Source organism: Persicimonas caeni, from assembly GCF_006517175.1.
In the GTDB taxonomy this organism is placed as follows: Bacteria; Myxococcota_A; Bradymonadia; order Bradymonadales; family Bradymonadaceae; genus Persicimonas; species Persicimonas caeni.
On sequence record NZ_CP041186.1, the window covers coordinates 4434330 to 4492000 of the forward strand.

46 protein-coding genes (1 of these 46 only partly in view) are annotated in these 57671 nt (G+C 66.0%); 33 read left to right on the forward strand and 13 right to left on the reverse strand.

Translation table 11 applies throughout. From position 1 onward, the window contains the following. A protein-coding gene (locus FIV42_RS16325; RefSeq protein WP_141198719.1) for a hypothetical protein crosses the window boundary here: on the forward strand, positions 1 to 1151 show its 3' portion. It extends 85 nt beyond the left edge of the window; only the last 1151 of its 1236 coding nucleotides appear in the window; the start codon falls outside the window, past its left edge; it ends in the stop codon at positions 1149 to 1151. Between the two features lie 72 nt (positions 1152 to 1223). On the opposite strand, the gene FIV42_RS16330 is transcribed toward FIV42_RS16325, so the two are convergent. The 4 genes from FIV42_RS16330 to FIV42_RS16345 all read right to left on the reverse strand — a co-directional run bounded on the left by FIV42_RS16330 (position 1224) and on the right by FIV42_RS16345 (position 4851). Next, on the reverse strand, positions 1224 to 1964 hold the full coding sequence (locus FIV42_RS16330) for a hypothetical protein (protein ID WP_141198720.1): 741 nt from the start codon (positions 1962 to 1964) through the stop codon (positions 1224 to 1226). Between the two features lie 210 nt (positions 1965 to 2174). Next, positions 2175 to 3314, reverse strand: a complete 1140-nt coding sequence (locus FIV42_RS16335) for a nucleoside deaminase (RefSeq protein WP_141198721.1) — start codon at positions 3312 to 3314, stop codon at positions 2175 to 2177. Further along, positions 3311 to 4021, reverse strand: coding sequence for a DsbA family oxidoreductase (locus FIV42_RS16340; RefSeq protein WP_141198722.1), 711 nt, complete (start codon positions 4019 to 4021; stop codon positions 3311 to 3313). The genes FIV42_RS16335 and FIV42_RS16340 overlap by 4 nt, the downstream gene beginning before the upstream one ends. A gap of 95 nt (positions 4022 to 4116) precedes the next feature. Then, positions 4117 to 4851: a ZIP family transporter gene (locus FIV42_RS16345; RefSeq protein WP_141198723.1), complete on the reverse strand. Its 735-nt coding sequence runs from the start codon at positions 4849 to 4851 to the stop codon at positions 4117 to 4119. A 267-nt stretch (positions 4852 to 5118) separates the two neighbouring features. Between FIV42_RS16345 and FIV42_RS16350 the strand changes: the two genes are divergently transcribed. The 28 genes from FIV42_RS16350 to FIV42_RS16485 all read left to right on the forward strand — a co-directional run bounded on the left by FIV42_RS16350 (position 5119) and on the right by FIV42_RS16485 (position 40082). Next, complete coding sequence (locus FIV42_RS16350; protein ID WP_141198724.1) at positions 5119 to 5727, forward strand: Pvc16 family protein; 609 nt, start codon at positions 5119 to 5121, stop codon at positions 5725 to 5727. After that, positions 5724 to 6398 (forward strand): carboxypeptidase regulatory-like domain-containing protein, encoded by a 675-nt coding sequence (locus FIV42_RS16355; RefSeq protein WP_141198725.1) that lies wholly within the window; start codon positions 5724 to 5726, stop codon positions 6396 to 6398. The genes FIV42_RS16350 and FIV42_RS16355 overlap by 4 nt, the downstream gene beginning before the upstream one ends. A 39-nt stretch (positions 6399 to 6437) precedes the next feature. Further along, entirely contained in the window at positions 6438 to 8855 is a 2418-nt protein-coding gene (locus FIV42_RS16360; RefSeq protein WP_141198726.1) for a phage tail sheath family protein, read from the forward strand. Positions 8856 to 8884: 29 nt separating this feature from the next. After that, positions 8885 to 9325, forward strand: coding sequence for a phage tail protein (locus FIV42_RS16365; RefSeq protein ID WP_141198727.1), 441 nt, complete (start codon positions 8885 to 8887; stop codon positions 9323 to 9325). 8 nt (positions 9326 to 9333) lie between these two features. After that, entirely contained in the window at positions 9334 to 11370 is a 2037-nt protein-coding gene (locus tag FIV42_RS16370) for a phage tail sheath subtilisin-like domain-containing protein (protein WP_141198728.1), read from the forward strand. A gap of 2 nt (positions 11371 to 11372) precedes the next feature. Beyond that, positions 11373 to 11870 (forward strand): phage tail protein, encoded by a 498-nt coding sequence (locus FIV42_RS16375; protein ID WP_141198729.1) that lies wholly within the window; start codon positions 11373 to 11375, stop codon positions 11868 to 11870. Further along, positions 11867 to 12067 (forward strand): hypothetical protein, encoded by a 201-nt coding sequence (locus FIV42_RS16380; RefSeq protein ID WP_141198730.1) that lies wholly within the window; start codon positions 11867 to 11869, stop codon positions 12065 to 12067. Before FIV42_RS16375 ends, FIV42_RS16380 begins: the two co-directional genes overlap by 4 nt. 3 nt (positions 12068 to 12070) lie before the next feature. Beyond that, positions 12071 to 12841 (forward strand): CIS tube protein, encoded by a 771-nt coding sequence (locus FIV42_RS16385; RefSeq protein ID WP_141198731.1) that lies wholly within the window; start codon positions 12071 to 12073, stop codon positions 12839 to 12841. Positions 12842 to 12845: 4 nt separating this feature from the next. After that, positions 12846 to 14075, forward strand: a complete 1230-nt coding sequence (locus tag FIV42_RS16390) for a phage late control D family protein (protein ID WP_141198732.1) — start codon at positions 12846 to 12848, stop codon at positions 14073 to 14075. Beyond that, positions 14072 to 14572, forward strand: a complete 501-nt coding sequence (locus FIV42_RS16395; protein ID WP_141198733.1) for a phage baseplate assembly protein V — start codon at positions 14072 to 14074, stop codon at positions 14570 to 14572. The genes FIV42_RS16390 and FIV42_RS16395 overlap by 4 nt, the downstream gene beginning before the upstream one ends. A 31-nt stretch (positions 14573 to 14603) precedes the next feature. Beyond that, the gene (locus FIV42_RS16400) at positions 14604 to 15446 is read left to right on the forward strand and encodes a DUF2169 domain-containing protein (protein WP_141198734.1); all 843 of its coding nucleotides are present in this window, start codon (positions 14604 to 14606) and stop codon (positions 15444 to 15446) included. Next, positions 15446 to 15856 (forward strand): DUF4150 domain-containing protein, encoded by a 411-nt coding sequence (locus tag FIV42_RS16405; protein WP_141198735.1) that lies wholly within the window; start codon positions 15446 to 15448, stop codon positions 15854 to 15856. Before FIV42_RS16400 ends, FIV42_RS16405 begins: the two co-directional genes overlap by 1 nt. Continuing rightward, the gene (locus tag FIV42_RS16410; RefSeq protein ID WP_174769511.1) at positions 15853 to 16254 is read left to right on the forward strand and encodes a GPW/gp25 family protein; all 402 of its coding nucleotides are present in this window, start codon (positions 15853 to 15855) and stop codon (positions 16252 to 16254) included. Before FIV42_RS16405 ends, FIV42_RS16410 begins: the two co-directional genes overlap by 4 nt. A 6-nt stretch (positions 16255 to 16260) precedes the next feature. Beyond that, positions 16261 to 18426: a putative baseplate assembly protein gene (locus FIV42_RS16415; protein WP_141198736.1), complete on the forward strand. Its 2166-nt coding sequence runs from the start codon at positions 16261 to 16263 to the stop codon at positions 18424 to 18426. After that, positions 18423 to 20435 carry a phage tail protein I gene (locus FIV42_RS16420; protein ID WP_141198737.1) on the forward strand — a complete coding sequence of 671 codons (2013 nt, stop codon included), beginning with the start codon at positions 18423 to 18425 and terminating at the stop codon, positions 20433 to 20435. Before FIV42_RS16415 ends, FIV42_RS16420 begins: the two co-directional genes overlap by 4 nt. After that, positions 20432 to 23263, forward strand: a complete 2832-nt coding sequence (locus FIV42_RS30745) for a collagen-like protein (RefSeq protein WP_222615483.1) — start codon at positions 20432 to 20434, stop codon at positions 23261 to 23263. Before FIV42_RS16420 ends, FIV42_RS30745 begins: the two co-directional genes overlap by 4 nt. Before the next feature lie 30 nt (positions 23264 to 23293). Further along, positions 23294 to 25018 (forward strand): hypothetical protein, encoded by a 1725-nt coding sequence (locus FIV42_RS16430; protein ID WP_141198738.1) that lies wholly within the window; start codon positions 23294 to 23296, stop codon positions 25016 to 25018. A 370-nt stretch (positions 25019 to 25388) separates the two neighbouring features. Then, positions 25389 to 26660, forward strand: a complete 1272-nt coding sequence (locus FIV42_RS16435; RefSeq protein ID WP_141198739.1) for a hypothetical protein — start codon at positions 25389 to 25391, stop codon at positions 26658 to 26660. Between the two features lie 125 nt (positions 26661 to 26785). Then, complete coding sequence (locus FIV42_RS16440) at positions 26786 to 27280, forward strand: HEAT repeat domain-containing protein (protein ID WP_141198740.1); 495 nt, start codon at positions 26786 to 26788, stop codon at positions 27278 to 27280. Between the two features lie 107 nt (positions 27281 to 27387). Next, positions 27388 to 28533, forward strand: coding sequence for a hypothetical protein (locus FIV42_RS16445; protein ID WP_141198741.1), 1146 nt, complete (start codon positions 27388 to 27390; stop codon positions 28531 to 28533). A gap of 172 nt (positions 28534 to 28705) precedes the next feature. Then, positions 28706 to 32872, forward strand: a complete 4167-nt coding sequence (locus tag FIV42_RS16450; RefSeq protein WP_141198742.1) for a hypothetical protein — start codon at positions 28706 to 28708, stop codon at positions 32870 to 32872. Between the two features lie 6 nt (positions 32873 to 32878). Then, a complete protein-coding gene (locus FIV42_RS16455; protein ID WP_141198743.1) occupies positions 32879 to 33742 on the forward strand; it encodes an immunity 49 family protein in 864 nt (287 codons plus the stop codon). 63 nt (positions 33743 to 33805) lie between these two features. Beyond that, the gene (locus FIV42_RS16460) at positions 33806 to 34543 is read left to right on the forward strand and encodes a hypothetical protein (protein ID WP_141198744.1); all 738 of its coding nucleotides are present in this window, start codon (positions 33806 to 33808) and stop codon (positions 34541 to 34543) included. Between the two features lie 39 nt (positions 34544 to 34582). Next, complete coding sequence (locus FIV42_RS16465) at positions 34583 to 35164, forward strand: HEAT repeat domain-containing protein (protein WP_141198745.1); 582 nt, start codon at positions 34583 to 34585, stop codon at positions 35162 to 35164. A 142-nt stretch (positions 35165 to 35306) separates the two neighbouring features. Further along, positions 35307 to 36944 carry a contractile injection system tape measure protein gene (locus tag FIV42_RS16470; protein ID WP_141198746.1) on the forward strand — a complete coding sequence of 546 codons (1638 nt, stop codon included), beginning with the start codon at positions 35307 to 35309 and terminating at the stop codon, positions 36942 to 36944. Positions 36945 to 36962: 18 nt separating this feature from the next. Further along, positions 36963 to 39065 (forward strand): ATP-binding protein, encoded by a 2103-nt coding sequence (locus FIV42_RS16475; protein ID WP_168210704.1) that lies wholly within the window; start codon positions 36963 to 36965, stop codon positions 39063 to 39065. A 37-nt stretch (positions 39066 to 39102) separates the two neighbouring features. Then, positions 39103 to 39288, forward strand: a complete 186-nt coding sequence (locus tag FIV42_RS16480; RefSeq protein ID WP_141198748.1) for a hypothetical protein — start codon at positions 39103 to 39105, stop codon at positions 39286 to 39288. 128 nt (positions 39289 to 39416) lie between these two features. Further along, on the forward strand, positions 39417 to 40082 hold the full coding sequence (locus FIV42_RS16485) for a hypothetical protein (protein ID WP_141198749.1): 666 nt from the start codon (positions 39417 to 39419) through the stop codon (positions 40080 to 40082). Between the two features lie 39 nt (positions 40083 to 40121). Here FIV42_RS16485 and FIV42_RS16490 read toward each other — a convergent pair whose 3' ends face one another. Beyond that, entirely contained in the window at positions 40122 to 40445 is a 324-nt protein-coding gene (locus tag FIV42_RS16490; protein WP_141198750.1) for a hypothetical protein, read from the reverse strand. A 336-nt stretch (positions 40446 to 40781) separates the two neighbouring features. Here FIV42_RS16490 and FIV42_RS16495 point away from each other — a divergent pair, with 336 nt between their 5' ends. Continuing rightward, a complete protein-coding gene (locus FIV42_RS16495) occupies positions 40782 to 42605 on the forward strand; it encodes an ABC transporter ATP-binding protein (protein ID WP_141198751.1) in 1824 nt (607 codons plus the stop codon). Here the strand turns inward: FIV42_RS16495 and FIV42_RS16500 are convergent. Genes FIV42_RS16500 through FIV42_RS16530 form a run of 7 tightly spaced genes read right to left on the reverse strand, consistent with a single transcriptional unit; the run spans position 42596 to position 49985 of the window. After that, entirely contained in the window at positions 42596 to 43516 is a 921-nt protein-coding gene (locus FIV42_RS16500; protein WP_141198752.1) for a PLP-dependent aminotransferase family protein, read from the reverse strand. The genes FIV42_RS16495 and FIV42_RS16500 overlap by 10 nt on opposite strands. Before the next feature lie 5 nt (positions 43517 to 43521). Continuing rightward, positions 43522 to 44451 (reverse strand): radical SAM protein, encoded by a 930-nt coding sequence (locus tag FIV42_RS16505; protein WP_141198753.1) that lies wholly within the window; start codon positions 44449 to 44451, stop codon positions 43522 to 43524. Next, a complete protein-coding gene (locus FIV42_RS16510; RefSeq protein WP_141198754.1) occupies positions 44448 to 45194 on the reverse strand; it encodes a hypothetical protein in 747 nt (248 codons plus the stop codon). The genes FIV42_RS16505 and FIV42_RS16510 overlap by 4 nt, the downstream gene beginning before the upstream one ends. A gap of 19 nt (positions 45195 to 45213) precedes the next feature. Continuing rightward, positions 45214 to 45858 (reverse strand): hypothetical protein, encoded by a 645-nt coding sequence (locus tag FIV42_RS16515; protein ID WP_141198755.1) that lies wholly within the window; start codon positions 45856 to 45858, stop codon positions 45214 to 45216. 47 nt (positions 45859 to 45905) lie between these two features. Beyond that, positions 45906 to 47582, reverse strand: coding sequence for a hypothetical protein (locus tag FIV42_RS16520; RefSeq protein ID WP_141198756.1), 1677 nt, complete (start codon positions 47580 to 47582; stop codon positions 45906 to 45908). After that, the gene (locus FIV42_RS16525) at positions 47579 to 48469 is read right to left on the reverse strand and encodes a hypothetical protein (protein ID WP_141198757.1); all 891 of its coding nucleotides are present in this window, start codon (positions 48467 to 48469) and stop codon (positions 47579 to 47581) included. Before FIV42_RS16525 ends, FIV42_RS16520 begins: the two co-directional genes overlap by 4 nt. Positions 48470 to 48479: 10 nt before the next feature. Then, on the reverse strand, positions 48480 to 49985 hold the full coding sequence (locus FIV42_RS16530; protein ID WP_141198758.1) for an AAA family ATPase: 1506 nt from the start codon (positions 49983 to 49985) through the stop codon (positions 48480 to 48482). A gap of 128 nt (positions 49986 to 50113) precedes the next feature. On the opposite strand from FIV42_RS16530, the gene FIV42_RS16535 reads away from it, so the two are divergent. The 3 genes from FIV42_RS16535 (at position 50114) to FIV42_RS16545 (ending at position 52389) form a co-directional block, all read left to right on the forward strand. Next, on the forward strand, positions 50114 to 50434 hold the full coding sequence (locus FIV42_RS16535; RefSeq protein WP_141198759.1) for a DUF6122 family protein: 321 nt from the start codon (positions 50114 to 50116) through the stop codon (positions 50432 to 50434). Positions 50435 to 50711: 277 nt separating this feature from the next. Then, complete coding sequence (locus FIV42_RS16540) at positions 50712 to 51383, forward strand: hypothetical protein (RefSeq protein WP_141198760.1); 672 nt, start codon at positions 50712 to 50714, stop codon at positions 51381 to 51383. Positions 51384 to 51399: 16 nt separating this feature from the next. Then, on the forward strand, positions 51400 to 52389 hold the full coding sequence (locus FIV42_RS16545; protein WP_141198761.1) for a hypothetical protein: 990 nt from the start codon (positions 51400 to 51402) through the stop codon (positions 52387 to 52389). A 6-nt stretch (positions 52390 to 52395) separates the two neighbouring features. Here the strand turns inward: FIV42_RS16545 and FIV42_RS16550 are convergent, their stop codons facing one another. After that, complete coding sequence (locus FIV42_RS16550) at positions 52396 to 56691, reverse strand: hypothetical protein (protein WP_141198762.1); 4296 nt, start codon at positions 56689 to 56691, stop codon at positions 52396 to 52398. Between the last annotated feature and the right edge of the window lie 980 nt (positions 56692 to 57671).

A 57671-nucleotide genomic window follows, 5' to 3' on the forward strand; every position in this document is an offset into this window, starting at 1 on the left:
CAGACACGGGGGTAACCGACACCGGGGCCACCGACGCCACCGACGCCGAGGAGGATGTCGCCGACGCCCCGGGGCGCGACGTCGAGGAGGACGTCGACGAGGCGGACGCGGCTGGCGAGGATGTCGAGGAGGATACGACCGACGCGGCCGATACGAGCGACACGACCGACGCCTACACCGACTGCATGCAGGTCCAGGTGCCGGCGACCGTCGACGATGTCCTCCAGGACAGCGCTTCGATCAAGTACTCGACGGTGGTGTCGCCTCGGGTCGAGGGCGACCTGCGCCCACTCGAAATTCTCTTCGAGAAGTACAACAACGCGCGCTTCTTGGGCACCTACGAGCTGGGGCCGGGGACGGTCGACGAGAACTTCGGCAACTGCCACCACTGCTTGTCGATTCCGGGCGGGTCGGCCTCGCGCGCCTTCTTCGCCGACCGCGGCACGCTGGTGCTCAACTCCGACCCGTTCACGCGCAAATGGAACGTCGAGGTGACCAACCTTCGCCTGATCGAGGTGGAGGTGTCGTCGACCCGCGAGTCGACGCCGGTCCCGGATGGGGCGTGCATCGAAGTGGCCGACTTCACTCAGCAAGGGACCTACCCGCCCCAAGACTGGACCTGCCCGCCCACGGCGTGGTTCGACGGCAACGCCTGTAACTGTGGCTGCGGCGCTTGGGACCCCGACTGCAACACCGGCACCTGCCTGCCTGGCGACCCCCACTGTCAGCCGCAGGCCGACGGGCCGCTGCCCATCGTCGGGTGCAGCGCCACCGAAGAGTGTGTGACCGATCCGGTCGCGCGCACCACCGAGTGTGCGACGATCTGCGATTGGAGCGACCAGAGTCAGACCGATTGCACCACCGGCACCTGCGTGTACGACTTCGGCCCCAGCGACAACGACCTGTGCATCAAAGAGCCGCTGCGCATCGCGCCGGCGGTCCAGATCGGCGAGTCGTGCCCGCAGACCGGCTACCAGGTGGTGTGCAACGAGCAGAACGGCTACGCCAACGGCTACTGCGACCCCAACAACGTGTGCCGAAAGCTGTGCACCTCGGACACCGAGTGCACCGCGCCCGACCACACCTGCCGAATCTTCGAGCCGCCCACGGGTACTCTCGGCTACTGCGGTCCGACGCCCACCGATAACTAACCGGCCTAACGACTATTTTCATACAGGCATCAAGACGGCACGCACATCGAGTCGACAGCGGCGGGTCGGCGCTCAGAACTGAGCGACCAGCCCGCCGCTCATCGCCGCGCCAAACTCGGCAGGACGCGCCTCTTCTTCAAACGGTGCTCCGGCAAACGACAGGTGCATCTCGACCACATAGCGGAAGTGGTCGCCCAGATTGAGCGCGGCCCCGCCGTTCAGCCCCACGTAGCCGGTCGTCGGATACAGGTAGTGCTCGTCTTCGCTGAGCTGCAGCCCTTGCTGCTCGATGGGCACGGAGAGGGCGGCGGCGGGGCCGAAGTACAGCGCGCCGACATCCGAAAACGTGCTCACCGGCAGGCTGACGTCGCCGGTTGCATAGTAGATGTCGCCCACGCCGTAGTGACCTCCTCCGAGGCCGAACATCAGCCCGACCATCGAATTGCGGTCACGCATCAGAGCGCGCTGGAATGTCAGACGGCCGGCGCTCAAGACTCCCCCTTCACCCACATGGGGACCGTCGAGGTCGAGCCAGGTATCGTCGTCCTCCTCGTCGTCCTCGTCGCTGATGGCGACGCGGCCGCCGATGACGTCGGCAGCCAGCCTCCAGTCTTCGTTGAGCTGGTGCGCAGCCCTGAACTGGCCCACGACCGCGCTGCCTCCCAAGAAGAAGCCGCCGAAAGCCGCGCCTGCAGACAATTGAGTCTCCCCGGGCTCGGCGGGCAGGGCGAGGCTGCCGAAATTGCCCGACGGCGGGGGGGACAGGCGTGCGCAGCCGGTCGATAGAAGGAGCGAGGCGAGAAGTGCTGTCAAAACCGTGCGTGCCGACATAGGAACATTCACCCAGATGCAGTGGACCGTAAGTAAGACCGCCAGTAACAAGAGCGACCGGTAACAAGAGCGACCGGTAACAAGAGAGACTGGTCCCATGCTTCTGCAATGCGCGTGCCTGCCCTCGAAAACGCGTGAACAAGCTTGTGTGCCCCTGGATGTCGGACGTTGGCGTCTGTAGCGGAGTACGGCTTATCCGCCCATGAACCCGGCCTTGTCCAGCTCGTCGATGAGCGCTGGAAGGCCGTCGTGTTGGGCGCGGATATCCTCGATCACGTACTGCCAGTATTCGGCGTGGCCGGCGCGCTCGAGCTCATCTTTGAGCCGGCGCAGAGTGTTGCAGGCTCGTCGGTAGTGGCTGCGCTTTCGGCGCCCGATGCGGTAGTTGACCTGGCTCATCCGACACGAGATGAGCAGCTCGACCTGCGCGTCGTCGACCGCGCGCACGAGCGGGTCGGCGCAGAGCCGGGCGCGGGAATGCTCTTCGTGCTCGAACCAGCATTCGATGGCGCCGTCGAGGTCGCCCTGCCGGAGCGCGCGTTTGATCCACACGTCGGGAAGCTCGGCGCGAAGTGTCTCGTCGACCTCATCGAGGACGTCGAGCTCGCCGGCCTTCTTGGCGTAGCGCTCCAGCGCGCGGAAGTCCTTGAGGTAGCCGGTCTCTTCGAAAATCGCGCGGGCATAAGGCAACACCGCGGCGAGCACCGACTCGTCGGCCCTGTCGACGAACGCGCGCGCGGCCTTGCGCGCTCGGCTCAGCGCCTTTCTGGACCCCCGACCCTTCGACTCTCGCCACGCGTGCAGCTCGTCGAGCAGGCTCTCGGGCGTGTCGGCCGGCTCGTCGGGCTCGGCCCACTGCTTTCGACCCACGGGCAGCTCGGCAAACGCCTCGTCGGCGCGCTCGTAGAGCGGGTCACACTCACGCGGCATCAGCGGGCCCTCCCAGGCGTACACGCCGCCCTCGTCGTAGTACGGAGGCAGGTGCTCGAGGGTGCAGCCGGCGCCGCCGAGCTTGTCGTAGGCCCCGAAGACCACGCGGCCCACGCCGTGCAGCAGCAGGGTGCCCGCGCACATCACGCACGGCTCGAGGGTCGTGTAACAGGTCATCTCGGCGGCGCGCGGCCACAGGCGATCGTCGACCCGGCGAATCGCCTCCACTTCGGCGTGGCGCCCGGGGTTGTATTGCGGAGAGAGCACCGAGCTTTTGCCCTCGGCGATCACCTCGCCGTCGAGCACGATGACGCAGCCGATGGGCAGGTTGCCCTCCGACTCCGAGGCGAGCGCCAGGTCGACGGCGCGGCGCATGAACTTTTTGTCGGCTCGTTTGCTCATGACTGGCCGGGAAGGTCGCACCCTTCGTCGTCGCAGGCGTCGCCCTGCGGCGCGTCGATGGCTCGTTCCTTCTCGCGCACGGTCTCCAACGCCGAGAGCAAGGTCTCGGAGGCCTGGGCGCCGGGGATGCCGTATTTGCCCTCGATGAGGAAGAACGGCACGCCGGTCACGCCGATCTGGCGGGCTTCGGCGCGGTCGTATTTGACCGCGTCGACGAACCGGTCGCCGTCGAGCATCTCGCGCACTTCTTTGGCGTCGAGCCCCACCTCGCCGGCGAGCTTGGCGAGCTCGTCGCGGTCGCTGATGGGGCGGCCCTCGGTCATGTAGGCGCTCAGGAGGCGCTCCTTCATCTCGCCCTGCTTGTTTTGTCCGTCGGGGCCGTGTTCGCTGGCGAAGTGGATGACCCGGTGGGCGTCGAAGGTGTTGCCACCCTGGGCGTTGTCGAAGTCGAAGTCGAGGCCCTCGTCGGCGGCGTTCTGCTCGACGCGCTGCATCATGGCGCGCGCCTGCTCGACGCCCACGCCGTACTTTTTGGCGAGCTCCTCGACGAGCGGGCCGCTCGGCTTGTCGGGCGCGCTCGGATCGAGCTGGAAGCTTCGCCAGGTGATGTCGACCTCTTCGTCGAACTCCTCGAGGGCGGCTTCGAGCCGGCGCTTTCCGATATAACACCAGGGGCAGACGACGTCGGACCAGATTTCGATCTTCATGGTGGGCTCCGTGCAGCTTGCGCGCATCACGCGCAAAGGGGGTTGTTCGCCCAAACGATTAACATTCTCGGCGCGCTTGCCACAACCAGCGGCCATCAGATGACAAGCAGCAGCCCCGCGTAGGCCGCTGTGCCCAAAAGGAAGGCGCTGAATCGGCTCTCGCGCTCGGCGGGGAGTTCCTCTTTGAGCACGTTCATGACGATGCCGCCGGCCAGAAAGGCGGTGATGGCCAGCAGGGTGATCTCGGAGACCTGCACGGCCATCCCCACCGCCCAGCCGGCCAAGATGACGCCGGCCAGAATCCAGCGCCCGTAGCGTTTGTAGGCGCGCTTATGTTCGTGGCGAAGGCCGTAGTCGGTGACCAAAAAGTGCAGCCCGATGGCCACGGCGTACAGCACGAGCTCGTCGAGGCTTCGGCGTTCGCCGTGGACGAGCAGGTAGCCGATGATGAGGTTGTAGACCGAGTACGAGGCGATATGCAGCCAGAAGACCCAGTCATCGTACTCCTCGCCGGGCTCCTCGGTGCCCGAGAATGCCTCCTTGGGGCGCCTCTGCCGCGCGGCGCGCTCGAGCCCGTAGAAGACGACCAGCCCGACGAGCGCGACCAAAAAGGCGGGCGTGGCCACCACACCCAATTGGTCGTGCTCGGCCAAGACCTCCTCGGCGTGGGCGACCTCCGGCAAGAGGTGCAAAAAGACGTAGGCGACTGAAACCCCGCCGGCCGCCGACAACCAGCGGCTCCGCGGAATCACGTCCAGAAAGCGAAGTTTGCCGCCGAAGAGGTGAGTGAGCGCGAAGACGATGGCTACAGCCAAGCCGATGAATTCCATGGGGTTTGGGGATGTCGGTTGCGAGCTTTCATCTCCTGAAATGTAGCTCGCTCCAGGGGCCGAACAAGCTGCGGTTGCCATAGCCGATGGGAGACGGAGGCTGCGGCGACGCGAGGGCGTCGTGCGCAGATGTCAACAAAAGTAGGCAAAGTCGCTTGACGTCGGAGATCTTAAAAGTTACTCAAAGGCCATGAGTTTGGATGTTTAGTGGGACCGGCGCTGTCCGACCGTCCACCTGGTGAAGGTGGAGTTCGAGGCCGTGTAGTAATGAGTGATTACCATATTCTGCACTCGATCACGTTGCATCTGCGCGACTTGCTCTTCGAAGGGCTGGCCGCCGATGCGACGTTGAAGACGCACTTCACTCAGCAAGTCGACGTCTCGTTGGAGTCGCCGGCGACGCTGCTGGGCGAAGGGCAAGCGGCCGGTTCGGAGCCGCTGTCGTTATATTTGTACCAGGTGGTACCCAACGCTCACCTGAACAACCGCCCGAAGATCCCCGCCGGCCCCGGCACGCTGGCGCATGTTCCCACCAGTCTCGACCTGCTGTACCTGCTGACCCCGCTGCACGACAAGCCGGAGGTGAATCTTCGTATCCTAGCGAAATCAGTGCAGATTCTTGCCGCTCACCCTGTCATCTCGGAAGCGTTTCTCGACTCCGACCTGCGTCCGCGACGTCCGGAGGTTCGCCTGCTGATGCAGCCCCTCGACCTCGAGGGGATGACCCGCATTTGGAACGCGTTCAACCGACCGTACCGACTGTCGCTGGGCTATATGATCCGGCCGGTCTCGATCGACAGCCTGCGCCCCGACGAAGAGTTGGCGCCGGTGCGCGAGCGCCTCGTCGACGTCCACCGCGTCGAGGAGATCGAGTGAGCGGACAGGGGAGGATTTCCAGGAGCACCACGCTCGTCAGCCAAGCACTCATCAGCGGACGCGTCGTCGACGCCATCGACGCCGGCGCGCCGCGATCGGAGGTCGACGTGCGCCTCGTCGACCGGGACAGCGGCGAGTCGTACCCGCTCGATGTAAATGTTCGAAGTGACGGGGTTTTCGCCTTTTTCGGAGATCCTGTGTCTGCATTTGAAGACATTGGGCGGGCGTATCGCCTGCGGCTCGAAGCGAGCGCCGACGGCTATTTGGACGGCGCAGTCGACTTGAGCGATTTCAGCATCCCGTCTGACCAGCCCGCCCAGGCCGACTTCGCCTCGAGCTTCGACGCTGTGGCGGACGCGACTTATCGGCGCTTCAGCGACACGTTGCCCATCGAAGGCCAGCTCATCGAGCTCGAGCGCGAGCCGGTGAGGCTGAGTCTGCTCGTCCTCGACGCCGCCGACAATTCGGCCCTGGCGGGCGCCAGCGTCACCCTCGACGGGGTCACCCAGCAGACCGACGCGGGCGGCGAGGTCGTCTTCGACCCGCTGCCGAGCCAAAAGACTGTCACGATCGACGTGAGCGCGACCGGCTACGACGATGCGCGCATCGAGCACCTCATCGACTACGAGGCCGCCGAGAACCGTCGGCGGATCGCGTTGAGGCAAGAGTAACCCCAACGGAACGAGTAACCTCAACAAGGAAGGGACACCATGCCCGAGTACCTGCATCCCGGCGTCTACATCGAGGAACAACCGGCGCCCCAGACCATCAACGGAGTGAGCACGAGCACGGCCGGTTTCGTCGGTGCGACGGCCAAGGGGCCGACGAGCGGTCGACCCACGCTGGTGACCAGCTTTGCAGACTTCAAGCGCCAGTACGGCGGCCACCTGGGGGAGAGTTTCGGCAGTGCGCGCTTTTTGGCGTACGCCGCCGAGGGGTTCTTCAACAACGGAGGCAAGCGCCTGTACGTCAAGCGGGTGGTCGCCGACGACGCGGTCGCCTCGCAGTTGACCTTCAACAACGGGTTCACCACGCGGCTGGCCGAGCCGATCTCGGGCGGCGACCAAGTCGTGCTGCGCAGCTTGCGCGGCATCGAAGTGGGTACGACGGTGCGCTTCGCCGACCCGCAGGCAGGCGTCGATGAGACGGCCACCGTCGAGGGCTACGACCACGCCTCGGGGCGGGTCACGCTCGACGCCCCGCTCACGGAGACGTTCACCGTGGGCCGCTGCCAGGTGAGCATCGACGGCACCACCTCCGCCGACGCCGGCGCGACGACGCTGCTGTTGCGCGCCAGCAGCGAAGGTGAGTGGGGGGATGAGGTGTCGGTGACGCTGAGCGACCAGGACGGCGCGCTCGTGGCGACCGCCAGCGACGCCACGGCGCTCGAGGTGAAGGTCGACCAGGCACCCGTGGCGGTGTCGCTCGACGAGGGGCCCGCCCAGGGCGACGACGAATTGACGACCTCGACGGCCAACGCTCTCGAAGAGGGCGACGTCATCTCATTCGACCACGCGGGCGTCGACGAGCGCTACGTGGTCGCCGCGGTCAGCGGCAAGGCAGTCACGTTGGCGACCAAGTGCGCCAGCGACCAGAGCGCGACCGCCGAGGTGCACAAGCTGACCGCCGCGGTCGCCGGGGCCGACGACCCGGCGGTGACCTTCGAGGCGTTTAGCTCGGACCTGGAGGCCGGCGACGTGGTGCGCGTGCGCACCGGCGACGGCGTGCAGACCCTGGTGGTCAAGGCGGTCAGCGGCGCGGACGTGACCTTCGAGACCGACGATTACCCGCTGCGCTTGCCGATTACGACCGATTCGACGTTGACCCACGCGCACGCCGGGGAGGCCGGCGCCGCGTCGCTGACGGTCAGCTCGACGGTCAACCTGTACGAGGGCGCGATCGTCGAGATCGACGACGGGACCCACAAGCAATACGGCCTCGTCGACACGATCGTCGATCGCAGCCACCTCGATCTGGCCGACAATCTGGGGCGGACCGTCCCCGCCGGCGCCAGCGTGCGTGTCGTCGAGTTTCGGCTCACCGCCGCCTACGACGGCACCACCGAGCAATTCGGGAACTTGAGCCTCAACGAGGAGAGCGAGCGTTTCGTCGAGACGATCGTCAACGGCGAATCCGAGTTGATCACCGCCGAGGTGCTCGCCTTCGATACGGCCAATCTGGCCGCGTCGCTGCCGCGGCTCGAAGAGGGGATTTCACAGACCACGCTGGGCGGGGGCGACAACGGCAGCGCGCCGAGCGCGCTCGATATTGTCGGCGAGGACAACGGGCCGGGCAACCGCAGCGGCATCCACGCAATGGCGGTGATCGACCAGGTCAGCATTCTGGCGGCGCCTGGCTTCGGCGACCAGGTGGTCCACGACGCGCTGTTGACCCAGTGTGCGCTGCTCAAAGACCGCTTCGCGGTGCTCGACCCTCCTGCGGCGAGCGATCTGCAGCAGGTCCAGCAGGCGCGCGGCAACCTCGATTCGCTGTACGGGGCGATGTACTACCCGTGGCTGGTCCAGCTCGACGCGCGCGACGGCGCCGAGTTGCCCGTGCCGCCCAGTGGTCACGTCGCCGGGATCTATGCCCGCGTCGACAACGAGCGCGGCGTGCACAAGGCCCCGGCCAACGAAGTGGTTCGCGGCATCGTCGATCTCGAGGTGGCTCTGACCGACGCCGATCAGGACATCCTCAACCCTCACCCGACCAATATCAACGTCATCCGGGACATGCGCGCTCGCGGCCGGGGCATCCGTGTGTGGGGCGCGCGCTGCGTGACCTCGGACAACGCTTGGAAGTACGTGCCGGTGCGCCGGCTGTTCATCTTCGTGGAGGAATCACTCGAGGAGGGGCTGCAATGGGCGGTCTTCGAGCCCAACGGTCACGCGCTATGGACGCGGGTTCGCCGCACCATCTCGGGCTTTCTTCGCACGTTGTGGCGAGACGGGGCCTTGGCCGGGCGCACCCCCGAGCAGGCCTTCTTCGTTCGTTGCGACGAGACCACGATGAGCGAGCAAGACCGCGCCAACGGACGGCTCATCGTCGAGGTGGGCATCGCCCCGTTGCGCCCGGCCGAGTTCGTCATCATTCGCATCGGCCAAAAGACGCTGGACAGCGCCGAATAACCCACTGAATCGATTCGAGGAGAGAGATCATGGCGGTTGGAGAACGCATCGACCCCTACGCCCAGTTCAGCTTTATCGTGCGCATCGACGGCGTCGACGTGGCCGGGTTTACCGAGGCCAGCGGCTTTGTGGCCGAGTCCGACGTCATCGAGTACCGCGAGGGCTCCGACGAGCACACCATGCGAAAGCTGCCCGGGCTGCTCAAGTACAACAACATCAGCCTCAAACGCGGGATTACCAACAACGACGCGTTGTGGAAGTGGCGAAAGACGACCCTCGACGGGCAGACCCAGCGGCGCGACGGGGCAATCGTGTTGCGCGACGAGGCGGGCAACGAGGTCATCGCCTGGTCGTTTCGCGCCGGTTGGATCGCCAAGTACGAGGGCGCCACGCTCGACGCGAAGTCCTCGGAGGTGGCCGTCGAGACGATCGAGATCGCCCACGAAGGCCTCGACTACGAGGTGCTCTAGGGAGCCCGATGACCACCCGACCCACCACACCCGGCGTGTTCTGGGCGCCGTCACGGCCCCAGGCGAGCCGCCCGCAGGTGCGCAGCGACGTGGCCGCGTTGCTCGGTTTTGCCGAGCGCGGGCCGCTGCACGAGCCGGTGCGCCTGCAGAGTTGGCGCGAGTTCGAGTCGGTCTTCGGACGCGCGGTACCCCGGTATCATCTGGGGCGCGCGGTGCGCGGGTTCTTCGCCAACGGAGGCCGGGTGTGCTGGGTGGTGCGCATCGCCGCGCCCGAGGCAGCCTTGGCGGCGAGCGTCAAGCTCGCAGACGCCGAGGCCGGCAGTTGGAGCGTCCGGGCGAGCAGTCCCGGGATTTGGGGTGACGAGTTGCGTGTGGAGGTGACCGAGAAGGTCGCCGGAGCGACGTTGGCGAGCCCGTGGGGCGCGAACACCCTGCAGGCCGAGGCGCTGGCAGGTTTCGAGGCGCACGCACGCCTTCGCCTGCAGGCCGAGGGCGCCCAGCCCGTTTACAGCGAACTTGTCGGGCTCGACGCGCTCGGCGGGACCCTGCAGATCGCCGAGCCGCTGGCCGACCACGGCCTGGCCGGCCAGCCCGCCGGATCGATCTCGGTGGAGGTCGTCGAGTTCGAGCTGACGGTGTGGAGAGACGACGCGGTCGTCGAGCGCCTCGATCGGCTGTCGAGCTCGAAAGCGCACCCGCGTTATGCCGCCGAGGTGGCCCGAGAGGCCGAGTACGTTCGCATCGAGCCGTCGGCGGGCGCGGTTCACCCGCTGTCGAGCTCGCCTGTCGCGCTGGGCGGTGGCGCCGACGGGCTCGCGCAGGTGGCCGTCGAGCACTTCGTCGGCGGCGCGGGGCTCTCCTGGGGGCTGTCGACCGTGGCGGCGAACCAAGAGATCGGCCTGCTCGCCTGCCCAGACTTGATGCCGGTCGTCGAGGAGATGGCGATGCCCGCCCCCATCGCCGGGCGAAGCTACGATTGCAGCGATCTCGACGCCCCCGCGCCCGTCGAGGTCGATGGCGTTGTGGTCGACGCCGGCGGGGAGGCGCTCGCGGGGGCCACGGTGCACCTGCCCGGGGTCAGCGTCGAGTCGGCCGCCGACGGCGGTTTTCGGCAGACGGTCAACCCGGTCGACGGCAAAGTAGGGGTGCGAGTGGGCCTCGACGGCTACACGACCTACGAGGCCACGTTGAGCGTGGCCGAGCTCGGCCAGACGATCGTGGTCGAGCTTCGCCGCAAGGAGCGCGCCCCTCGGTTTTCGGCGCGTGTCATCTTTTCGGTCCAGCAGGCGATGGTCGAGCAGTGTGAGCGGCGCCGCGACCGCTTTGCGATTCTGGACGCTCCGGTCGACCCGCTGCGGCGCGACTTGCGCGCGGTGCGCGACTGGCGGCTACGCTTCGACAGCGCCTTCGGCGCGCTCTATTACCCGTGGATCTCGGTGCCCGACTCGCAGGCATCCGGCGCCGTGGTGCGCCCGATGCCCCCGAGCGGGCACATCGCCGGGGCGTTCGCCGCCACCGACCTGACCGAAGGGCCGCATCACGCCGCCGCCAACCTCGCGCTGCGCGGGGTCCGCGGGGTCAGCGCCCAGCTCGAAGACGAGCTTCACGGGGTGCTCAACGAGGCGGGCGTCAACGTGCTGGCTGCGCTTCCCGGCCGCGGGGTGCGGCCGCTGGGAGCGCGTACCCTGAGCAGTCAGACCGCCTGGCAGTTCATCCCGGTGCGCCGCCTGGTCAACCAACTTCGCGAAGAGATCGAGGTGGCGCTCAGTTGGGCGGTCTTCGAGCCCAATGACCCCACCCTGGCGCTGCTGGTGCGCGCTTCGCTCACCGCGCTGGTCGACCGACATTGGCGACGTGGTGCGCTCGCCGGCCAGACCGCCGAAGAGGCCTACCGGGTGGTGTGCGACCAGACCACGACCACCGAGCAGGACCGCGCCAACGGGCGGTTGGTCGCCGAGGTATGGGTGGCGCCGGCGGTGCCGCTCGAGTTTATCGGCCTGCGCCTGGGGATGACCACCGACACGCTGTCGTTCGAGGAGGTGTGACGATGACCGGACCTAACGCCACGCGCCTGCTGACCGATCCGGTCCCCGCGTTCAACTTCTTGGTCGTCTTGCTCGACCCCACCTCGAGCGGGCCGCGCTCGGTGGCGGGATTCTCCGAGTGCAGCGGCCTGGAGGCGACCATGCAGGTCGAGGAGTACGCCGAAGGGGGCAACAACGACCGCGTCCACAAGTTTCCGGGGCGCTTCACGTTCAGCAACCTGACGCTCACCCGCGGGGTGACGTTGGATCCGACGCTGAGGCTGTGGCACCGGCGCACCCTCCAGGGAGAGGTGGTGCGCTACGACGGGCTGGTCATCTTGCTCAACGAGGCGCGGCTTCCGGTGCTCGCCTGGCGTTGGGAGCGCGGGCTGCCGGTCAAGCTGAGCGGGCCCACGCTCGACGCCACGTCGAGCCAAACGGCCATCGAGACGCTCGAGATTTCGCACGAGCGTATCGAGCCCTATTCGACCGAGCAGATCGGACTAGAGGTATTGGGATGAGCGAGAAGACCAACGTGAGAATCGGCAAGGTCACCACCGACGTGCGGGTCACCGACGCTTCGGCGATGCTCCAGCCGCAGGTGTTGCAGCGCATCGTCGGCGCGGTCATCTCCGAGTTGGAGGCGCGTGAGCGCAGCCAGAAGGCTCTGGCGCGCGAGCGCGCCCTGGGCGACGACGACCAGAGCGGGTGGGGGTGAGCGATGGCTGGCAACTTGGTCAACGCGACGTTCTATCCGCTCGACAAGGTCGCGAAGAGCTATGAAAGGGTCATCGGCGACGCCACCGGCGGCGCCGACAAGAGCAGCACGGTGACGTGCCAGTTCAATCCCAACGAGCTGTCGGTGAGCAAGGCCGCCCAATACGCCGAGGTGGCCATCCCCGGGTTGGATTCGCCGATCTTGCAGTTCGTGCGCGGCTCGAACGAGCGGGTCAGCCTCAATCTTTTCTTCGACTCGACCGAGCCGGACGCCCAGGGGCGCGTGCATCCGGTGACGCTGAAGACCAACAAGTTCTACAACTTGGTCAAGATGAGCGGCGAGCACCACGCCCCCCCTCGGCTGCTGTTGACGTGGGGGGCGACTTTTCCGGGCACCTACGACGCCACCGGGCCGATCACCGACAAGGACGAGAAAAACGCGCCGGGTCACCGCAAGGGATTTGTGTGTGTGGTGGAGAGCGTCGAGCAAAACTTCACCTACTTCTCACCGGAGGGGGCGCCGCTTCGGGCGACGCTGGCGGTGGCGCTGCGCGAGTACAAGACCCTCGAGATGCAGCTCGCCGAGCTGAACCTGCAGACCTCCGACCACACGCGCACCTACACCGTCGAGCAGGGTGACACGCTGCCGTTGATCGCCCACAAAACTTACGAGGACGCCTCGCGCTGGCAGTTTATCGCCCGCGCCAACGGCATCGTCGACCCGCGTCGTCTGCAGGTGGGCCAGGTGCTGACTCTGCCGGTACTTCGGAGGTAGCGCGGTGACTCAGGGCGACAAAATCTACGAGGGCCGTGCGTTCTGGAGGCCCACCTTCGAAGTGCGCCTGGGCGGCGAGTCGCTCGACCGGCAGGTGGTGCGCGACGTCATCAGCGTCAGCTACACCGACTCGCTCGATGCGCTCGACACCTGCCAGTTGACCTTGAACAACTGGGACGAGGCCAACCGCAGGTTCAAGTATAGCGACAGTGGGCTATTCGACCCCGGCACCTCCATCGAGGTGTATATGGGCTACCTCGACGACCCGATGGCCAGCGGTCAAAAGTCGCCGCTGCAGTTGATGCTGCGCGGCACGATCACCTCGATGCAGCCCTCGTTTCCGGCCGGCGGGCAGCCGACCATCCAGATCCGCGCGCTCAACGAGCTGTACCGGCTGCACTTCAAGCAGAAGACCGAGACTTACAGCGAGCGCACGGACACCCAGATCGCCCGGGATATCCTGAAGTCGCTCGAAGCCGACATGCAGGCGCAGGCAAGCGCGGTGGGCAAGACCCCGCCGCGGCTGGAGCTGAAGACCAACCCGAATCAAGAGGCCGCCGAAGACACGATTCCGTACGTCGCCGTGGAGAACGAGTATCCGATCCTGTTTTTGATGAAGCGCGCGCGGCGAAACGGCTACGACCTGTATATCGAGGAGGTCGACGACGGCGAGCAGACCAAGTCGCTGTTGCACTTCCACCCGCCGGTCGACGGCACGCCGCCGGCCTACGAGCTGAAGTGGGGCGAGAGCTTGGTGAGCTTTTCACCGACGCTGCGCACCAAAAATCAGGTCGCCAAGGTCAAGGTGCGTGGGTGGAATCCGACGCAGACCAAAGAGCCGATCGAGGCCGAGGCGACGCGCGAGGATCTGCCGTTCGCGCCGCTGTTGGCCGCCGAGGATTTGGCCGCCGTCGACGGCGCGCTCGCCGGCAGCGAAGAGGTCGTGGCCGACCGGCCGATCTACAACGAGCGCGAGGCCAAGGAGCTGGCCAAAGAGATCTTGGCCAACAAGCTCAAGGACATGGTCACCGCGTCTGGAAGCACGGTCGGGCTTCCCAAGCTTCGGGCCGGGCGCGCGGTCTATATCCGCAACCTGGGGCGGCGCTTCAGCGGGCGTTATCTGGTCACCAGCAGCACGCACACCATCGGTGACGGCGGGTACACCACCGACTTCGAGGCGAGAAAAGAGGACCGCAAGACGGCCAAGGCCGAGGGCGAGGAGGTCGAATCGTGAGGGAGCGTCGCATCAGTGGAGTGGTCCCCGGGGTGGTCAAGAGCCTCGAAGATCCCGACAAGCTCGGCCGGGTCAAGGTCGAGGTGCGCCAGTGGGGCGACCAGGTCGAGACCTATTGGGCACGGGTGGCCTCACCGATGGCGGGCAGCTCGCGTGGCATGCAGTTCATGCCCGAGAAGGAAGACGAGGTGCTGCTGTCGTTCGACCGCGGCGATATCCGCATGCCCTATATCGTCGGCTACCTGTGGAACGGTCCCGAGCCGCCGGTGCACGCCGAAGAGCCCTCGCGCCGCGTGATTCGCACCGTCAAAGGCCACGAGCTCGAGTTCGACGACCGCGACGGCGAGGAGCGCATCGCGATTCGGTTTCGGGGCGCCGAGCCCCTCATCGAGATGAGTGAGTCGGGCATCACCCTGAAGGTCGACGACGCGAACAAGATCGAGCTGACCTCGAGCGGCATCAAGATCATCGGCACGCGCATCGACTTGAATCCTTAATAGCCGACCCAAACCGGAGCGGACAAGAATCGTGGAAGTTGTCGGACATCCAGCGTTGAGCGCACGGCTGGTGATGGGCCATCGCGTGTGGGGCGGCGCCCCTCAGGCGGTGCTCACCGCCGTGGCCAAGGCGAGTTACGCGGTGGGCGCGGGCGGCGAGTTGACCCGCGTGGCGCCAGCCGATCTCGTGATGACCGAGCAGGTTTACAATGGCGGGGCCGATCGCGACGAACAGGTGGTCCGCTACGAGAGCGACCTGGTGCCCTACAAGCCCAAGGCAGACTTGGTCGTTCTGGGCGAGGCGGGCGGAGGCGTAAGTCGTTGGGTCGAGTGGTTGGCGACGGGCGGTAAGTCGTTGAGCCGCGACTCGAGAGACACGCATTGGGGGCCGTCGATGAACCCTGCGCTGGTGACCTTCGGCTGGCTGCGCGCCGATCTCGAGCCGCGCCTGCTGAACGCCGGCAGCGACTTGGAGAACTTCGACCCGGCCCAGCTCCTGCCAGACGACTTTTCGAACGCGTTTTATAACGCCGGAGTCTGCGCCGACATGCGGCCGCCATACTCGAACTCCGAGCCGCCCTTCGATCATCTTTCGCCTGACCAGAGCGTGCACGTGCTGTCGTTTCGCGACCCGAACGACGACGGCTCGTGGGACGACATGGAGGGGGTCGCATTGCGCACGCCTGCGGTCTTTCCCGGTGCGCATATCGAGCGGCGTAGCGGCGGCCAAGTTTCGCTAGACATGCGCCTGGATACTTTCGTGTACGACCGCAGCGCCGCGCACCTCGACTTGGTGTGGCGCGGGGCCTTGGCCTACGCGCCGGCCGACTTGGCCGATTTTGGCAAGCTCGTCTTCGACTGGGAGGACGCCTGATGTTTCCGATCACCACAAATCGCGCCGGGTTTATCTGCCTGGCTTTTCCCGATGTGTGCAAGACGCCGACGCCTGGCGGCGAGGTGCCCATCCCCTATCCGAACGTCGGCCAGTTTTCGCAGGCCGAGCAGGTCTCCGAAGACGTCTTCGTCGGAGGTAAAGCCGTGGTCACCGAGGCGAGCTACATCGATCCGACCACCGGCGACGAGCCAGGCACCGGTGGTGGCGTGGTCGATGCCGGAAAGCATATGGACCAAGCGACCTTCGAGCCGCCGACGTCGCGCGAGGTCTACGTCAACGGCCAGCGGGTGGTTTGCATGTTCGATTCGACGAAGCAAAACGGCGAGAACGCCCGCGGCACCGTGCTCGGCGGCGAGCCGACGGTGCTCGTCGGTGGAGGTGGCGCGTGAGCTCGAACTTCGACGATTCCATCTTGGGCACCGGCTGGCGCTTTCCGGTCGACGTGGGCGGCCGCGGTGGGTTTCGCCTGGCCAAAGGGGCCGACGCCATCGCCCAGTCGATCTGGCTGATCGTGTCGACGTCTCCCGGCGAGCGCATGATGCGCCCGGAGTTCGGCTGCGCGATCCACGACTTTGTGTTCGCGCCCAACAACGCCGGCACGCGTGCGGCCATCGCCCACCACGTCCAAGAGGCGCTGGTGCGCTGGGAGCCGCGCATCGACGTCATCGACGTGCGCGCCACCAGTGACGCCGAGCGCCCCAACCTGTTGCGCGTCGAGATCGACTACCGCGTGCGCGCCAACAACGCGGTGCACAATCTCGTCTATCCGTTCTTTTTGCAGGAGTAAGAGTCGATGCCGTTGACCCCACCCAAGCTCGACGATCGCGACTTCGAGGCCTTGTTCCGCGAGGCTCGAAACCGCATCCCGCAGTATCTGCCTGAGTGGACCGACTGGAACGAGAGCGACCCGGGCATCACGCTGCTGCAATTGCAGTCGTGGCTGGCCGAGACGATCCTGTATCGGCTCAACCAGGTGCCCGAGCTGCACTACGTCAAGATGCTCGAGCTGCTCGGCGAGGAGCTCTTGGCCGCCCAGCCGGCGGTGGCGCACCTGACCTTCGAGGCCAAGCCCGACGCGGGCTCGGAGGTGGTCGTACCGCCGCGCACGCGCGTGGCCGTCGACGACCCCGACCTCGACGCGCCACTCTATTTCGAGACCGAGACCTCCTTGGTGGCGTTGACGGCGACCCTCGACAAGGTCATTCGCCTCGAAGACGCCCGTCTGAGCGCGCAGACCTATCGCAGCCAGCCCGAGTTGATGCAGGACGTCAGCGAGCAGAACGGAGAGGACGCGCGCGCCTGGGCACCGTTTGGCGAGGCCGCCGCCGAGATCGGGCGCCAGGCGATGCCGGCGCTGCTGCTCGGCTTCAAGTCGAAGCAGCCGTTCACCCGCCAGGACTTCGCGTTGCATGTCGTGCCCCCCGATGCGCGCCGCCTGCTCGACGAGCCGCAGGGGCGTACCTCGCCGCCGGCGCCCGACGGCGAAGCGTTTCGGCTCGAGGCCGACGTCGACTGGGGGTTCTTCGACGGCAAGCGCTGGCGTCGCGCGGTCGTCCTCGACGATTCGAGCCGCGGCTTGTCGCGCACCGGCTACGTGCGCCTGCGCGTGACCGGGCCGTTGCCGCAGTTGCCGCTGTCGCAACTCGGCTATGTGGAGGCGAGCGACGACGAGGAGAGCTACTATTGGCTTCGAGCGCGGCTCAGCGGCGGGCACTATCCGACGGCCCCCGAGCTCGATCGCATCGTGACCAACACCGTGCGCGCGACCGCGTCGGTGACCGTGTACGACGAATCGTTGGGCGCCAGCGATGGCACCCCCAACCAGGTCTTCGCGCTCGCCAACCGCCCGGTGCTCGGCGCGATCGAGCTCGAGGTTCCCGAACTCGACGGCGAGCCGTGGATGGAGGTCGACGACTTCTATGCCTCGAGTCCTCACGACCGCCACTACGTGGTCAACCGCACCCGCGGCGAAATTTTGTTCGGCGACGGGCGGCGTGGGCGGATCCCCCCGGCGACGGCCGACGCGGTGATCGCGCGCGAGTATCGCTACGGAGGCGGGGCGGTGGGCAACGTGGGCGCGCAGACGATCACGACGCTGTTCGACCACCCGCGCGGCATCTCCGGGGTGACCAACCATCGGCCCTCCGACGGTGGGCGCGATGAGGAGACCTTGGACGAGGCGAAGATGCGCGTGGCCCATACCATGCGCAACGGAGACCGGGCGGTGACGTTGTCCGATTTCGAGCAGTTGGCGCTGCAAGCGGGCTCGTTGGCCCGCGCGCATGCCTTCGCAGCGTTGACGCCAGGGCCCGATGGGCAGACCGCCGGCCGGCGCATCGAGGTGGTCATCGTGCCGATGGGCGACGGCGATCATCCCGAGCCGTCGCCGACCCTGCTCGAGGAGGTCACGCGTTATCTCGATGGGCGTCGCCTGGTGACCACCGAGCTGTGTGTGCGCGGGCCGACCTACGTGCCCGTCGACCTCGCCGTGGAGGTGCGCGCCCAGCCCACTGCCGACCTGGCTGCGATTCGCGAGGAGGTCGACCGACGGCTGCGCGCCTACCTGCACCCGCTCGACGGGGGCAGGGATGCCGGCGGCTGGCCGTTCGGCCGAGACGTCTACTACTCGGAGTTGTTGCGCGAAGTCATGCTCGTCGACGGCGTCGGCCATGTGGCCGACCTGGTGCTGACGCGGCTGGTCGAGGCGTACGACGAGGCGCCGACCCAGGCGCAGATGGATGCGGCGCGCGATGGCTTGCCCAGTCTGTCGAAGCCGGGGTGCGCGCCTCAAATCGACGTGCTCGACACGACCGAACTCGACGATCAGGGAGAGCCGACCTTGCGCTACTATGTCACCGCCAGCTGGCGCTGCTGTGACCTGCCAGTCGAGGCCGGCGCGCTTATCGACGTGCGCCAGATCGAGGTCGCGGTGCGCTATGTCTACGAGGAGGGGCGATGACTCGAGTGCTTCGACCCTTCGATTTCGTGCTAGCCGACCAGCCGGGCTGGCGAATCGGTGAACAGGCCGGTGTGGAGGCCGACGCCGAGCTGCGCCTGGCGGTCAGCGATGCGTCGCCCGAGCCCGATGACGCTACAGCGGCGCCTGAAGAGCCGCCCGGCGTCGCCACGTGGCGCGGACATCTGTTCGTCTGTGACCCATTGGGGGATGTATGGTGGTGGTCGCCGAGCCGGCGCACCTTCGAGAAGCTCGCGCTGCCGACGCCTGGATGCGCGATCGAGTTGAGGCGGGTCATCGTCTTGGTCGCCCCGGGGACGGCCGACGAGCAGCATACGTCGGTGCGGCGAGACGACGAGGGGAGCTGGGGCATCGCCGAGCCGGTCGACTGGTTGCGCCTCGCAGATGAGGCGTTGGTGGTCACGGCTGCGCCTGGAACCGAGGTCGAGCTGCACCCGACGGGCGTAGCCGAACCGGTCGCGCTCGCGGTCGAGCCGAACGGACGAGCGCGCGTCGAATTCGCGCAGCTCGAGGGAGACCCGGGGTGGCCCGGCGGCATCACCGACCTGGCGGTGCGCGACGACGGCACGTTGCTCGCCGCGAACGCAGACAAGGTCGGCTATGTGCGCTTGCCCGAGCTGACGCTGCGCCGGCTCGTCGAGCGCCCGGCCGACGATGCCTGGTTGCCCGATGTCAGCGACAAGCTGGCCGTCGAGGCGGGACGCCTGCTCATTGGCGTCGACGGCGTCGGGCCCGGTTGTTGTGAGGAGACGTGGATCGAGACGGGCATCGCCATCGATACCGCCGGCCACGTCACGCTGCCCGACGGCCAGACGGCGTTCGTGACTCGACCACCGGCGCCCGTGAGCTACACCCGCTCGGGGTGGGTTCTGTTCGAAATGTTCGATTCGGGGCGAGAAGATAACCGCTGGCACCGGGTGGTCATCGACGCCGCGGTGCCCGAGGGGGCGGCGCTGCAGGTCTTTGCTGCCAGCACGAACTTGGAGCGCGCGCCGCTGTCTGCGCAGAACGTCGACGACGCCGCGCTGCGCCCGCCGAGCTACCGGGAGAGCAAGGCCGGGGCGCGCGAGTGGATGATCATGTGCCCGCCGGGGCGCTACCTGCAATTGGGCGTTCGGCTGCGTGGCTCGGGAGCGAGTACTGCCCGGGTGCGCGCGATTTATCTGTACGCGCACCGCCAGACGGCGGTCGAGTTTTTGCCGCGGGTCTACCGTAGCGAGCCGGCCCGCCGCGACGTGCTCGAGCGTCTGCAGGGTCTGTTCGACACCGTCTTCGCCGAGCTCGAACAGCAGGCGATCGATTTTCCGCGCTGGCTCGACGTCGACGCCGCCCCGGCGAGGGTGCTGCCCTGGCTGGCGTCGTGGTTCGACCTGCGCCTGCTCGCCCAGTGGGATGATGCGACGAGGCGCGCCTTTTTGCGCGAGGTGGCAGACCTGCACCGCCGACGCGGCACCGTGGGCGGGCTGCGTCGGATAGTTCAATTGCACTGCGGTCTGGCGCGTCCGCCACAAATTATCGAGCACTTTCGCGGTCGCCTACACGACAAGCTTCGTCGTTGGCTCGACTCGCCCGAGGTCGACGCCGCCCATCACTTCAGCGTCTACGTGCCCGCCGCGGCGGTGGCCACCGACGAAAAGCGCCTGACGCTTCGAAGGCTGATCTCCCAACACGCTCCGGCGCATACCCACTTCGATATCGTGGGCGTCGAGCCCGGGGTGCGCTTGGCCGCGCCGGGCGTGCGTGCCTCGGCGCTCGGCGTCGACGCGCTGCTGGGGCCGCGGGGCGACTGGCGGCTGCCGGCCGACGACGAGCCGGTCGACCGAAGTGTCTTGGACCGCACCACGATCACCTCCCAGCTCGACGCGGCGGACCGCCGCCGGCTGGGCCAGAGCCATCTCAACCAGAGCCATCTCAATCAGACCCAAACCCGCTTCCGCGCGCGTCCGTGCGATGACGGCGGCGCCGATACCCATCGAGGGAGCCACACATGACAGAGAGTACCGACAAGACTGCGTTCGACGGCTGCCAGACATGCGGCACGCACACCTTCGAGCGCAATCACTATTTCGACGGCAAGCTGCTCGAGGCGCGCGATTTTGTCGACGAGCAGGACTACGTGCGCGGCAAGTCAATGCTTCATAACAGTCACGTGCACGGCTTCGGAACCGTGTGCGGCCTGAAGGTCGTCGAGCACCCGCGCGCGGGATGCCGCACCGACTACGTGGTCGTCGAGCCAGGGCTGGCGCTGGACTGCTGCGGCCGCGAGATCGTTATCGACTCGCGCCAGGTCGTCGACGTGCGCACGCTCGCCGAGGAGGCGGTGGCCGAGGCAGAGGGCCCGGTCGATTTGCACCTGGTGCTGCACTACGACGAGTGCCTGGCCGAGCCGACGCCCACGCTGCTGGGCGGTTGTGGATGTGACAACGAGGCGACCGCGCACGGCCGCGTCGTCGAGCGCTTTGGCTTCGATGTGCGCCCAGCCCGGCAGGGCGCAGCCGACGAGCCACCGGTGGGCGCCGCGCTCGACTGGCGCAACACGCTGAGCTGCGAGAGCCCGCGGGCGATGACCAGCGACCGCGCGCTCGAGCGACTGTGGGTGGGCACGTGGAACGAGGAGGACGGCGAGGGGGCTGTGCGCGCCTACGACACCACCACCCACCGGATGGTCTCGCGCCACGAGACAGGCAACCGGGTGCCCACGGCCATCGCCGCGTCGGCCTACGGAGAGTGGCTCTACTTGGCCACCCGCACCCGGGGAGCGCCTCGGCCGCAGCTCCACATCTTGAATCGGAGCGCGCTCGACGCCGACCCCGACGCCGCCCAAGCCGCGTTCATCAAGCTCGACGGCGCTCCGGTCGTCTCGCTGGAGGTCTCCAGCCGCGACGGCAGCTTGTGCGCGGTGCAAGCCGACGGCACGATCCTCAAATTCCGCAGCGACGACCTGCAAGAAGCCGCTCGAGACGGCGGTGAGGTCACCGTCGACCACCTCGAGTTGAAATTGGCCGACACGGTCGACTCGGGCGCGAACACCGTCGACGTCACCGCGACGGTCCAGTCGACCGACGGGGTGTGGCTGGTCGTCGGAGACACCACAGACGCGCGCGTCTTCGTGGTCAACTTGCCCCAATTCGAGCGTGGCTTCGACACCGACCCGCAGTGGATGCGCGACAACCTCGCGCGCCCCTTCGCCCTGCGCCCGGGCGATACCGCCGAGGCGCTGGCGTTGAGCTATGACGGCGGCTACCTGCACGTGTTGTCGCCGACAGGCGCGCTCTATCGGCTGCAGACAGGCTCGGGCCTGGGGGATTTCGTGCCGCTCGTCGGCCAGAACCCCGGCGAGGGTGACACCGACAAGTTCGTGCGCCTCGAGCTTCCCGATGTGACGGGCGTCGACGACCCGTGGCGGCGTTTGCCGGTCGACCTTGCCGTCTCGCCGCGCGATGCGTGGGCGTATGTGTTGCGTCGCCACGAGGCGGCCGATTCGGGCCTGCCGCGCGATCGCGGCGAGGTGGTGGTGGTCGACCTCGAGCGCTTCGGCGCTCGTCAGGGCGACGTCGACGACCCCGAAGAGGTCGGCAAGCTCCACCGCATCGGCACGGTCGTCGACGGGCTGCCCCGCGGCCAGCACATGGCCTACGTGGGCCGGCGCTTGTACGTGGGCGCCGACGCGGTCGAGGACGGCGAGGTCGACGACGAGGCTGGCAGCATCTCGGTGGTCTACGTCGATGAGACGAGCTGCGATGTGCTCATCGAGCGCGCCATCGACGGGTGCCCGACCTGCGAGGACGACGCGGTCGTACTGGCGACCATCAAGGGATTCGTCGATGGGCGGCAGGTACGCGACCTGGAGGTCGAGGACGACGAGGAGGTCGCCCGCATCGACAACCTCGCCGACCGGCCTCTGGTGCCGAGCACGACGACGCTCAAAGAGGTCATCGAGTGCGTGCTCGAGCGTGGGGCGACCGAGGGCTTGCCCGGCCCGCGTGGGCCGGGAGGTCCGGCCGGGCCGGAGGGGCCCAAGGGAGACACCGGGCCCGAGGGACCGCAGGGGCCGACCGGACCCGAGGGGCCTGCGGGCCGAGACGGTCGCGACGGCGAAGGCATCGAGGACGTCGACTGGGAGTTCGGCGAGGCGTGGGACGTCGACCTGGTCGACCGTACCGTGGTCGTGACGATCCCCGACGAGTTCGACAAGAAAAACCTCAACCGGGTGGTGGGGGCGAGTTGGCATCACGACGAGGTGATCAAACGTGGCGATCTGCCTGCACTGTTGGAGGCCGAAGCGGGCAGCGTGCGGCCCGGGCTTGTGGTCCAGTTCGCGCGTCCGGTCGCCTGGCATTCGCTCAACCGGCGAAGCTGCGAGGTGATCTTCGTCGACGACGACAAGGGTTGGCTGCAGCAGCGGGGGGTCCCCATCGACATCGTCCCATGGGACCAGGCAACTCCCTCGAAGCTCGACGTGCGCTGGCGGCTGGGCGAGGACGACCGGAACGCCGAGTTCGAGCTGCTCACCGGAGGCAACGGCGTCACCGATACAGAACCACTCGGCTTGGTCAGGGCTGTTCGCTTGATTCCCGACGCAGGCATTGTCGCGGACCTGGTTTCTCGAGCGGTCGAGCTGCGCGTCATCCTGCACGGCGACTGGATTGTCGACGCCAAGGGGCGCCCGCTGGACGGCGACCACATCTGGCCGGGCGTGCCCGAGGGGGCATTCAACGTGTCGGTCGACGGGCAGGCCCGGCAATTCGAGGGACGCCACAGCGGCAACGGCGCGCCTGGCGGCGACTGGATTAGCATCCTGAATATCATTGACGGTTGAGCGGACTGGATCGACTCGAGAGGAAGATAAATGGCACAACAAAAGAATGATGCAGCGACCTCGGGCGGCTTGACGCGGCCGCGCTATTTCCCCCGGCAGGTGGTCACCGCCGCCGACCTGATGGCCGAGCAGGCCTATTTTCGGGCGCGGATGCGCCGTCAAAACCGACTGTTGCACGGCTGCGGCGTCGCCTGCGGGCTGGAGGTCTTCGTCGACAAGTCGAAGTATAGCGAGGCGGGTCCGGTCGTGCGGATCACCTCGGGCTATGCGTTGGGGCCCGACGGCGAGGAGATCTGGGTGCCCGAGGACCGCGAGGTCGTCGTCGACTGCTGGTCGTCGGAGCCGAGCAACTGCGAGCTGTTACACGAGGGCGCGCTCGGCGAGTTCGACCGCGTCTGGGTGGCGGTGCGTTGGGCTGAGGCCGAGATTGCCGACGCCTGGTCGGTGCCCGGCGAGTGCATGTCGCGCGCCGAGCGCGAGACGGCGCGCATGGCCGAGACCTACGAGCTGCGGCTGTTCACCGAAAAGCCGACCTGCTGCGAGCCGATGTCGTGTGCCGAGGCCTGGAAGCGGGTCAATCGCGAGGAGCCGCCTCAGAGCGTTGAGGACGCCGCGGCGTGTCCGAGCTGCGAGGGTGAAGGCTGGGTGGTGTTGGCCGCGCTGGGTCAAAACGAGGCCGAGCAGATCGTGGTCGATTACGCCCCGCGGGTGACGCTTCCGGCGGTCGCCCCGCTGGCCAAGGTCGTCGAGTGCGGCCTCGCGCAGGTCTCCACCGAGATCACCATCGACGCCATCGTGCCGGCGGTCGGCCATCCGATGGAGACCGTCGAGGTCGCCATCGTCGGCCAGAATATCGGCGGCACGAGGACGGTGACGTTCGACGACGGCAATATCGACGCCTACGTGACCGACCGGTCCAACGACGGCTGGATCTTGGCGCGCCTCGAGATCGGCGAGGCTTCACAAGGCCCCAAAGCGTTCGTGCTCGAGGGGCCCGACTTCACCGCGCAAAGCGAGGACTTCAGCGTCTACTTCGACGTCCAGGCGGCCGAGGTCGTCGAGCCGAGCCCGCAGATCTTGAGCATCGAGCCCGACCAGGTCGTCGGCGGTTTCGGATATCCCACGACTATCGGCGGCATCGCGCTGAGCGGGACGACGGCGGTGCACTTCTTGAAGCCGGCCGACGACCCGGTCTGGGATACGGCGACCACTGGCCACACGTCGGCCGATTGGCTGACCGGCGGGATGAGCCAGCCGCTCAAGCGAATGCCGGCGGACGTCATCGACACCGACCTGCAGATGCAGGTGTTCAACTCGAGCTACGATCGCATCGTCGGCGGCCTGTCGGTCGCCAAGTCCGCCGCGTTGGGCGAACGCCGGTTCGTGGCGCTGCGCGGCGACGGCTCGTACGTCGCCAGCGGCAACGTCACCCTGGAGGTCGTCTTCGGCAAGGCGCCTCAGGACGACACCTACGGAACCTACGGGAGCTACGACTCGGGCGGCGTGCTCGCCGGGCGCTACGGCAAGAGCGCCGGTGGCGACCTCACCCGCGCCGACAAGACGTGGACCGTGGACATGGTCGACGAAATTGGCAAGGTCCGCCGCGACATCCTCGAGCAGAGCGGTGTCTACACCGTCACCGAACTCGCCTTCTTGGAGGCCGACGAATTGGCCGGCACGTTGGGCGTCTCGGAGTCCGAGGCGACCAAGATGATCGACGACGCCAAGGGGATCATGCGGACCAAATTGGGCTAGGGAGAGGGGGCCTCGGTGGCCACGGCCGCCCGACAGAGCGCCCAAGCGCAAGGCGCCGCGCGCGAAGCCCGGCCCACACTCGGGCTCGGGCAGACCTCTCGACGTGGCAAGTCCGGCCCGTCGAAGGGCCGGAATGCGGGCGCAGATGTGCGTTTTTCGGACCTTCCTGCTGCGTTCCAGCGCTTGATCCGTCGAGCTGGCCTGCCGGCGACTGACGCCACCGCCCCCGAAGCCGGCGAAAGCGCCCGATGCACCGGATAGGCCTAAGACGCCGGACAGGTTGGATAAGCCCAGGGACGCGGACGGGCCGAAGAAAAGAGACCGAGACAAAGATCACGATAACGAGAGCCCACGTGAAAAGCTTCGTCGCGTGAAGCGGATTGTTTATCCTCAGCTCAAGCGCATGCTCGACGACGGCGAGTCCGAAGTAACTCTTCGTGCACACTTGCGATATCTTGCCAGAATTCATCGCGTGCGCTGGATCAAGCTCTTCCGTCGAGGACGAAGGTTCTCAATTCGCATTCGAGTTAATCCCGAAGATGAGATTCTCGATGGTGTCTCAGTCAATATTCAAGAGCTTCTCGTCGCACTCGATGACATTGCCCTCGAGCTTCGACGCAGGTATACTCCAAGCTACGTCAAAGAAATCGAGGGATCTCGTCGGATGTCGCGCCCTGTCATGAATAATGACACGCGTCGTAGAGAAGGCGAGAAGTGGGCCAATGATGCCCCCGAGAAGCATCGCCCGAGGCGGCATCATTTCAATGTGCCGGTGAAGGCGGCGATGGTAGACGTCCTCGAGGTCATGAGTCGCCAGCACCCTCGCCGCCCGGGCATGTTCGAGGAATGGAGTTTCGGAGACGCATCCATATTCAAACAGTTCGGCAAGAACGTACCGGGCTCCACGGGAAATCGTCTAGTTGGTCTGGAAGTGCCCAGCAGCGAGCGCTCCTTTGGAGGATCTCCATACGCAAGTTGGGGAGACTTCGATAAGACGAGCGCCGGCTACCGTGGCGGTGATGTGACTCGTTGGCGCGAAATCGTGGGGCTTCCGGGAGCCTCAGCATCCCGAGGCACACTCGCAAGAGAGCTTGCCCGCAGTGGGGTGGAGAGCGAGGTCGTCGAAGCGATCGTTGGCGCTCTGAAAACGCGAAAAATTCCGGAGGGCGCACGGGGAAGCGCGATTTTTGAGGTGGCAATGATTCTGTTCACCCAAGAAGCACACCGCAACCCGCGGGCATTGCTACACAACATGATGATGTTGGACCGCTTGTCGGGGCATGCGACCGAAGACACGGGGGAGCGCGCACAGAAATGGTTGGAAGCGTTCGGGCAACATCCAATGGGCCCCAAGGGGGCGATGAAGCGCACCCGTGCGCTGGATGAAGCGATGGCGGGCTGGCGTGGCGAGATCGAGGCCGGTCGGACTCCCGCCGATCCAAAGGCTTATAATCGCGGTCCAGGAGGCGGTGCAGATGCGGAACGTGCGATGTGGATGGAGTACAATTCAATCAAGGCGTGGGTGCGCGCGATGGACTGGGATTTTGATGACTTGTCGAGTGAGCGTGAGAAGCGCGAGGAGCTAGTGCAAACGATTCGAACACGGATGATGGCGCGAGCCAGAGCACTCAACCTGATATAGATGAGGATGTCGTGGCACCTACAGATATCATCAAGGTGACGCCCAAAGAGCGATTCACCTCGCAGCAAAGATCTCCGTTCGAGATGGCGCTCCAGTCGATGGGCTTTGTCGTCCAAGATACTTCCATGGGGAACCGACTCGAGGACATTCCCACCGTGATTCGGCTTCGGCGTCTGGCTTCTGAGCGGGTCGTTACGCTTTACGAGTATAGCTTCAACTTGTGGGCGGGACTGTTTCGTGCGGAGGCCTCGGTCATAGACTCGCTGGCGGAATATCTGCCTCTGATGACTGCCGAAGAGGCCTTTGAGCGCGCCGAAACCAGCATCGGCACGCTCGAGGCCGACCTCGATGTTGGATTACTTGCCTTTCATGCTCCCAACGAGCCCGAGCCGAAGTGGCTTTCGCTGTTCCTGCAGTACTTGGAACACGACGACCCGATGGTGCGCCAATGTGCGTGTGCTTCGATCCGCTGGGTCGGCGATGTGAGCGATCCAGGCTGGCCGCAGTTGTGGGACGAGGTGCGTCGAATGGAGCGCGATGACCCCAATGCCGAGGTTCGCGAAGATGCGAGCAAGGTGCTTCATTGGAGAGAAGGCCCAAAGGCGGAGATCATCCCATGAGGGTCCCAACCAATATTCGCCTCTTTCCTGACCCCCCGTTTGGAGGCGCTGGAGAGGCTGAGTTGCGCAAGGTGATGAACGCCGGGGGCTTGAGGTGTGTCGAGTCCATGGAGCCCGACGAAGAGCTTGGCCTTCCGTTGCTCTTGACCTTCGACTTGGATGACTGGGACGCGATGCTGACGGTGATCTTTGAGCCGCAGGCCGACTTGTGGTGGGGACACCTCGAAGGTCCCGAGGCCGCCACGGCGCAAGCGTCGATCACCAGCCATGGCGACTGGCTCGACACTGCCGGTGTGCTCGCGTGGGTCGAGCGAGCTACGCGTTCCACAGAGCATCGTCGTGCAGCGCCGTTCTTGCTGGCACGAGCTGCTCCTGAATCCCCTGAGGAGGCGTGGATTGAGGCCGCTCGAAGGCTTCTCAGTGATGATGATCCACTGGTGCGCGAAGCAATGGCACGGGGGCTGATCGAGGGCGTTTCCTCCGTGGCGACCACGGCGAAGCTCCAACCCGAGCTCGAGACCATCGCTGATGCGGACCCGTGTGACTCGGTTCGGCGCGCCGCTCGGTTGGCGCTGGACCGGGCGGAGGAACCTCGCTTCGAGGTCCCGAGGCGTTTCCGGCATTTCGACACCTCGAACATCGACGACACATCAATCAAGCAGCGGCGCGCGGTGTTTCGTGATCAGGACATCCACGCAGATGACTTTGCAGTGCTGGCCCAAGATGTTGGAATGGTATGGGACGGCTCGACTCATACTGCCCATGGCTTTGAGGCTCGATCGGAGTTCTGGACAGATCCCGCCAGCCAAGTGCAGGTGGCCTTTGTTGATGACCCAATCATGGGGGTCGCTTTCTTGGTCATCCGCGGGGACCAGACGAGGCGAGTCGCCAAATTGCTAGAGGCAGCTGAAGTCACTTCAGCCGACGAGCTCCTCGAGGCGTACCAGTCCGCGTCCGCGCGTGACCTAGAACAGCGGTTCTCCTACCTTCGCCAACTCATCTGTGCCCTCGAGCCTCGCCGAGCGCCGAAGGATGCCATCGACCTTCTGGTCAGCTTGGTGAGCTCACCCGAGTTTGACGAGGCATATGCAGCAATCACCGCGCTCGACTACTGTTGGGAGGATCGGCTCGCCCGGGCCATCGGCGACCGACTGGCTGAGGAACGGCGACCCAAGCTTCGTCGGCAAGCGCGGGATGTCTTAGATCGCTATTTGTCGAAGCTCGAGCGCCTGCGAAGGGCTGAACCGGACTGAGTGTTTTCGTGCACTCATCCATCGCGATGCGACGCCTTGTTCGCCTGTCGTCTATGAAGTACACTTTTGCGCTTACGGATATTGCTTGATGTGTGGGGCCAGGGGCGCCGACGATGTTGTATTGGATAGATGATGAGAGCGCCCCCGACTCGAGCGTGAGGACAGGGGCGGGGTGACCACAGCAACGGCAAGGCAGAGCGCTCAGGGGCGCGACACGACGCGCGCTTCGAAGCCCTCGTTGGGCATGGGCGCGAAGACGCAGCGTCGCAAGTCGAGCGCGTCGCAAAGTCGCGACCCAGGCGCCGACGTGCGTTTTGCGGAGCTCCCTGCGTTGTACCAGCGGCTCATCCGCCAGGTCGGTCTTCCCCAGACCGATGCCACCGCCCGCGCCCTGCGGGCACCCGGCAATAACACCGTCAAGACGACCGTCGCCAAGGCGCTGGCCAAGAATATGTTCTCGGGGAGCGGCTCCGAGAGCCGGAGCATCCTCGACGATATCGGCGGGCTGGCCCAGGACGGGCTCGACATGCTCTCGGACGTGGGCTCGGGGATCGTCGAAGGTGTGTCGAATTTCGGCTCTTGGCTCGGCGGCCTTGCCCAGCAGGGCGTGGACTACCTGGCCGAGACGATCGTGCCCGGGCTGGTCCCGTTCATGAAGACCATCGCGGAGGCCTCGCCGCTGAACAACCCGCTGGTCGAGGCGATGTGCGACGGGGTGGCCGACTGGGTCAAGGCGCGCACCGAGCAATGGGAGGGCGTCGACGGCATCAAGCCGTTCTTCGAGCGCATGGCCAAGAGCGCCAAGGCGATGACGGCGGCCATCGACGCGATGGTCGAGCAGTCGGGCAAGGCGCTGGGCGAGGCGTTCCGGCCGTATGTCGAGTTTTTGGTCGAGTATATCAACCCCTGGCTCGACAAGATGACCGAGCAGGTCGAAAAGGACCAGGAGGAGTCGCGGCGCTGGTGGAACGATGTGGCCAGCAACGTGGGCGACTTTATCCAGGGCGTCTGGGACAGCCTCAAGGCGCTGGCCAAGCCGCTGTGGGACCTGATCGGCCCGGCGGTCAAGAAAGTATGGGGCTGGATCAAAGATCTGTTCGACCTGGCCGTCGAAGGCGTCACCGGGCTGTGGAATTGGCTGGTCGAGCAGGCCGTGGCCCTGTGGAAGACGGTCGACGAGATGCTCGGGCTGTCGGCCTGGATCGAAAAAATCCAGGAGTTGGGGCGGATTCTGTATCCGTTCACCCCGCTGGGGATGATCCAAACACTGTACGACGAGTTCGGGGTGTACTGGGAGCAGCTCAAGTCGTGGTGGTCGGACCTCGACTTCGCCGCGATCTTGAAGGACTCGCTCGACTACATCACCGAGGAGGTTCTGCCGCAGGTCCTCGAGATGCTGCGTGGGGTCGCCGGGGTGTTGGGCTCGGTGTTGTCGACGGTCTCCGGCGCGTTGAAAGGCGTCATCGAGACCATCGAAGGGTTCATGGGCAAGCTGGGCATCGAGGGATGCTTCCGGGCGATTGCGATCATCTTCGAGTGGATGGCCGAGCAGTGCCGCAAGGTGGCGTCGTGGAGCGACGAGTTCTTCGAGGAGCTCGTCGCCGCCGCGCTCGATATGATTCGGGCGGTGGCCGCGCTGCTCGAGCCGATCTTGTCGTTCTTGGTCAAGCTCCTCGTGGTGGTCTCCAACCCGTTGCTCGCCCCGGTGGTGCTCACCGCGGCGATCTGGCTCTTGCTTCCGGACGACCTGAAGCCTCCGGTCATCGGCTTCATCGCGCGGCTGTGCATTCTGGCGATCACATCTATGCCCGAGGGCCTGTTGATGGCCGGGCCGATCCAGCTATTCATCAAATACGCGATGCTCGGCTTCTTCGAGGAGATCAAGCGTCGCGCCGACGCCGCGGGCAAGTCGGGCGAAGCCGGCAAAGAGGCCGAAGAGCTCATCACGATGAGCAACCGGGCCGCGCACCTGTTGACCGGCGGCGGCATCGCCTTCATCGGCGGGTTCCTGGTGGGCGTGCTCGTGGGCATCGTCGAGGGGATCCTCGATCCGATCATCTTGATCTTCGAGATCATCCGAATTGCGGTCAAAGCGGTCGCGTGGTTGGCGAAGATGTTCGGCTCGATGTTATCACCCAATGGGTCACCGGGAGCGTCGGGCGCGGCGGCTGCGGCAGGTGCGAGCGGCTTTGCCGGCATGCAGGGAGCGACGGCGGACTCACAGGCGCAGCAGTGGCCGCCGCAGCCCTCGGCCGCCACCCGGGCCGCGGTGATGCAGGCCGCAGCGGAAAACCAGAGCACCGGGGGCGACGCGCAGAAGCTCGAAGAGACGCTGCGCGACGCCGACCCGCCCAACCCGCTCGAGCGCATCATGGCGCTGCTCGACTCGGCCACCGCCAAGATCAAGGGGCTGGCCAAATCCGGCGGCGAAAAGATGCTCGAGGGGCTGTTCGGCCTGCTGTCGATGTCCGACTGGGACCTGGGCTACAACTTCGGCAAGCTGGTGGGCATGATCTTGCTTGAGGTCATCCTGATCATCGTGTCGATGGGAGGCTGGGGGGCGGTGACTGCCGCCAAGCCGTTCATCAAGCTGGCCGCCAAGCTTTTGAACAAGGTCGACGACGTCGTCCTGGTCATCCAGAAGGCGTTCAAGCCCGCCAAAGGTCTGCTGATGCGCGGGCTCGACGGCGCGGCCGACTTCTTGAGCAATATCCCCGGGCTCGGGCCGATCTTCGCGCGCGTCCAGCGCGCCTTCAAGGCGATGCTGCGCTACGGCGACGAGGTGCCCGACGCGCCGCCGGTGGGGCGTGGCGGGGCGCCGGCGGCGGCCCGCAAGCCCGACGTGCCCAGCGCTTCGAAGGCGCCCGATGCGCCCTCGTCTGGTCAGAAGTCAAAGCGCCCTCGTCGCCGACCGGATGCTGCTGAAAAGCAGAAGGCCCTTTTGGAAGCGCGCGCCATCGAGGCCTCTTTCGATGCAGCCGACCGCCCCGTCGAGCAAGCCCTGGCGGCGCTTCAACTGCTTCGCAAGCCGTACCCCTGGATCAAGGACTTCCGCGCCGAGGCCGAAGCTGGCGACGGCCGATACTCAATTTGGATGATCGCCAGCAAAACCCGCGTCGGCAGCTACACCGAAAGAGTCGAAGCGCATGTCGCCGAGAGCCGAAAGGCGCGCGAGGCGAGTGGGTTCCAAAAATTCGCCGCACGGGAGTCCTATGTTAATACGTTCTCGACCGAGGAGCTCGCAAAGCTCGAGGGCGCGCTGGGTAAGGGATTCTGGCGAGATTACTCCGAACTGGGTATCCGCGCCGAGGACGTCAAAAAGGCGGTCGACAAGTTCGGGCTAAGTAGGGTCGGCGAGATGCGCTCGGAGGTGCTGGCCCGCTCGATCAAGCCGCCGATGTCGGCGGGCAATTGGAAGAACGTGTCGGAAAACCAATTCGTCGCCGACTATCTGAGCCGCTACCCCAAGTCGACGCTGTCGGTGGGCGATATTCGCAAGAACTATCGTGCCGGCCAGCGTCTCAACCCCGAGTCGGGCAGCCTGAAGGTCCCCGCCGAGTTCAAAGGCGAGTTGCCGGTCGAAAAGGCCAAGTTTCGCCCGGTGGGTCCGAACGGCGAAACCTCTCGGAAGTTCCCGATTCCCGAGTCGGTCAAAAGGAAATTCGAGAAAATTCTCGAGGACCGTGAGAAGGCCCGCCGACTGCGCGACTTGCACAAGGAGCGAGGCCTGGACGCCGAGGCAAAGAAGTACTCCTGGCGCGTTCAACGAGCCAGTGAGAAGTTAGGAGAACTTGGCACCGAGGCATGGATCAAGGATCATGCGCTCGACTGGCTCAAGGCGACCGGGCGGGTGCCCGCCGACCTCGACAAGTTGCACAGCGTCAAGCGCATTGTGGGCAACCCCTATGAGGTCGGAAAGCCCGGGGAGTTCGACCAGATCTGGGAGATCGTGCCTCGTAAAGGCGAGCCGCCTATTCGGGTGATCCCCGAGGCCAAGGGGGGGGCTGCCGGAAGAGGATCGCGCATGGGAGCAGGCGGATTTAAGAGGTACGAGCAAGGGCATCCGGGATATAAAGATATTGTTCTAGAGGAAATGAAGGGTAAGTCGACCAAGTTGCTCGACTCGACGGACCATCTCCGCAAGAAGCAAGGCAGAGAGTTGAGAAGGGTGGTTCGCGATTTGACGCGTGCCGAAAAGCAGGGTCAGCTTGCGTACCTGCAGATCCGGGCTGGTTTTAAGAAAAATAGGCCAGCCCGAACACTCGACGAGATCGAGAAGGGACTGCTTCCAGAACTAGAGATTGAGATAGGCGAGTTTGATCTGACAATGATGGAGTAGCAACTTATGGCGAGAATCGATCGACATCAGAACCGAGTTTGGCTGGCGGAACTTGAAGTGGAAGAGTTATCAGAAATGCTCGACGACTCCTTTTCCATTATTCGGCAGATTCCCCGACTCACATCATTGAATTCAATCCAACACGAGGCGCGTAGTCTTGCCGCGTTTCAATCCGTGTTGGATCCCAAAGCCCCTGAAATCCGCATGTGTTTCATATCTGCAGCGCGCGCGATTGCGGGTTTGTACCACTGTGCTCAAAAGGAAGAGGGCACTGTCGAGGTTGAGCTTGGCGATGGAGGCGCCCCCGTGGTGTTCGAGGCGACCGGCATCAACGCGCTGACCCACGACGGAACGTGGCAGACGGGGTTTCACCTGGCAGCGATTCTGCGTGATCGTGAATTGATGGACTTGCTCTGCACATTCACGACGGACCAACTCCGACAGGCACCGGGCGTGACCTCCGAGCCGTTCTTTTACCCGTTCGTCGAGGCACTTCGCGGCTATTGGGCCGGTGATCCGAACACGGCGATGTACTTGGCCGAGGCGATGGAGTTGACCGAACCTGAGCGCTTGGTGATGGCCAATCCCGACGCGGTTTTGCATCGCGCAGTGCCGTGGATGGAGGTCTTTTTCCGACTGCTCGAGCATGACCAGAAGGCGTTCAACGACGCCCTTGTGAAGGCGCTCGAGTTGCACAAGGCATACTGGGGAAGCGAAACCGCCGATCGCGCTGACGATATCGAAGGCATCCTGGCGCTCGAATTGTGCAGTATGGCCGCGCTCGCCTACGAGCAAGACATCGAGATTCAGGTCGAGTCGGACTATATCCCCGGCTGGCTTGTGCGCGGCGAGGTTGCCCAACAGGACTGAGCGCGCACAACGCGAGCCTTTGCATGGTGAGCCCTTCGTGGCCCCAACCCGCTCGAGCGGATCATGGCGCTGCTCGACTCGGCCACCGCCAAGATCAATGGGCTGGCCAAATCGGGCGGCGAGAAGATGCTCGAGGGCCTGCTCGGCCTGCTGTCGATGTCCGATTGGGACCTAGGCTACAACTTCGGCAAGTTGGTGGGCATGATCTTGCTCGAGGTCATCCTGATCATCGTGTCGATGGGAGGCTGGGGGGCGGTGACCGCCGCCAAGCCGTTCATCAAGCTGGCCGCCAAGCTTTTGAACAAGGTCGACGACGTCGTCCTGGTCATCCAGAAGGCGTTCAGGCCGGCCAAGGGCCTGCTGATGCGCGGGCTCGACGGCGCGGCCGACTTCTTGAGCAATATCCCCGGGCTGGGGCCGATCTTTGCGCGCGTCCAGCGCGCCTTCAAGGCAAGGGAGGGGCGCTACCATTTACGATGGGTGGCTATCAGCGTGCAGCTCGCCAGGTTCGCCATCACGGCTTCGACCTCGGTCCGAGCATCGAGGACGACGAACGCAGGAGAGAGTTCGACCGGTATCTCTCGAAGGGAAAGACGACTCCCGGCCTCCGAGATGAGATCCGTCGGCGAGAAGAGGCCTTCTTGGAGCGCGTGGGTGACCTCTTCGGACAGCAACTGGTGGCTTTGGATGAGCGCGCGTTCAAGCGTGCGGTTTTGCGGTATATGCAACGCTTCTACGGTGTTTCAGGAAGACTACGTGACCGCGCACGAATCCTGTGGGAGACAGGCAATATTCGCCTAAAACAACTCGTGTTCGGGTTCTTAGAGAGAGATTAACGTCATGACACCTTCCGATGAGACTCAACGTACATTGATCCTCAAGCCAGAAGTGACGCGTGCAGACGTGCTCGCTGCAGCCAACGCTCTCGACTTCGATTGGACGGAAGATTACGAGGCCGTTCCCGAACAAGGAATCTTCTTCAATCGAGTATGGGTCGATCGAGAGGAGACGACGGCCATCATCTTGATTGAAGATACGTCGCTCGATTTGAACGTGCTGGTCACCAAAGGACGGCGCGCGAAGAAGACCGCGCGCCAATTGGCCAAGCGTCTCGACGTATGGTCGGAGCAGGAGTTGTGGAGAGCAGTCGAGCGGGCGTCTTCGGCCGAGGCGTTGTCCGCGAGTTTGCGTCGATGGACCATGGGACGGCTCTACGACATGTCCCGCCGCGAGCGCAGCGCGCTCGAAGAGTATCTCGAACACAAATCCCCGGCGGTCAGGTTGGCTGCGGTCGATTCGATGGGGTACCTCGGCCATCCCGGCTTTATTGGGCTCCTCGACGACGTCGCCAACGCAGACGACGACGAGCAGGTACGGCAGGCGGCTCAGTTTGTGGCGGATGGGATACGAGAACTGTCGTAAGAGTGACAGTGGTTCAGGAGTTGTGAGGCGGCGATCCCGACGGCGAGGTTCGCCGCAGCGGATGCACTCCCTCCGAATCACCAGACACTTTCGTGTCTGTGTTTGGTGCGCGGCGAGTTCATTGCATGATACAGAGGGGCTCATGTCTATCGATGTCGACATCCGCGCGTTGGACTGCCGGTTTCACCTGCCCGAGGGCATGGACGACGCCGCCGGCACCCGCCAGCGTTTGACCAAGCTCGCCGGCGGCCGACTGGTCGAGGCGTGCGCCGAGGCGCTCGACGCGCTGCCCGATGACGGGGCGCTGTGGCGCGTTCGCCACGTCCATCTCGACATTTGCGTCGACGCCAAGGGCATGAGCGACGCCGAGATCGCCGATCTGTGGGGGCAGGCCCTGGCGCGAGCGCTCGGCGAGGCGATGGCCTCGGGCGGGGCGAGCGAGGACGTGCGGCGCTTCGAGTCGGCGCGCGCCTTCGTGGTCGCCTTTTTGCGCGACCTGATCGACGGGCGCGCCCACGGTCGGTGGTATTACGAAGAGTTTCGACACCTGCAGTCGCTGCCGGCGGCCGACGTGACCGTCGAGTTGCTGGGCGTGCGGCCGGCGTGGATCGTCGAGTCGCTCGTCGAGCTGGCCGGCTCGGGGCATCTCGAGAGGTTGGTCGCCCGTTGGACTGACCGCCAGTCGCGCCGGCTCATCGACGCGCTGGGCCTGACCTTCTATCCGCCGCCGCCGTCGCGGCTGCCGTCGGCCGTCGGCGACTGGCTTGGTAGCGTCTCCCTCGAGAAGGATGCGAGCCGCGACGCCGAGGCGCGCAACCGGTGGCGGCTCTTTGTGGCGGCGCTGTCGGTCGAGTCGTCTGATGGCTCGCCCGGCCAGCGCCCGCAGATAGCCTGGCGGCTCGCCCACGCGGTCGCCACGCTGCAGCGATTGGCGCGGCGCTCGCCCAAGGCGCTGCGGATGCTCATCGATGGCAGAGTCGAGGCGGCCGCCGCGGCGATAGCGACCGAGTCGTGGGCCGCGCCGGTGGTCGGCTGGCTGACTGAGGCGCTCGGGCATCCACGGCGTGTCGAAGCGCTCGCGGCGCTCGCTCGGGCGTCGAGCGAACGGTCGGCGCCCCCCGCTCCCGAGTCATCAGTCGAGGCGTCGGGCGAGCCGAACGAGACGAGCGCCCGTTCGTTTCAAAGCGCGCACGCCGCCATCTTTTTGGTGGCCGCGCCGTTGGCCAACCTCGAGGTGTGGCCGGTCTGGGTCGAAGCGGTCGGAGAGGCGATGGCACGTCGATGGCTGTACGCGGTGGGCACCAAGCTGCTCGGAGGCAAGACGGCCGCCTTGCGCCTCGACGACGCAGCGCTGGCAGCGTTTGCAGGCCTGCCGGAGCCGCCCAAGGCCGACGCGCGCGCCGAGGTGGCCGCCGACAACCCGCCGCTGGGGTGGGCCGAAAAGCTCGAGGCGCCCGACGAAGAGACGGCCGACTTTCTTTGGCTCGGCCGCCGCCTCGGCTACCCTTGGCTGACCGAGCCCCTCGACGAGGCGTTGTCGAAGGTCACGCTCGCCGCCGCCCGGCGCTTTGCGCGCACGCTGCCGCGCTTCGAGGCGTCGAGCGTGTCGTATTTGTCGCGCACCTTTTTGGCCCAGCCGGGAGCGGTTGTCGGCGACGAAGACGCGCTCGAGGTACGCCTCGACGGCGGACCACTCGGCGTGGTGCTGCGTATGGCCGTGCTGCCCGATGAGCGGCGTCTGCCTTGGCTCGATCGTTCGTTGACGATCACCGTTGGTTGATAGATGCGGAGTGGGATGTTGGACGTATATCGAGATGAAGCAGAGTATTGGCAGGGGGCAATCGAGTGTCTGACGCGGCGGCTCGAGCAGAGCATTCGAGCGGACACTGCCGACGGCCAGCAGCAGGAGCTCGCGGCCCACGCCGACGAGGCGGGTGAGAAAGAGGGCGAGCTGGCGGCGATCATCGGCACCCTGGCCGGTTGGTTGAGCGAGGTCCGTCAGGCCGGCGCCGAAGGTGCGCTCGACGCCACTGTGCGTAGGCATCGGGAGCGCGCCGCGGCGATGGACGAGCCGCCGCGCTTTGTGCGGCTCTGCGCCGAGTTCGACCTGGCGCCGTTTGCCGAGGACGTTTTGATGCTGGCGCTCGCCGCCCAGCTCGCCCCCGAGCTCGTGCCCCTGATGCACTTGGCTGGAGGGGGCGACCGAGGGCCGACGGTGGGACTCGCTCACCGCCTCTTCTCGCAGGGCATGGCCGAGCAGTTGGCCCATCGGGCCGAGCTCGCCGCGCACGCGCCGCTTCGCCGCCACCGGCTGGTTCGCCTGGGCGGGGACGACGAGCAGGGCGTCGACGCTGCTGCGCCCATCGAGGTGGCGCCGGCCGTGGCCGATTGGCTCGTCGGACGCGACGAGCTCGACCCGATGGTCGACGGGCTGTGCGTCGAGGTCGGCGCGCTGCCGCCGCTCGATGGCCCGGCGCACGAAGTCGTGGCGTCAGCAGCGCGAACCGACGTGATCTCGTTGGTCGTCGACGATCCTCACGCGGCGCTGGCGCATTTGGACGCCAGTACCCACACCACGGACGCCTTGGTGGTCGACGCCGGTCTGCTGACGGTGCACGCCGACCCGCTGGAGGCCACGCGGCGTCTGGTGCGAGACGCCCGGCTTCGCGGTCGGGCAATGGTGTGGCTGCGCGCCGAGCAGTTCGAGCAGGAGCGCCTCGAGCCCGTCTTCATGCACCTGCTCGCGGCCCCCAGGAGCACTCCGCTGGTACTGGTGTCGTGTCGGCACCCTCGCTCGGATGTGCTCGGAGCGTGTGCCGGCGGGCTGCGGCGTGGACGCATCGACGCCGCCGACGCGGCGATTCGCCGCCGCTGGTGGCAGGCGGCGCTTGTTGAGGCGGAATTGGGCGAGGCGGAATTGGGCGAGGCGGCCGACCTCACCTCGCTCGCCGATCGCTTCAAGCTCTCGTGGGCGCAGGTGCGCTCGGCGGCCCAGCGCGTGTCGTGGGCCGACGCCATCGAACTCGAAGCGTTGTTCGAGGCCGCGCGTCTCGAATGCCAGCACGCCATGGCGGGATTGGCCAAGCGTGTGCGCACGATCCACGGATGGGACGATCTGGTGCTCCCGCAGCGCAGCAAGTCCCAACTGCGACGCATGGAGGCATGGATGGCGCATCGCGCCACGGTCCACGACCAGTGGGGGCTTCGCCGACGGGTTCAGTTGGGCCGCGGTCTCACTGCCCTGTTTTTCGGCCCGTCGGGCACCGGCAAGACGATGGCCGCCGGCATCTTGTCCGCGCAACTTCACCTGGAGATGTTCCGCGTCGACTTGTCCCAGATCGTGAGCAAATATATCGGAGAGACCGAGAAGAACCTCGACCGGGTCTTCGAAGCCGCCGACGCGGCCAATGCCGTGCTCTTCTTCGACGAGGCCGACGCCATCTTCGGCAAGCGCTCGGAGGTGCGTGACGCCCACGACCGCTACGCCAATATCGAAGTGGGCTATCTGCTCCAGCGCATGGAGGAGTACGACGGGGTGGCGATTTTGGCGACCAACCTCAAGAAGAACCTCGACGAAGCGTTCTTGCGGCGCATCCAGTTTTCGGTGGAGTTCCCCCTGCCCAGTCAGTCCGATCGTCGACGGATCTGGCAAGGATTTCTGCAGGAGAGCTTGCCTCAGGACGATACGATCGACGTCGGTTTCCTGGCGCGCGCTTTCTCGTTGACCGGCGGTCATATTAAAAACTGCGTGGTCGACGCCGCGTTTGCCGCCGCCGACGAAGGCGAGGCCGTCGGCATGCGTCATCTGGTAAGTGCGGTCGCCCGGGAGTTGACCAAGAACGAGCGAGCGATCGTGCCCTCCGAATTCGGCGAATATTTCGAACTGGTCGACGCTTCGTAGCTTCCCCAAGAACACGAGATCGTCACCGAGGATGCCAATGACACGTCTACTCATCAGCCTGGTCGCCGCTGTTCTGCTCGCCGGCTGCCCGCAGCCGAACGAAGTCTCCGGCCCCGTCGATGTTTGCGAGAAAATCGGCCAGCAGTGCCGCATGGGCGGCGGCAAGCTCGGCGTGTGCAACATGAAACCCGACGGGACGTTCGAGTGTGTGTCGCAGCATTGAGAGGGGGCTTCGAATCGACCATGGTTGAGGAAGCCCACGTCGACCACGGGGTCGCGCCGGTGGTCGAGGTTCCGATTCCTGAATTATGGTCGCATCGCAAGTAGAATACCGACCCCATGGAGTATCTGATGATCCACAGCCGCCCACTCGTCCTCGCCACGCTTGCTTTGCTGCTCGCGACGACGGTCGCCTGCGACGACGACTCGACCGACAACACCGCCGACGCCGATGCCGACGTCGCCCTCGCCGACACGAACTCGCACGACACGAACTCGCACGACACGAACTCGACCGACGGATTGCCCGCCACCTGCGAAGGCGCCTGCCGCGAGCACGCGCTGACGGTCGCGTTCGGCGACACCACCGGCCCGATCGAACGGGCGGTCTACGGGCTGACCGCCCCCGAGGTCGCCGACAGCGGTGAGTGGGAGGTCTACATCGAGGCCATCGAGGGCGGCTTCGACGGCTGCCCGCAGCAAGACTCACCGACGCCCGACTGGTCGCTCATTGTCACCGGTCTGGTCGCGCCCATCGGCGAGGGGACGCTCACGAAGGCGGACGATGGCGTGGCGGTGACCTTTCTGGACTACGACGGGCGCTTCTTGGGCCAGGAGCCCTTCGCGCGGGCGACCTCGGCCTCGCTCACGCCGGTGGCCGCCAACGTTGACACCTCGCTCGTCGCCGCGGGCACCCGGGACGAAGACGGCGTCGTCGCGCTCGACGTGCAGGCGAGCTTCGACGGCGGCGAGTTGAGCGGGCGGCTCGTGGCGACCCACTGCGCGAGTATGGACTAGGGGGCGCCTCAGTAGCGACTCGCCGCAGAGTTGGGCGGGTCAAATCGACCACGGCCGGGGCACCTGTTCGTGGTCGCACTCGGAGCAGCGCGGCCAACTGCCATAGCGGTATTGGTCGAGCAGGGCGACCGTGGCGCTGATGAAGAACGCCAAGAACGCCCCTCCGATCAACACGCCTGCCATCGTGTAGAGAAAGAAGCCCGAGTCGGTCGACAATCCGGGGCCAAATATGCCCACGGCGGTGGCCACCCCGGCGTTGACCATCATGGCATGGCCGGCAAAGAAAAAGTGGCCGGGTGGGTCGGACCAGCCCGTGCCTCCCGACGTGAGTTGATAGCGATGGCCGCATTGCTTGCATTTCATGGGCGTAGCTCCTGTTGCGTGTCGGTGCGCTGGTCTGAAGTGTTTTCGACGCTGCACCTGATAAAACAGGGCCCTTCGCGGGTCTTATTCGGCGGTTATTCGGATTGACATGATGGCGAAGCGGCGGTCCATCGAAGGCTCGCTATTGACAGATTGTCGTGCGAAAAGAGGGCGGCGTGCCATTGTGGCAACTCGGTTTCTAATCGGCTCCCAATCCCTGAACCGCCATCGACTCGTCGCACGTCTTCCAGAATAGCCGTCGACCCCCGCGCGTTGATTGACCACTGCTTCTGTTCTGTTTGAGAACCCCCCTGCGCCTATGTCACCACACGCCCAATCCAACACACCCGCGAAGACGCGAGCTTCCTCGAGCGCTACCTGAGCGTCTTCAAGTATAGCGGGCATGCCCTCGAGCTCGTCTGGTCGACGAGCAAGAAGCTGACGGTGTTGCTCGGCGTGCTCACGCTCATCGCCGGTGTGTTGCCGGCGGGCATCTCGTATGTGGGCAAGCTCATCGTCGACCAGGTGATCGAGGCGGCGGCGACGGGCGCGGCGGCCGACCGCACGCTCGCGTTCTGGTACGTCGGCCTCGAAGCCGCGCTCGTCATGGTCATGGCCGCCGCGCAGCGCGGGCTGTCGGTGTGCCAGTCACTCCTGCGCGCCCAGCTCGGCCACAAGGTCAACACGCTCATCCTCGAGAAGGCGCTCACCCTCGACCTGACGCAGTTCGAGGACAGCGAGTTTTACGACAAGCTCACCCGCGCGCGCCGTGAGGCGTCGTCGCGGCCGTTGAGCCTGGTCAAACGCACGTTCTCGCTCGTGCAAAACGCCATCACGCTCGTCAGCGTGGGCGGCCTGCTGTGGACCTTCTCGCCGTGGGCCGTGGTCATCTTGCTCGTGGCGGGCCTGCCGGCCTTTTTCGTGGAGACGAAATTCTCCGGCGAGGCGTTCCGGCTGTTTCGCTGGCGCTCGCCTGAGTCGCGAAAGCAGATGTATCTGGAGACGGTCCTGGCGCGTGAGGACTACGCCAAAGAGGTCAAGCTCTTCGGGCTGGGCCCGCTTCTGCTCGACCGCTACCGCGACATCTTCGAGCTCGTCTACGGCGAAGACCGTGACCTGACGCTCCGGCGCGGGTTCTGGGGCTTTACGCTGGGGCTGTTGAGCACCGCAGCGTTCTACGGGGCGTACGTGTGGGTGGTCGTGGCGACCATCAACACCGACATCACCCTGGGCGACATGACGATGTACCTGCTGCTCTTCAAGCAGGGCCAGTCGGCGGTGTCGGCCAGCCTGGAATCGGTCGGCGGGATGTACGAGGACAACCTGTACCTGTCGACGCTGTACGAACTGCTCGACGAGCCGGTGCCCGCCGCCGGCGAGGGCGTGCTCGTGGGCGACGCGCCCAGCGACGGGCTTCGCTTCGAGGACGTTTGGTTCTCGTATCCGGGCCAGGATGACTTCGCGGTGCGCGGCGTCGACCTGCACCTACCGCCGGGCCAAAAGCTCGCGCTCGTCGGCGAGAACGGCTCGGGCAAGACCACGCTCATCAAGCTGCTGACCCGCCTGTACAACCCGTCGAAGGGGCGCATTCTGCTCGACGGCACCGACCTTCGCGACTGGGACAGAGACAAGCTGCACGAGCGCATCGGCGTGATCTTCCAGGACTTCGTTCGCTACCAGTTCAAGGTCGGCGAGAATATCGGGGTGGGCGACGTCGAGGAGTTCGAAAACGAGGAGCGCTGGGAGCACGCCGGCGAGCGCGGCATGGCCGCGCCGTTCATCGAGAAGATGGACGAGGGCTACCACACCCAGCTCGGCCGCTGGTTCAAAGACGGCCGCGAGCTGTCGGGCGGCCAGTGGCAAAAGATCGCCTTGGCCCGCGCGTTCATGCGCCGCGGCGCCGACATCCTGGTCTTCGACGAGCCCACCTCGGCGATGGACGCCAGCGCCGAGGCCGAGGTCTTCGAGCGCATCAAAGACCTGACGACCGACCAGATCGCCATCCTCATCAGCCACCGCTTCTCGACGGTGCGCATGGCCGACCGCATCGCCGTGCTGCAACACGGCGAGATCACCGAGCTCGGCAGCCACGCCGAGCTGATGGAGCTCGGCGGGACGTATGCGCGATTGTTCAACCTGCAGGCGGCGGGTTATCGGTGAGGCGGCTTGAAGCATAGCCGCACCCTCGACGTCTCCCCGCGCACGAGGGGCGCGAGCTCCTCGGGGATCTCGTCCTCCACCCGGAACGCCTTGACGTAATAACTGCCCGTCTCGACGACCGGCAGGTCGTGGCGCTCGAGCCAGTCGTGCACGTAGGCGCGGCGCTCGGCGTCGACCGCCTGCATGGCGGCGATGTCGACCTCCATGAAGGCGCGCGCGGCGAGCTGGTTGTAAAAGTAGGTCAGCCAATTCCACTGGCGCTCGAAGCGCTCGTTGTACGGGTGGTCGGGGGGCACCAAGAAGACGCCGAGCTGCGAGGCGGTCAGCCCGAAGCCGCGCGAGAAGCTCACCGACAGAACGGACCCGTCGAGCACGGGCGCGAGCGCCTCGGCCACGCCGCGGCGCTCGTGGGCGTCGAGCGTCGGGAAGAGGTTGATATTGAGCAATCGATGCGTCGATTGGCCCAAGAAGTCGACCATCTCGTCGGTCAACTGGCCGTTGCGCACGCTCGGCAGGCACAAACACGCGAGCTCGGCCGGCGTGTCCGCGTCAAAGTGGATATTGTCTTCGCGGGTGCAGCCGACCAAAAAACCGTACCAGTCGCCCGGGAACAGGTGCACGCGCTGCCCGCTGGCGGCCACCGCCTCGACCAGATGCGTCATCAGGTCGACGTCGCTTCCCGCCGCGTAAACCTTCCAGTCGTCGAGCTTCCAGGCGCCCCCGGTCAGCTCGGCCAAGGTCGCCTTCAAGTAGTCGCCGAATTCGCCGCGCAAGAAGTCGAGCCCCTCGGTGTAGTGGTCGCTCAAGTGCGCCGCGCTCAAGCCCTCGGCCGCCTTGCGGTACGCGTCGGCGCCTGTTTGGTAGCCCATCGGCATGAGCGGTCGAAAATGCTCGACGCCCTCGTCGAGCACCGCTTCTAGGAGCTTTCGACCCGGTACAACAGGCTCTGACGATCCTCCAGGGAGGCGTAGACTCGCCCGTCGGACAACAGGTTGCATGAACGGGCGGTCTTGTGGCGCTTTTCCCATGTCGGCCTCGGCTCGTGGTAATAGCAGACTTGCAGGTCGTCGATGCGGCGGATCTTCGGGCCCCAGGGAAGCTCGTGGACGACTTCGCCGTCGCCCTTGTCTTCGTAAGAAAGAGGGTCACCGTGCGAAAAGGGGTCGAACTCCACCTGGTGCTCGCCCGCCCACAGGTCTTCGCCCGAGCCTCGAAAGACCGAGCGCTCGTAGGCGGTGTAGGTGTGCTTGAAGGTGAATTGGCGCACGCCGAAGGGGCGCAGCGCGTCGATATAGTCGAAGACGTCGTCGCGCGTCTCGACCCATCCTTGCGTCATGACGCAGGTCGCCCGGATGGTCAGGTCGCCGGCGCGCTCCATAAAGTCTGCCAGCGCCGGCGCGCCGTCGCCCATCAGCGCGCGATTCTTCGCGTCGTCGTGGTGGTGGCGCGACCAGCACAGGTAGCTCAGACCGGCGTCTCGCAGCCGTGCGGCGAGTTCGGCGGTCAGCAGCGTGCCGTTGGTGAAGCAGGCGATCTCGTCGAAGTAGCGCGCCCCGCGTCCGACGAGCCAGACGGTGTCGTCGGGGCGAAGCAGGGGCTCGCCGCCGCCGGTGATGACCAGGCGCGTGGCGCCGCGCGCTTTGGCGAACGCGTAGTAGCCGTCGACGTCCATCGTCCGCCAGTCGACGCGGTCGGCGTCGAGCGCGCTCACCGACGACTTCGAGAAGCAAAACGGGCAGTGGAGGTTGCACGCCATGCGCACCGGCAAGACGCTGCACGTCAAAAAGGAGCAGGCGTCCCAGTCGGCGTCGACCTGTGCTTCGGCTTGGGCGGCCTCGCTCGTCAAAGCGAACACTCCTCGAGCGCGGCGACCAGGCGGTCGCGACGCTCACGGGGCACATGGTGCCAGGCGGCGCACAGGTCGTTTTCGTCGATGTCGTGGCGCGCCATCAATTCCCGGGCGCGCATGCTCTTTTCGTAGTCGCCGCCCTGCAGCATCTTTCTTAGAGGCAGCGCCTTCTCTTCGGCGGCCCAGAACTCCTCGCACAGCGCCTCGAGCCGGGCGAGTTCGTGGCGGCGCTGCGTCTCGTAGCTCGTCCCACCGAACGCGTCGCGCAAGTCGGAGGTGTCGCGCGCGTCGGCGAGCATGCGGCCGGCGTCTTCGAGCGCGACGTCGCCGGGGACGAATCCGATGAGCGACGGGTCGATCATGCGCGTCGCGCGGCTCACGAACACCGTGTCGACGCCCGAATGCCACGGCTGCACGGCCAGCGGGCGCAGGAAGACGAGCCGGCCGATCTGTTCGTAGTCGGTGTAGGGCTCCTCATAATCAGCCGTGCGCATATAGGTCACCGGCGTCAGCGGGCCTGCGAGGCGAGTGAGCTCGCCGCGCAGGAACGTGACCATCGCCTCGAAGCCGATATCGCGAAAGAGCACCGGGCACGGCTCGTCGGGAGCCAGCGGCCGAAGCGTGGCGCCGGTGTGATAGCGGTAGCGCTTCAGGTCGTCGCTCGGGTAGCGCTCGGCGGCCGTGCTGCCGTCGGGGCTCCCCGAAATGCTGCCGTTGTAGTCGAGTGCGGTTTCGATCATCTGTCTGGGTTCGCGGGGCTCACCATTTGGAGCGTCGCCCCATCTGGGCCTCTTGCTCCTCTTGCAGCTTGCGAAGGTACGCCATGCGCTCCTCGGCCGAGCCCTTGGCACGCTCGGCCTCCTCGAGCAGGTTGGCGTAGTCGAGCTTTTCGAGCTTTTCGATCGACTCGGCCAACGTCTCGCCGCTGGGCGTGATGCCCAGGCGAATGTACAGGTGGCGCGCGAACTCCTCGCTGCGCACGCCGCTGTCGGCCAAGATGTCCATGGTCAGGAGGTCGGTCGCCTCGACGAGGTCGATAAAACCCTCACGTACGAATTGCTCGACGTCGCGGTCCCTGGCTAATAAGGCGAGATCTTCGGCGAGTCCGCCTCGGACGTTCAGCGCGAAGAGCGCCAGCGCCAAGCGCCGCCAGCTCGCCACGTCCCAGCCGGCGGTCATCCGGTCGAAGGTGTCCGGGGCGACCGGCGCAAGGCCGCCCTCGCGAAAGAAATCCGCCAGCCGCGCCCGCTCGAGCAGCGGCTCGGGCGTCGCGTCGACGAGTTCGCCTGCCTGATACTGCACGAGGCCCGTTACCAGCGGTCGCTCCACGGCGCGCTCCTGCAGTGCGGCGAAGCTGCCTTCGTCGCTCGAGGACTTGCCTTTTATCCAGTCGAAAAAGCCCATGGCGGAGAGATTGAGGGATCGCAGAGGCGAGTGATTGAGAAGCTGTGTCAGTGTTGGGGCGTCAGGTGGTTATTGTCGGCCTCGAAGAAGGCAAATGCAAGGTCGGCAGCCACCCTTGGGAAATCGTCGAGAGCGGTCACGCCGATGACCGTGGCGCCGTGTCGGCGATAAGCCTTGTCGTGATTGGGAAAGTCGTCGGGGAGGCCATACGGGGCCGTATGCTTGAGGATGACCACCTGCGCCGAACGGGTGCACGCCTCACCGAAGATGGAGGCGGTGTTGTCTCCGTCTTCGTAGTTTCGGTCGAAGTCATGATCGGTGATGATCACACGGATCGGTTGGCGCCCGCCGCATTCGGTGACCGACTCGCGCAGGCGCTCGAAGGGAAACTCGGTGCCCCCGCCGACGTAGTGCATCAAAAAGCGCGACATCTCGACCTCCGAGCGGCACCACTCCCAGTAGTCGACGTAGTGGTGCGAGTACATCAGCGCGCGGACGAACCCGCCGGCGCGGATGGTCCCCACGCATAAGATCTGGGCGGCCAAGGTCATCGCGTTGAGCGAGAAGCGCGGGTCGGGCATCGAGCCGCTCACGTCGAGGTAGATCTCCATGCGCGGCTGCCACATGGGCACCTCGTACCCCTCGATCTCGGCGATGCGCTCGCGCTCCAGGGGCAGCGCTCGGCCCAACTCTTCGCCTTGGGTCAAGAAGGTCTGCATCCAGTCGATGCTCCCGACCGGCCGGCCCGGCTCCCACTCGCGCATCGTGGTGGGCACGACCGCCTCGCCCAATGATGGCTGGGTGGGCGGGCGGAGCAAGAACTCCTCGGCCTTGCGCCGGTAGAACGCCGCCATGATTTCGGGGACCTTCTCGGCGTTGGCGCCGCCTACCCCCGGGAGCCCCCCGATGCGCCTCTCGAGCTCTTTGGCCCGCTCGAGATGCTCGCTATCGCCGATGCTCAACCAGCCTTCGTCGATGGCTCGTTGGATCGCCTCGAGCTCCTTGGCAGTGGGGATCAACGCGTCGGCCCAGTCCTCCGCCGATGGCTCGCCGACGAGGTCTTCGAGGGGGCGAAAGATCAAGATCGTCTTCTGCTTCTCTTCGGGCGGCTTGATATAGCGCACGAAGACCGACAAGAAGTAGGTGAACTGCGTGTAAATATTGGGCCCGAGCCGGTACAGGTTCTGGGCCAGAAGCTGCGCCTCGGCGCGATAATTCGGGTACTCGTCCTCGTAGTCGTCGGCGCAGCCGCCCATGAGCGTGTCGGGCTCGAGGCGCCACAACTCTTCGTAGACGGCCATGTAGAAGAAAAAGGCCGGGTCGTTCTGCCAGTGCTTCGGGTCGACGACGGCGCGGTACAGCCGGATAAACTCGTCGCGGTAGTCGTCGGCGAGGTGCTCGTTGATGAGCAGATCTTCGAAGAGATTGGTCAGCGAGTAGTTCTCGATGGGCACGAGCTGGCGCTGCAAGATGCGAAGCCTCGCCTCGACGGCCATCGACGCCGGCCAGCGCACGTGGTGGCCCAACTCGTGAGCCAAGAGCGCCTCGAGGCAATCGGAGACGCCTTTCTCCTCGAGCAGCGCCAGGTTGACCGACACCTGCCGCGTCCCCATGTCGATCTGGGCTGGGTGCTCGAGCGTGTCGTCGGCGAGCGGATCGCTCATCACCAAGAACTGCGACCAGCGCCGTTGCGCGTTATGCCAGGCCGTCGAGAGCTGATTCACGCGCACTCCGCGACCCAGAGGCGCTGTGAATCGACGGCGCTGACCACCACGAAGCCGGCGTCAGAGACGAGCTGGTTGTGCGGGTGGCTCAGGTAGGGCAGGGCGAGGTCATGTCGGCCGACCCGAAGCCGGCTGTCGGAGAGCTCTGGCTGCGGAGTCTCGTCCGACGGGTGGTAACGCCCCTCGACCTCAGTGTGGCCGAGCACGCGTACGGGCCCCCCGCGCCGCACGAAGACCGCCAGGCCCACATCGTCGCGCAGGCGATCGGCGACGTAGACCACGCTGGGGGTGAGCAGGTGCATCTCGCCGGGCAAAAAGTTGGCGTCGAAACGTGCAGGCTCGAGGATGTCGAGGGCGAGTGGGCCCTCCCAGCTCTGCGGCCGGTCCGGCTCGAGCACAGGCTGCAGGCATTGGGTTAGCCAGCCGGAGAGGTGTTCGGCTGCCTCGAAGTCGGTCGCGCAGGATCGCACGTAGGCGTCCATCCACGCCGGCTTGTCGAGCAGCCCTTCGCAGATATTCCACGTGTCGACGAGCACCTCGAGGCGTCTGTCCGGCGCGAGCTCGGGCAACCTCGCGGGCAACAGCTTGCCAAAGCAGCGGGTCAGAAAATTCGCCGCGTGGGTAAACGCGGGCGGCCCGTTGGGGGCCGTGTATCGAGTCGCATATTCGAGGGGCTGCTGCGTGACATAACCCTGACCGATCGCTTCGCCGAGCAGGTGCAGATAAGCCTCGGCGACCGCGAGCCGCTCGCCCGAGCCTTCAAGGGCGTCGAAGAGCGGCCGGCCGAGTTGGGCCTCGTAGGTCGCAAAGAGCTCGTCGTCCCAGTCGGCGAACCGCTCGGCGCCCTGCTCGGAGATGCGGCGAACGACGGTGTGGTAGGTCTTCATCCCGTGCTCCTCAGCTCCCGAGTCGTGCGTAAATCCCCTTCAGAAACATCACGTCTTCGTGCACCGGCGCGCTCAACTCGTGGCGATCGAGCAGCCACTTCATGCGCTGGCGTACCTCGTCGCGGCGCTTGGCGCGCTCGGCAGGCTGCAGGGCGTCGGCGCCCTGGGCGAGCGTGGCGAGCTTGCGCACCTCGTCGCGCGTCTGGCCGTAGGCGGCGTACTGGTCGAGCGCGCGCTCGAAGAGTTGTGAGATCCAGCCGGCGCGGTCGTTGGCGTAGGTGGCGTTTTCGGTCTTCTGGAAAAACGCGCTCTGCGGGTTTGGCTTGAGCTTGGCGAATAGAATCCACGGCGCCAGCGCCCGCACGTCGTCGAGCGACACCTTCGGCTGCCCGCGAAAAAACGCCAGCGCCTTGGCGTAGTGAAACAGCGCCTGGTAGGTGCGCGGCGAGATGCCCGTCTCGGCCTGCGAACAGATATGCGCCTGCTTGTCGAGCGGGCAGTCCTCGTTGCACACGTGGGCGAGCTTGCGGCCCGACAGATGCAGCGTGTCTTTGCTCATGCGCTCGAAGTCGGTGCTCGCCTGGCGGCAAAAGTCGAGCTGGCTGGCGAAGAAGCCCACGATCTCGCGCACCGCGTCGGGGATGGGCACCTCGCGCACCTGGCGGTCGACCTCGGTGAGCTCGTCGGCGCTGATGCGAATATTGTCGGGCAGCGCCTCCTCGGGCCGCTGAGCGCGGGCGATTCGCCGGTCGAGCACTTCGAGGTGCTCGCTGTGGAACGGCGTCGAGCGCACCACCGCGTCGAGCCGGTCTTTCAGCGCGGCGATCACCGGGAAGGTACCGCCGCCGAGGTCGTCGTTGGCGGTCAGGAACCACGCCGAACGACCCGTCTCGACGGTCTGCTCGTACATCTCGGCGTAGCCTTCGGCCATCAGGCTGAGCAGCGCCGACTGAGTCTTGGTGGGGATGCGGTTGTACTCGTCGATGATCTTGACCCGCCGGGTGATCCAATTTCGCCAGGCGACCCGAATCTCGTCGGTGCGCTCGGCGCGCACCAGCTCGGCAGGGAGCGGGCTTCCCAGGAGGTCGGTCACCGTGAGCTGCGGGTGGCCGTGCTGCACCGAGCGGCGCACCTCGTCGAGGCTGTCGCCGGCGATGAGCGCCATGAGCGTAGCCACCGTGGTCTTGCCGCGGCCCGGCGCGCCCAAAATAAGCAAGCGCCTCGAGGTCATCAGCGTCAGAATCGGCAGCAGCACGAACGAGGCGTACGCCTCGCCGTCGACCAGCGCCACCTTGCGGTCGCCCCCGCCGAGTTCGATGCGCGGACCGAACTCGACGTCGAAATACGACGTTCGAAGCGCCCGACGCACGATCCAGGCGTACGCCGCGCGCAATCGGTCCGTAGGCGAGCCCGTCCCGCGTTTCCCCAACGTGATATTCTTCCCGTCTGGCCCGTCGCCCACACGCGCTCGGCCATCGAGCAGCGAGGCGACCAGTGTTTTTGCGTCTGTCGGCATATCCTTCGCGCCCCGTTGTTCCAAATGGAAAGATGGCGAATGGTGCGATTATACTCGGCACGCGCCGTGACGCCACCTTGCTTGCCTTCTTGCTTGCTTTCTTGATTGCGCGCTTGGGAACATCCCCTATGGTCCGCCCCATCCTCCACATCTTGCTTCACTTCTTGGTCCCCGGCCTCGTCGCCCGCGCTGCCTGGCGCGAGCAGTGGAAGAAAGCCTGGCTGGTCATGGTCGCCACGATGATCGTCGACCTCGACCACCTGCTCGCCGACCCGCTATACGACCCCGACCGCTGCAGCATCGGCTTCCACCCACTGCATACTTGGCCCGCCTGGATCGTCTACACGGCACTGTGCGTGCATCCGAAGACGCGCTGGGTGGGCGTGGGGCTCGTCATCCACATGGTGCTCGACGCGGTCGATTGTGTGTGGATGACCTCTTTGGGATAGGGGGTGAACCTTTTGGAGTAGGGGGGAACCGCAAAGGTCGCGAAGTACGCAAAGGGAGCAAAGGTTCAGACCTCGTGGAGTCGAGCTTCTTAGCTTCTTAGCTTCTTAGCTTTTTAGCTTTTTAGCTTTTTAGCTTCTTAGCTTCTTAGCTTCTTAGCTTCTTAGCTTCTTAGCTTCCTCCGCGCTCTTCGCGGTTCCCCCCCACAGGTTGGATCGAGGTCGAGGCTTTTGCTAAGGTGCCCGCGTCCACCAAATAGCGAATTTTCGAGGCTCCATCATGATGCTCCGCACCGCACTCGCCGCCACTACGCTCGTTGCCTCCGCCATGGCCCTCTCGGGATGTATCGAGCTGGGGGAGCAAGGCTGCACGAGCGACGAGGAATGCCGCGGTGCGCGTGTCTGCGCGCCGTGGGGCGCGTGCGTCGACTCGGCGCGGGCGAATCTCGAGCCCGACGCCGGTACGGACGCCGACGTGCCCGACACCAACGTGCCCGATACCGCCGAGGCCGGGCCCGACATCGGCGAGGTGCCCCCGTACGACCTGCGCATCATGAGCGTGAGCGACGAATGCGACGGCGACCTCCGAACCGCCCAATTCGTGCTGCGCCCCGGCTCCGACGAAGAGTGGTGTGCCGAAGAGCCGGTGCGGCTCGTCGTCGACATCGAGGGGGCGCTCGACCTCAACAGCCAAACACCGGGCAGCACGACCCTCTTCGCCGACGGCATCTCGGTGACCGCCTGTGAGGAAGATACGTGCGTGGGCACCGACAACGGCGAACTTACCCTCGACTTCTATGTCCCGGGCGAAGTCATCACGGGCCGCCTGGTCGCCGAGTTCCAACGAGACGAGCGCGTCTCGCAGCGCATCTCCGGGCAGACCTACGATCTCGACATCGCCGATCTGCGGCCAAACTGGTGTGCCTACGCGGACGACGAGTGCCGGTTTTGATGAGTTGAGGCCTATGATGAAGTTGTTGTTCCAGTTCACCGATGTTCCGAGACGCGGCCAGGTTTGGAAGACCGAGCTCGACGTCGATTTGACGATTCACACCCGCCCGGCGCTCGTCGCCGCGCGAGATCGCTTCGCTCGCGCCTACGGGACGAATTACGCCCGCGAGGAGCTGCGCCGGGGGGTGATTCGCGGCCTGAAAGACTTCGGCTACAAGCTGGTCCCGCAGCTCGACATGACACTCCAAGAGCAGTTGTACGATCTTCGCTCGGAGGCGCGGGAGCACGCCATCGTCGCCAACGCAGCCATCGACGAGTATTGGCTCGAGGAGGCCGATTACCGCGCGGTGGAGCGAGGCCTGCTGGCTCATACTCTCGGCAACCCGTCGTCGACGGCGCGCTTTGTGCGCGATGTCGCCACCAAACTCGCCGAGCTCGATCCGGTCGACAGGATGCGCCACATCTACGCGGTCCGAGGGGCGTATCTGGGTGAGCGTTTGCCCTTCGCCCAGGCCGCCCCCGAGCTGCTGGCCGATGCGTTCGGCGGCGCGCAGGCCATCCCGCGCCTCGAGGGCCCCGCCGACTTGATGGACTCGGATGCGCGAGCGAATTACGAGCGGATCGTGGAGATCGGCAACGACACCCTCGCGTCGCTGCTGCTGGTCTGTCGAGCGTGCGGTGGGCCGATTAACGGCGATCAGCTCGACGTCGAAGAGCTGCGCCAGGCCCTGCTCGTCGACGTGATGGCGGGGCTGGCCCGGCGGCTGGTCGAAGACGACGAGTTCCTCGACACATTGATCAAGACCTGGGTCCTGCCCCGCGTCGAGGAGAGCTACGAACAGATGGACGAGCGCATCGACGAGCTCCTGGACCACCTGGCGCCAACGAGTGGCATCACCCGCGAGAAGTTCCTCGCCATGGATAGTTGCCCCGAGTGGCTCGAGCTGGCTGCCAGGCTCGGCTCGCCACTTCCCGAAGATATCCCCCGCCCCGATCGCTCGTCCTAATACATTTTAATCGGCCTCTTCGGGGCTCTTCGGCGGTTCTCCGGACCCGGATCCATGACCAGACCCGGAGCCGTGACCAGACCCGGCGCCGTGACCAGACTCGGATTTCTGGCGCCCGCGCCAGAGGCCCCCCTCACTAAACGCTTGCCAGCCCCACGGCACCCACTTCAACAGCCGGCTGACCAACCAGAAGGCCCACGCGAGCATCAGCACACGCCACACGAGCATGGGCAGCGAGACGATCGCCGGGGTGGCCAGCTCCGAGCCGCTGCGGTCGACGTACCAGCGCAACAGCGAGTCGAAGGAGTCGGCGCCGGCGACCTGCATGTCGACGTTGAAGAGCAGGTTGGTGTGCACGGCGGCGTACAAGGTGGCCGCCGCGGCGATGGTCATGCCGACGACGAAGAGCTGGACGAGGTCGAATTTCCACCACTTCTCGGGCGCCTTGGCCTTGCGCAGCGTGAGCACGGCGAACCAGCCGACGACCGGGATGAGCGCGGCGTAGGGGAGTTGGGACATGCCGATGACCAAGAGCATCCACTCCCAGGTCTGCAGCGGCAGGCCGCGCAGCCGGCCGAGCAGGACCGCGATGATGAGCAGGATGACCAGGTGCGACCAGAACATGACCGCCGGGCCCCACTGCGGGCCGATGGTGCGCAAGAGCCAGCGGTCCTGGCCGCGCTCGATGCGCAGCTCGACGTTGGCAGCCTGCGAGCCGATGTCGACCTGGGGCATCCGCTCGACAAAGCTTCGCTCCCACGGCTGTTGCCATTTGACCACGTAGGTGTGCTCGCCGGGGCGCACGGGCAGGTCGAGCTTGCCCTCTTCGAGGCGCAGGCTGCGCTCCTCGTCGTCGACGGTGGTGGTCTGCAGCTCGGCGCCCTCGGGGAGCGTGACCGTCTGCCAGCCGCCCTGCGAGGCGCGGATGGTCATCTCGAGGGTGGCCTCGAGCAGGCGCTTGCCGGGCTTGATGGTGTAGTCGACGTGCTCGACGGTCGACGATTGGCCCTCGGCGCCCGCGGGGCGCTCGACGCCGATGGTGAGCTTTTCGCCCGGCCACGGCTTCCAGGTGGGGCGGAAGACGCCGTCGTCGCCCAGAAGCTCGACGGGCGGAAGCTCCGAGAAGTTGCACCGCCAGATGCGGCTGCATTCGACGGTCCACGACTCCGACCACGGCTTGTCCTTGGGAGCGACGAGTTCGACCTGCGGGCGGATGGGCAGCTCGCTGACGTAGCTGACGGTGCTCTCGCCGCGCGGGAAGTCGACGAGCACCACGCCGTCTTCGACGCGAAGGCCGTCGCTGATGACGTTCTCGCCGTCGACGAGCGGGAGCTTGACCAGCTGCGGCCGCTCGGTATTCGGGCGGGTGACGGTCGTCTGCACCTTCCACGGGAGCCCCAGGCCGACGGTGCGGTGGACGCTGTACCAGGGCGGAAGCTCCGGGGTCTGCTGCACGCCCGACTGCCCTGCGCCCTGGGCGCCCGCGTCGCCGGACTGCTGCTGGCGGGTGAGCTGCAGCGAGTTGTCGGGCACGCCCTCGGGGCTGATGCCGTCGACGGTCCAGTCGTCGCTCGCAAAGGCGACCTGCTTGGGACGGGTGGCCGAATGGAACTGCACGGTGACCACGTTGCGGTTGGCCAGGCGGCCGCGCATCGTGACTGTGTGGCGGCCCTCGGGCAGGCGCACGATGGTCAGCCCGCCGGGATCGCGGCGCAGCTGGTCGGTCGCGATGCCGTCGACTGCGATCGACTCGATGAGCACGGCGTCGGCGGGGCCGGGCAGGTGCCAGCCCGAATCCTTCTGGGCGTGGACCTCGGCGCGCATCTCGAAGGCGAGCCCGTCGACCTCGATGTCGGCGCGGCTGACGACCACGCAGACCCCGTCGCATTTGCGCGCCTCGACCATGCGTTTTTGCAGCGTCTGGAGCATCTCGTCGTGGTCGCCCATCGGCTGGGCGTGCGCATCGCCACCTACACCGAGCACGCAACCGAGCACGAATGCGCCGGTCAGCAGCACTGCGCTCGCATGGACGAGCTTTTTCCACAGCTCGGCGGCGGTGTCCGAGCCGCTTGTGTCGTCGTCAGCGTCGCCTCGTTTGGGCCTGCGGCCGGCGATCTTGCTCGGGTCGAGCAACAACAGCAGGGCGAGCACGATGAGCAGGCCGACGCGCAAAAAGGCCAGCGCGCGGTTGATCGTCGGCGAGACGAGCCACAGGTCGATCTCGTGGTCCTTGTGGACCGGTCCGTTCCAGCGCAGCCTCCAGCTATTCCACGACCAGTCGGGCAGGCCGGGGCCGGTCTGGACGACCGCCTTGGGGTCGACCTGCTGAAGGTCGAGCTTGTTGCGCGAGCCCAGCCAACTCGCGGCCTTCTTCTTGTAAGGCTTTTCGAATTTGCGTTGGGCCGGGGCGCCTTCCATCGCGGCCTCGTCCGCCTCGCCGCCAAACTGGATCTCTTGTTCCACCGCCGATTCCGCAGCGGTGAACGGGGCGTTCTGCTTTTGGGCCAGGGTGAACGAGTAGTCGTCGTAGTCGCCGGTCTTGAACGCGCGGCGATCGACCTCGGGGTGCAGCCCCGCTCGGATCTGGTCGTGGGCGAAGCTGGCGAGGACGCCGAAGAGCACCAGAAGGGTGATGAATCGGTAGGTTTGCACGCCCTTGCGCCACCAACCCTCGGGCAGCACGCGCAGCAGCGCGATGGCGGCGACCAGGTGCAGCCAGACCCACATGGGCGCGCCGCTGTGGCCGTGGGTGAGCACCAGCGCCACGATCGCCAGCGGCGTCCAGCGCCAGCCCATCAGCTTGCCGATGCTCAAGGCGACCATGAGCACGAAGAAGAAGTCCCACAGGGTCCACGAGTCGAGCCAGGTGCCGTCGACCTCGTCGACGCCGCCGGCGGCAAAGAGCGTCCAGCCGGGCGGCAGGCTCAGCGTGGCGTCGAGTTGCTGGACGTCGTGGTCCCAGCCAACCGCACGCAGCGAGCCCGACGGCTCCTCGAGGCGCAGGTCGGCGGTCATATTCAGGTCCGACTCGCGCAGCTCGACGCCGCTGCGCTGAGTCTTGTCTGGTCCCGGTTGGGGGTTCTCGGTGATGAGCACATCATCGGTGCCCCGGTTGCTCACATGGCCCAGCTTGGCGGGGCCGGCGTAGTCGAGGCGCCAATCTTTGTGCAGCGTCCCCGTAAGTTGGTCGCGGATGGTGAAGCCCTGGCCGTCGACGTCGAGCCAGAAGTGACGGTCGAGGCGCACGACGTTGGGCGACGGGGTGACCCCGCGGCGGGTGACGTCGAGCTCGAGGGCCCCGCCCGGCTCGGCCAAAAAGGTGGTGTGGCCGCGCCACGCCTCGGGCAGCGAGGTGCGCGCCGGGTCGACCGTCTGCAGCCCGTCGAGCTCTACCGAGCGCACGACCTCGTCGGGCACCCAGATCCAGACCTCCTGCGGGTCGTAGAAGTCGGGCCCAGGCTCGGGCACCGCGATTTGCTCGATCCGGTCGCGGATCACCGCCTCGACGGTCACGTTATGGGTGCCGGGGCGGGCGTACACGCTCACCCGGCCGTCTCGGTCGACCTTGACCGGCAACCGGCTGTTGACAGCCACGGGCCGGCTCCCCTCGACGAGCACCTCACCCATGTCGATCTCACGCGCCTTGCCCGACACGTTGAGCTGGAGCTGGGTGATGACGCGCAGCGGCGAGCCGTCGTCGAGGCGGCGATAGATGGAGGTGCGGATGCTGTCGGCCTCGTCTTTGGGCGCCGCCGCCCCCGCGCTCTGCATCCACAGCCGCCCGTTGGCGTCGAGCTGCGGACGCTCGACCCTCGCACCGCCGACCTCCAAGCTCACTCGGCCAAGCTGCGTCGGCGCGGCGAGCACCTCGGGCACCGACGACCACACAAAGCGCCCCGTGATGCGATGCGCCCCGGCGTCGAGCGCGACGCTCGGAAAGCCGCCCGCGTCCTTGACGACGACCGCGCGAGCGTCGGCGGCGACCGACTGCGGCCAGTGGGTATTGTCCCCGGGCAACTGCACGTCGCCGCGCCGGGCGAGCCAGACGTTCATCTCGAAGGTCGCCCCGTCGTTGTCGGCGGTGATGGCCAGGGTACCCGGCCACACGCACAATCGCCCGCCGGCGGTGCCGTCGATCTGCGGGCAATCGAGGTCGGGCTGGTCGTACATCACCCAGTCGACCCACGGGCGCAGCGGCTCGGGTACCGGCGGCTCGACGGTCTGGGCGGTCGCGGTTGTGGCGCTCGCCCACACACAGAGGAGGGCGAGTAGCGAGAAGGCAAGGCGGCGAAACGGAGGCATCGTGGTGAATCCCGGGCTCGAGAGTGTGACCGTATGCACTCAGCTTTCGAGTCAACGGCCGGCGTTGTCAACTACCAACACAAACGGCCGGGCGGGCGGATGGATCTATTTTTGTGCGCTCGAGGCCGGTTTTTTCTCGCGTTGCGTCACGGGAGACGTATCTGGTCGTCGGGTTGGGCCGCGTAGTGTCGGGTGAGCCGTCTCTGGTCGTCAGGTTGGGTCGCGTGGTGTCGCGTGGGCTTTCTGCTCCTCGAAGATGGCTCACGTGGCGTCGAGCGGGCCGGCCGGGCGGCGTCGAAGGCTTACTTGGCGTCGAGCGAGCCAACCGGGCCATCCGGGACGCCCGCCCGACGGTGCGCGGGCTTTCCGGGCAGAGTGGGAGGGTCGGCGTGACGGTGCGCGGGTTTCCCGAGCAGAGTGGGAGGGGCGGCGTGGCGGTGCGCGGCCTTCCGAAGACCCCGTCGGGCTCGTCCCGCCGGTGAATGAGCCTGTGTAGCTAGAGAAGTGCAGTCTTCCGAAGACCCCGGCGGGCTCGTCCCGCCGGTGAAAGAGCCTGTGTAGCTAGAGAAGTGCAGTCTTCCGAAGACCCCGGCGGGCTCGTCCCGCCGGTGAAAGAGCCTGTGTAGCTAGATGTGGCCGCGCCCCGCCCGCCTCGCGCGCGCGACTTGCGAGTATGAACAGAGTTGCAGACATGATCCCTCCCCCTGGGTCCCACGGACCCCCCCCATTGACCAACCAAGACGTACCTCAGCGCTGCCTCCGCCCGCCTCGCTTCGTCCGCCCTCGTGGGGCGGCTCGGCAGGAGGTGTGGGCCAGGCCGGGGTGTCATCTCGTCAACGGGTGCGCATCCGCGAGGGCCGATCTCGAACGCGGCGCTGGGTGAGACGACGCGTCGGGGCCCTCATTATGGTTATCGGGGATTTGGCGGATTTGTTGCGGATTATTTTTGAAATCGGGGCGTGGTGGGGTTCTCGCGGGGG

What these genes read in the sequence shown, in the direction of transcription:
- FIV42_RS16525 (WP_141198757.1), bottom strand. Translation starts at nt 48,469, where the DNA reads ATGAAGACCTACCACACCGTCGTTCGCCGCATCTCCGAGCAGGGCGCC.
- FIV42_RS16405 (WP_141198735.1), top strand. Translation starts at nt 15,446, where the DNA reads ATGTTTCCGATCACCACAAATCGCGCCGGGTTTATCTGCCTGGCTTTT.
- FIV42_RS16490 (WP_141198750.1), bottom strand. Translation starts at nt 40,445, where the DNA reads ATGAAATGCAAGCAATGCGGCCATCGCTATCAACTCACGTCGGGAGGC.
- FIV42_RS16510 (WP_141198754.1), bottom strand. Translation starts at nt 45,194, where the DNA reads ATGATCGAAACCGCACTCGACTACAACGGCAGCATTTCGGGGAGCCCC.
- FIV42_RS16480 (WP_141198748.1), top strand. Translation starts at nt 39,103, where the DNA reads ATGACACGTCTACTCATCAGCCTGGTCGCCGCTGTTCTGCTCGCCGGC.
- FIV42_RS16365 (WP_141198727.1), top strand. Translation starts at nt 8,885, where the DNA reads ATGGCGGTTGGAGAACGCATCGACCCCTACGCCCAGTTCAGCTTTATC.
- FIV42_RS16530 (WP_141198758.1), bottom strand. Translation starts at nt 49,985, where the DNA reads ATGCCGACAGACGCAAAAACACTGGTCGCCTCGCTGCTCGATGGCCGA.
- FIV42_RS16385 (WP_141198731.1), top strand. Translation starts at nt 12,071, where the DNA reads ATGGCTGGCAACTTGGTCAACGCGACGTTCTATCCGCTCGACAAGGTC.
- FIV42_RS16455 (WP_141198743.1), top strand. Translation starts at nt 32,879, where the DNA reads ATGGCGAGAATCGATCGACATCAGAACCGAGTTTGGCTGGCGGAACTT.
- FIV42_RS16535 (WP_141198759.1), top strand. Translation starts at nt 50,114, where the DNA reads ATGGTCCGCCCCATCCTCCACATCTTGCTTCACTTCTTGGTCCCCGGC.
- FIV42_RS16470 (WP_141198746.1), top strand. Translation starts at nt 35,307, where the DNA reads ATGTCTATCGATGTCGACATCCGCGCGTTGGACTGCCGGTTTCACCTG.
- FIV42_RS16380 (WP_141198730.1), top strand. Translation starts at nt 11,867, where the DNA reads ATGAGCGAGAAGACCAACGTGAGAATCGGCAAGGTCACCACCGACGTG.
- FIV42_RS16415 (WP_141198736.1), top strand. Translation starts at nt 16,261, where the DNA reads ATGCCGTTGACCCCACCCAAGCTCGACGATCGCGACTTCGAGGCCTTG.
- FIV42_RS16430 (WP_141198738.1), top strand. Translation starts at nt 23,294, where the DNA reads ATGGCACAACAAAAGAATGATGCAGCGACCTCGGGCGGCTTGACGCGG.
- FIV42_RS16370 (WP_141198728.1), top strand. Translation starts at nt 9,334, where the DNA reads ATGACCACCCGACCCACCACACCCGGCGTGTTCTGGGCGCCGTCACGG.
- FIV42_RS16485 (WP_141198749.1), top strand. Translation starts at nt 39,417, where the DNA reads ATGATCCACAGCCGCCCACTCGTCCTCGCCACGCTTGCTTTGCTGCTC.
- FIV42_RS16350 (WP_141198724.1), top strand. Translation starts at nt 5,119, where the DNA reads ATGAGTGATTACCATATTCTGCACTCGATCACGTTGCATCTGCGCGAC.
- FIV42_RS16540 (WP_141198760.1), top strand. Translation starts at nt 50,712, where the DNA reads ATGATGCTCCGCACCGCACTCGCCGCCACTACGCTCGTTGCCTCCGCC.
- FIV42_RS16420 (WP_141198737.1), top strand. Translation starts at nt 18,423, where the DNA reads ATGACTCGAGTGCTTCGACCCTTCGATTTCGTGCTAGCCGACCAGCCG.
- FIV42_RS16465 (WP_141198745.1), top strand. Translation starts at nt 34,583, where the DNA reads ATGACACCTTCCGATGAGACTCAACGTACATTGATCCTCAAGCCAGAA.
- FIV42_RS16340 (WP_141198722.1), bottom strand. Translation starts at nt 4,021, where the DNA reads ATGAAGATCGAAATCTGGTCCGACGTCGTCTGCCCCTGGTGTTATATC.
- FIV42_RS16440 (WP_141198740.1), top strand. Translation starts at nt 26,786, where the DNA reads ATGGGGAACCGACTCGAGGACATTCCCACCGTGATTCGGCTTCGGCGT.
- FIV42_RS16360 (WP_141198726.1), top strand. Translation starts at nt 6,438, where the DNA reads ATGCCCGAGTACCTGCATCCCGGCGTCTACATCGAGGAACAACCGGCG.
- FIV42_RS16375 (WP_141198729.1), top strand. Translation starts at nt 11,373, where the DNA reads ATGACCGGACCTAACGCCACGCGCCTGCTGACCGATCCGGTCCCCGCG.
- FIV42_RS16335 (WP_141198721.1), bottom strand. Translation starts at nt 3,314, where the DNA reads ATGAGCAAACGAGCCGACAAAAAGTTCATGCGCCGCGCCGTCGACCTG.
- FIV42_RS16545 (WP_141198761.1), top strand. Translation starts at nt 51,400, where the DNA reads ATGAAGTTGTTGTTCCAGTTCACCGATGTTCCGAGACGCGGCCAGGTT.
- FIV42_RS16460 (WP_141198744.1), top strand. Translation starts at nt 33,806, where the DNA reads ATGGCGCTGCTCGACTCGGCCACCGCCAAGATCAATGGGCTGGCCAAA.
- FIV42_RS16445 (WP_141198741.1), top strand. Translation starts at nt 27,388, where the DNA reads ATGGAGCCCGACGAAGAGCTTGGCCTTCCGTTGCTCTTGACCTTCGAC.
- FIV42_RS16345 (WP_141198723.1), bottom strand. Translation starts at nt 4,851, where the DNA reads ATGGAATTCATCGGCTTGGCTGTAGCCATCGTCTTCGCGCTCACTCAC.
- FIV42_RS30745 (WP_222615483.1), top strand. Translation starts at nt 20,432, where the DNA reads ATGACAGAGAGTACCGACAAGACTGCGTTCGACGGCTGCCAGACATGC.
- FIV42_RS16515 (WP_141198755.1), bottom strand. Translation starts at nt 45,858, where the DNA reads ATGGGCTTTTTCGACTGGATAAAAGGCAAGTCCTCGAGCGACGAAGGC.
- FIV42_RS16550 (WP_141198762.1), bottom strand. Translation starts at nt 56,691, where the DNA reads ATGCCTCCGTTTCGCCGCCTTGCCTTCTCGCTACTCGCCCTCCTCTGT.